We start from the raw sequence: 57,671 nt of genomic DNA on the forward strand, positions 1-57,671 counted from the left end.
CGATTGCGAAACATACGGCTGCCGGGTTAAAGGTAGGCGTATGTGACCTGACTCGTGCCGAGATGTCCTCCAATGGCACCGTGGAGCGCAGAACCGAGGAAGCGGAGCAAGCCTCACGCGTCCTCGGTCTTTCGTGTCGAACAAATCTCGAATTACCTGACCGGGGGCTGTATGTTACACCAGAACATGTAGAAGCGGTTACCGCTGAGATTCGCAGACATGCACCTCGAATTGTTTTTGCACCTTACTGGGAGGATCGGCATCCCGATCATATTATGTGTAGCAAACTCGTGCAAGAAGCGGTATTTAACGCGAAGCTTCGAAATTATATGCCGGACATGCCAGCTGTACAAGTGAAGGAAACTTATTTTTACTTTATCAACGATATCGGTCCTACGGATTTGATTGTGGATATTACGGAACACTATGAACAAAAGGAAGCCTCGCTTCGCTGTTATCGATCTCAGTTCGAGCAGGGTGCAGGTATCGTATCTACACCGCTGAATCAAGGTTATATCGAACGAGTGAGGGCACGTGATTCCTTACTTGGACAACGTAGCTTAATCCCGTTTGCAGAAGGATTTGCAACGATAACGCCTTATGTAGTGAAACAGTTTGGCGTCTAAACGGCGCTACCTCTGTATATAGATAGAACCATATATTCACACTTGAACGGAGAGGACAGAAAATACCTGAAAAAGCGAAGCGCTCGCCTAAAAGCTTCCTGAAAGAAAGCTACTTTGTAAGCATAGGCTTATCACCGGATTTTCCCCTTTTAGTAAAAGGGAATCCAAAAAATCTGGGGATAACAGCGATTGGCAGGTAATTCTGTCATCGGAGTGGACGTGTGAATTATAATAGGTCTAGTTATATAAACAGACCATAAACAAATCATGACATCAATTAATTTCCGTTGCATGATATCAACCTGCAATATGCGGGAGATCAAAGGAGCGTCCAACCCGATGGATCAAAAGCTAAAAATCGGAATCACCTGTTATCCGTCCCTCGGAGGATCCGGGGTTGTCGCAACGGAACTCGGCAAATTGCTGGCCGAACAGGGACATCAGGTTCATTTTATTGCGAACAGCATTCCGTTCAGATTAGGAAAGTTTCAGAAGAATATCTTTTATCATGAAGTAGAGGTTAACGATTATTACGTGTTTCGGTATCCTCCGTATGACCTGTCTTTAGCAACCAAGATGGCTCAGGTGGCAAAGGCTCAACAGCTAGACTTGCTACATGTGCATTATGCTGTACCGCATGCGGTATGTGCATTTCTAGCCAAACAGATGGTCGGAGACAATCTGAAAGTGGTTACAACCCTGCATGGGACGGATATTACGGTACTTGCTCAGGATGAATCGTTGAAAGATCTGATCCGTCTTGCGATCAATGAAAGTGATGCGGTAACAGCTGTTTCTCAGGATTTGATTCGGGAGACGGTTGAACTACTGGATATTCAGCGTTCGATTGACCTGACCTATAATTTTATTGATAAACGTGTTTATTATCCAAGAGATGCAGCGAGTCTGCGACGTGATTATGCTGCCCCTCATGAAAAAATACTGATGCACATCTCGAACTTTCGTCCAGTCAAGCGAACACAAGACGTAGTGGAAGTATTCCGTCAAGTTCAGGAGCAGGTTCCCGCGAAGTTGTTGTTTGTGGGTGAAGGCCCCGACTTGCCCAAAATTCAGTGTAAAATTAAAGAACTGGGCTTGAGTGAAAAGGTTCATTTCCTGGGTAGACAGGATGATGTGGCTCAGGTGATATCAATGGCCGACATTTTAATGCTTCCATCCGAGAAAGAGAGCTTTGGTCTAGTAGCACTTGAAGCGATGGCATGTGGTGTACCTACGATTGGTTCGCAGGCTGGCGGTATTCCGGAACTAGTATTGCATGGGAAGACAGGATTCCTCTCTCCGATCGGGGATACCAAATCTATGGCTGAGAATGCGATTCGTCTTCTGACGAATGAGCGTTTGGCTGCCGATATCCGGGAGGCTTGCCTTCATCGTGCACATCATGATTTCTGCAATGACTCCATTCGGCAGGAATATGAAAAGATATATTATCGTGTGCTTGGAAGAGAAATCCCCAGTCTCAATCCCGTTTGCGGTTAAGTGTGGGGAACCACAACTGGCAAGAGAAGAGGTGATATGTGGTGGTTCAATGGACACAAGCAGATGATGAAATGGCAAAACAAAGTGAGAATGTCCTTACTCGATTAAATGAACATGGCTTCGAGGCTTATTGGGTTGGCGGCTGTGTTCGGGATGAAATATTGGGGCGTGCCGTGGACGACATGGACATTACGACCTCTGCTTCTCCCGAGCAAGTTATGGCTCTCTTTGATGATTGTATTCCTACGGGATTACAGCATGGGACTGTGACGGTCCGCTCTGGTGGCTATTACTTTGAAGTGACGACCTTTCGGACAGAGTCGGAATATCAGGATAATCGTAGGCCTGCAGCAGTGCAGTTTGTTCAAGACATCAAGGAAGATTTAGAGCGGCGTGATTTCACCATGAATGCTCTTGCAATGGACGTGAAGGGAGCTATAGTTGATCCTTTTGGCGGACAAGTTGATATTAAACAAGAGCTTGTGCGTTGTGTAGGTCTGGCGGTTGAGCGTTTTGGTGAGGATGCTCTGCGTATGTTGCGCTGCGTTCGGTTCGCTTCCGTCTTTAATTTCAGGATTGCGTACAATACATGGAAGGGACTCGTTGATCAACGCGAACTGCTCCGGTATATTGCGATGGAACGTGTTCGTACCGAGATGGTAAAAATGATGGCAGGTCCTCATCCGCTCAAAGGATTGGAATTGTTATTTCGCAGCAGAGCGCTAGAATATGTCAAAGCACCAGTGGATTCTTCCAGGTTTAATAAAGATTTGTTAACTGGCTTGCAACATTTGGCAGGAGAACATGTGTTGCTTCGATGGTCGTGTGTGTTGCTGGCTGGTGGATACAACCAGGAAGAGGCAGACAAGTTATTGCGGCTGTGGACATTTTCCAACGAACAACGTGTTCGAATTACGGGTGTGCTTCAGATGGAGCACCTGGTGACTGATTTTGTGGAGCAGTGCGAAGATGATCAAGGGCTGCGGGAAAATTGGATTGTGTCCGTACTCCATTGTGGTGCTCAGGCGGCTAACGACTGGCTGCTCTTGCAAGAGCAATTGCCGAAACAGTGGCGTGAAGGTTCTGAACAGACACATGATCGACTCGTTAAAGTTCAAACTCTCGCGGCAGACTGGAGCCGATCCATGCCAGTCCACGCAATAAAAGAACTCGAAATCACTGGTGAACAGGTGTTGCAATTAGTGGAGCGCAAAGGTGGACCTTGGCTCGGACAACTCATGAAACATCTGCTCAGGGAAACGGCGATTGGAAATATAAAGAATCAGTATGAAACACTAAGTGCTGAAGTGAAACGGGTGGCTGCGAATGACCAAGCATGAGGACTTATTACATATGTTACTTCATGCTGACGGACAGTTTGTGTCGGGCGAGGAGATTAGCCGGCATCTGTCCATCAGCCGAACCGCCGTATGGAAACATGTCAATAAATTACGGGAGATGGGTTATGAGTTTGAAGCCGTTTCCCGTAAAGGGTACCGTCTGATCACGAGACCCGAAAGCATTGATGAGACAGCTCTCCAACTTGCTCTGAAGACGACGACATTTGGCCGTAAAGCGATCATGCTGTCCTCAACGTCATCTACACAGGCTGATGTTCTTAAGCTGGCAGAAGAGGGCGAGAGTGAGGGCGCGGTGGTTTTCGCTGAAGAACAGACTGGCGGCAGGGGGCGTTTCGGCCGCAAGTGGTTCTCCCCCCCTGGAAAAGGGATCTGGATGAGCGTGCTGCTACGCCCCGAATTACCGTTGCAACATACGCCCCAGCTTACCCTTATGACTGGTGTAGCTGTATGTCGAGCGATTCGAGCTTATACTGGTGCAGAGGCTGGCATCAAATGGCCGAATGACTTGTTGATTAATGACCGTAAGATATGTGGCATTTTACTTGAATCTGCGGTGGAAGATCATCAGGTTCGATATTGCATTGCGGGCATTGGCGTAGATGTAAATTTCGATTCTCAGGATTATCCGGAAGACTTGCAACAGATTGCCACCTCGATTCAGATTGAAACAGGGCAAGCTATTGATCGGACGGGGCTGGCAGCCGCTATTTTAACGGAAATGGAACATCTTTATTTTTTATATCAAAAAGAGGGATTTGGAGTTATATCTTCACTATGGGAAGCATTGTCCGTTTCGTTAAATCGAAAGGTGACTGTAACCAATCCTCACGGTGTGATTGAGGGAACAGCTGTAGGGCTGGACTCTTCGGGAGCACTGGTAGTTGAGAAGCAAGATGGGGTACGCGAACTGATCATATCTGGCGAAGTGACTTGGAAAAGCTGATATTTTGTCGAAAACTCTTGAATGATCTCGAACATAAGACGTGAACTTTGAGCAGAACTTTGGTATACTGTTTTCGTGAGGCGGTATCGGGCTGTAAAGACCGAGCTGCACTCCGATGAGCAGTAACCTTAGTTCTGCTTGATGCGTTTTACGTAGACAAGTAGGACAGCAATAGCAAGGAAAAAATGGAATAAGAACAAATGTGTTGTTGGATTCTGCTCTGAGCCGAAGAGGACCGAGACAGAAGGGACGATCGCAAGTGACTCTTTTTTGACTTTTCGGGACTTTTTAGTGGAAAACTAAAAGGTTTTTTTGTTGCGTTTAATTGAAAAGGTGAGAGGGGCACAAGACAAATGGCAAACAAACAAGCATTAAACATTGTGAAGATGAAAAAATACAAGCAAGATGGCATCCCGCTTAGCATGATTACAGCTTATGACTATCCAACTGCTCTGCTCGCCGAAGAAGCCGGCATTGACATGATTTTGGTGGGCGACTCTTTAGGTAATGTTGTCCTTGGTTATAACTCAACTTTGCCAGTCACGATTGATGATATGGTCTACCACACTCGGTCGGTTGTGCGTGGAGCGGAACACACGTTTATCGTTGCAGATATGCCTTTTATGACGTATCACGGTAGCGTTGATGAAACATTGAAAGGTGTTCGCCGGTTGATGCAGGAAGGTCATGCTCATGCGGTTAAAATGGAAGGCGGCGTTGAGATTGCAGAGACAGTCAAGGCTGTTGTGCAAGCAGGTGTGCCTGTGCTCGGACATATTGGATTAACACCACAATCGGTGAATCAGATCGGTGGTTACCGGATTCAGGGCAAGGATGCAGCAGATGCCAAACGTCTGATGGATGAAGCCAAAGCGCTTGAAGCCGCAGGGGCTTTCGGCATCGTGCTCGAGCTCGTGACGGAAGAAGTGGCCGAGGCAATCTCGAAGGAATTGTCGATCCCGACCATTGGCATTGGTGCAGGGCGGGGATGTGACGGTCAAGTGCTCGTTTTTCATGATGTGGTTCAATATGCTTCACCATACACGCCTAAACGATTTGTCAAAACTTATGGTGATGTAGGAAGCGTGATTCGCAGCAGTATTGAAACGTATGTAAAAGAAGTGAAGGATCGCTCCTTCCCGGCCGAAGAGCATGTTTTCAGTGCAGCGGATGGCGTGCTGGATGGATTGTATGGACAACGTAAAGAAAAGGTGGAAATTCGCTGATGAAAGTCATACGCACGATCACAGAGTTAAGACAGGAACTAAGCTTGATGCGAAAAAAGCAAGCGATCCATTCCGAAGAAACGATCGTTGGACTGGTGCCCACCATGGGATATCTTCATCAAGGCCATGCCAGTCTGATGAAAGCAGCGAGAGAACAGAGCCACATCGTTGTTCTAAGCATCTTTGTTAATCCGATACAGTTTGGCCCGAATGAAGACTTTGAAAGTTATCCGCGGGATGAACAGCGCGATCTTGAAACGGCTCGTGCTGAAGGGGTAGATATCGTATTTATTCCCTCGGTGGAAGAGATGTATCCCCAGTCGACGCAAACGACGATTGCAGTATCCGGGATTACAGAGCACTTATGTGGCGCATCCCGGCCAGGGCATTTTAACGGGGTGACTACCGTAGTATCGAAGCTGTTTAACATCGTGCAACCGCAGAAAGCCTTTTTTGGGATGAAGGATGCGCAGCAAGTGGCCGTTATTGAGCAAATGGTACATGATCTGAATATGCCAGTGGACATTATCCCTTGTCCTATCGTTCGTGAGCAGGACGGTTTGGCGCTCAGCTCTCGTAATGTCTATTTGAGCGCAGAGCTACGTCAGGAAGCTTTGGTCTTGTCTCAGGCACTGCGCGCCGCACAGGAGTCGGTGGAGATTAGAACAGCCGTTACAGCGAAAGACATTCGTCGTCTGCTTCATGAACATATTGGCAAATCTGCGCATGCTGTCATTGATTATGCCGAGATTCAGGCTTTTCCAAGTCTGGAGCCTCTTGCAGACCAAGAGGAATTGAATGCATATGATGATCTGCTGATTGCACTAGCCGTGAAATTTGGGAAAACAAGATTGATTGATAATATACGTATTCAAAAAATGGAGGTGCTGTCCCATGTTTAGAACTCTAATGAAATCCAAGATTCACCGTGCTACGGTAACGGAAGCCAACTTGAACTATGTGGGTAGCATTACCATTGATGAAGACCTTATGGAAACTTCGGATTTAATGGAAAATGAAAAAGTGCAAATTGTGAACAATAACAACGGAGCAAGGCTGGAGACTTATGTCATTCCAGGACCTCGCGGCAGTGGCGTCATCTGTCTGAACGGTGCTGCCGCTCGTCTTGTACAGCCTGGAGATACAGTCATTATCATTTCTTATGCCATGATGTCACAGGAAGAAGCGAATACGCATAAACCTACCGTGGTGTTTGTGGACAGTCAGAACAAACCGGTTCAGACGATGAAGAAAGAAGTTCACGCCACGATCTTGTAATCGACTGGGAAGGGGAATGAAATCGGCCTATCCAGCAAAAAATGAGTACAGGTCACTGCACTAATTCATTTTCCAAGGGTGGGGATGCATCGATGTTCCAGCATGTTTTCGCCGAAATGAACGACATGTTAGATGAAATTATCAAGAGCTATCCTTCCGCTGAAGGTCTGAACAAACAGGAGCTGCAACAAAAATGGAATTTGCTCAAACGAATGAGTGACGGGATGCTGGATGAATGGCTAATGTTTGAAGAAAAGATGAGTCAGATTCGGGAAAGGGAGCTGGACAAACCGGCTTCACTTGAGCCGGAGCAGGAAGCAGTGACAGCTTTGCCTGAACTTCATCTTGAATGCTTCAGCCGCGGCCAAGGATATTTCAAGCTACAAATGTATCCGCAGGCTATTGATCAATTCTTACGGGTTGTGAACGATTACCCGGATAGTGCCTTAGCCCGTTTTTATCTGGCACTCGCACACTTAAGTCTGGAGCAGATTTATGAGTCTGAAACCCATTTACAGCAGATTATGCTACTTAAGGGATCAGCAAGACTCAAAGGCCTTGTATGTAATGCTCTGGGCTGTATCCAAGCGAAGCTCTCCAATCCAGAAGCAGCATGCTCCCTGTTCGCACAGGCCCTTCAGTATGACCCGACGTTGACCGAACCTCTGTACAACATGGAAGTTTGCAGGCTGAACAGAGGTAAACTGCAATACGCAAACCAGCTAGGGTGTGTCTGAAAATCTGCACTTGCACTTCAGTCTGTTTCAAGACATGCCCAAATTGCCCTGAATTGAAAAAGACATTTGGCAACAAAAGAACGGTGTTTCCTCCTTTGACATAGCGGCGGAAACACCGCTTTTTTGTCAGTTAATTTTCAAATGTCCTTTTTTTTGCTATGCTGTAACATAGACTGGAATGGAAGGGATCGTATATTGCAATGAAATTTGCCGTTTTGGATTTCGAAACAACCGGCACGCAGTCCGACGGTGAGATCATACAAGCCGGACTTGCCATCATAGACCATGACTTCAGCATAACTCAAATATATAGTTCTTATGTAAATCCGGGTGTTCCAATTCCGCCATTCATCACTGGGTTGACCGGAATTACAGAAGAAGATGTCGCGGATGCTCCATCTCTTGAAGAGATGATGATGGAGATGGTACCGCTTCTTGACGATGTGGTTCTGGTGGGCCATAACGTAGCATTCGATTTTCATTTTTTACAGAATGCACTTGATCGATGTGGATATTTACCGTTTACAGGTCGTATTCTGGATACGATTGATTTCTTGAAAATAACTTTTCCTTCGTTGGGTTCATACCAGCTTGGTTATGTATCAGCCGAATTTGGATTTGAACATGACCGGCCCCATCAGGCTGACAGTGATGCACTGGCAACAGCTCATGTTTTGCTCAAATGTCTCGATGAACTAAGAGAGCTGCCGTTAATTACAATTCAGCGGCTAAGCGACCTGTTTGCACCAGAAGACAGTGATCTGGGATGGTTTTTCGACGGACTACGTGCAGAAAAGGAAGCAGAACCGATTCAGGACCTGGATGGGCATACCTATTATCGTCAGCTGGCGCTTAACGTTAGTGACTGGACGGAAATTGGAGCTCCTCGGGATGAAAGAGAAGCGAATCCGCTGGACGGTGTGACCTTTGATCAGTTTATGGATCAGGTGCGCGCCAACCTCAAAGAGACACTGGATCATTATGAAGAGCGTGAAGCACAGACACAGATGTTTGGCAGTGTACGGCAGGCACTGGATGAAGAGAAACATCTTTTGCTGGAAGCCGGAACGGGAACAGGGAAATCCTTGGGATATTTGTTACCTGCTATTTATGAAAGTGTAAAACAAGAACAGAAGGTGATGGTAAGCACTCACACCATTAACTTGCAAGAACAACTGCGCGAACGAGATATTCCGATGCTGACGCAGGTAGTTCCTTTTCCGTTCAAAGCTTCCGTGTTCAAGGGGAGAGGCCATTATCTCTGTCTACGCAAATTCGAACACAAAATCAACAAACGTGAATTTGCTACGCCGAAAGAGGACTACTTCACGGCAGCACAGATGATTGTGTGGCTCACACAAACCGAAACGGGTGACGATGAAGAATTGAACCTTAGTGCACGCGGAGGAGATTTCTGGGAAACGGTGCAGAGCGAGTCCGAGTCTTGTCTCGGTAGATCCTGTCCGTGGTTCCGCAAGTGCTTCTATCATCGTGCGAAACATGAGGCAGGACTTTCTGACATCGTGATTACCAATCACTCCAAACTGTTTACAGACGTGAAGGCTGCTCATCAGCTGTTGCCAGCTTATGAAAGTCTGGTCATTGATGAGGCGCACCATCTTGAAGATGTAGCGGGTAAACACCTTGGGCTTCACATGAAGTATTTTACGCTCGTACACACACTGACCCGTTTGTTTAAAGATAGTCGTAACGGTCAGCTCCCAATGCTCCGCTCCCAGTTGTCAGGGCACGAGAACGGTGTACAATGGGGTTCAATGGTGGATCAGATGTTTCCCCTTGCCGTTGAAGTGAAGGAAATGTGGGATCGTCTGAGCGATGCTCTGTTTGGTCTTCTGCCTGAACGGAGTGATGCTTCTCCAGGGGAGACCGGACAGTTCTCGCTGCGGCTTAAAGCGTCTCAGAAGCCTGCCAAGTGGCAGGAGTTGCAGGATTTGGAGAACCAGATCTATGTGACATTGGGTGATTTGGTTCGTAAGGGTGACAAACTGTTGCTCGAAGTAAAAGAAGATCAGGATGATTATCAGTCCGACAGTCTGATCACTGATATCACCGGGCTCTTGAAAGATCTGACGACGATGAAGGAGAATTTAAGATTCTTCATGCGTATGGATGATGCCAAGACCGTGTACTGGATGGAGGCCAGCGGACAGTTCCGTAGCAAGTCACTCCAGCTATACGCTGTTCCGGTGGATGTTAGCGCGCAATTGAAAGAGATGTTTTTCGATAAAAAGAAAAGCGTTGTGCTTACATCGGCTACGCTGTCGGTGGATAAGTCATTCCAGTTCATGATTGAGCAACTGGGTTTGCAGGAAGCTGCCGACAATAATCGGCTTCTGACCTCGATGCTACCTTCCCCATTCAATTATCGGGAACAAGCTTTGTTAGTAATCCCGCGGGATTTCCCGAGTTTGAAGGGGAGCGTAGGGGACGCGCACTTTGTACAGATGCTGGTGCACTCTCTTGCTGAGACGGCGATTGCAACTCAAGGACGTATGATGGTGCTGTTTACCTCTTATAAAATGCTTCGACAAGTCTATGAACCACTGAAAGAGGCTTTGTCCGGGAATGACATCTCGCTACTGGGGCAAGGTGTTGACAGCGGGAATCGTTCGAAGTTGACCCGACGCTTCCAGGATGCCAAAGCAGCAGTCCTGCTGGGTACGAGTAGCTTCTGGGAGGGCGTCGATATTCCGGGTGAAGCGCTGACCTGTCTTGCGATTGTGAGACTGCCTTTCCAGCCGCCTAACCATCCGCTTCTGGAAGCGAAGAGTGAACTGTTACAAGAGCAGAAGAAAAATCCATTTATGAAGCTTTCTGTGCCACAGGCAGTCATTCGCTTCAAGCAGGGGTTCGGCAGGCTTGTTCGGACAGGCAAAGATCGCGGAATCGTCATTGTGTATGATACGCGTGTAATTGAAGCTTATTACGGCAAGTACTTCCTGTATTCGCTACCTGGACCAAAGATGGAGCATATGCTGACAGAACAGATGGTTCCCCGTATTGCTGAATGGTTAGATCGACCTGCAGAAACTCAAAAATAATTACGATGTAAAGCTATAACATTGCATTGGACTTCACCATGGCGTTAAACTTTGAAGAAGACTTCACAAAGTTCGAACAGGGCAGCGCTTTAATGAACTTATATTCCTAATAATTCGGGCATTCTGTATGAGGACATCATGCATGGATATTGCATGTATACAGAATGCTCATCTTTTCAATATTTATTTAATCGTGGCGATGGTAAGGGGGAGCAAGGATGAAATCGGATAAAATATCAGAAGCGGTAGTACGGCGTCTGCCTGTATATTTGCGTTATTTAAACGAGTTGGTTCAGCGTGAGGTGACAACGGTTTCCTCGCAGGAGCTAGGACAGCGACTGGATTTGAATCCAGCTCAAATCCGTAAAGATTTAGCTTATTTCGGTGATTTTGGTCGTAAAGGAATCGGGTATGATGTGTCTTACCTGATCGAGAAGATTCGTCACATTTTGAAAATTGATCAGCAAATTAATGTGGCTCTGGTAGGGGCCGGTAATCTCGGACATGCCTTATCGAATTATAATGCTTATTTGAAGGACAATATGAAAATTGTCGCTATTTTTGATGCGTTTGGGCCTAAGATTGGCAGTAATATTAATAGCCTGACGGTCAAACCTATGGAAGAACTTACAGAAGCGGTTCAGAAAGATAACATCCGTATCGGGATCATCACGGTGCCGGACACGGAAGCTCAGAATGTTGCCGATCAACTGATTGAATCGGGTATTGAGGCGATTCTGAATTTTGCGCCGACGATTCTAAAGACGCCTTCACATGTGCGGATTCATCATGCGGACTTTACAACGGATTTGCTCAGTTTGGCTTATTATTTGGAGAACGGGAAGGAAGATGAGCTTGATGACAACAACGAATAAATGGGTAATCCAAAATGGTAAATTTGCTGTAAATGAAGGTGCCAATTGGACTGTGATTCAAGGGTATATGGTCGTTGAAAATGACAAGATTGTGCATATTGGTGAGACGCTTCCGGATGGTGACGAGAACCTGCCTAAAGTGGATGGAAAAGGACTGCTCTTCCTGCCGGGTCTGATCAATACGCATGGTCATGCGGCAATGTCTCTGCTTCGAGGTCATGGTGATGACCTGGCATTGCAAGTGTGGTTACAAGAAAAAATGTGGCCAATGGAAGCCAAAATGACTTCTGAGGACGTGTATTGGGGAGCATCCCTTTCGGTGCTTGAGATGTTAAAAGGCGGAACAACAGCTTTCCTGGACATGTATGACCACATGGATCAGGTAGCAAAAGTGGTTGAACAGTCAGGAGCAAGAGCTGCGCTGGCTCGCGGTGTCATTGGACTGTGCTCCGAAGAAGAGCAGATGCGAAAGCTCGAAGAGTCCGCTGCGTTTGCGCGTGAATGGAATGGACAGGCGGATGGACGCATCACAACCGTAATCTCTCCGCACGCGCCTTACACATGCCCTCCAGATTACATAGAGAAGCTTGTTCAAGTTGCGCATGATCTAAACCTGCCTCTCCATACGCACATGTCAGAGACGCTTCGTGAAGTGGAGCAGAATGTATCAGATTATGGCATGCGTCCAGTGGCACATTTGGAGAAGCATGGCTTTTTCTCACGTCCTTCACTCGTAGCGCATGCTGTGCATCTCAACGATGAAGAGATCGAGATCTTGGCACGTCATGATGTCGCTGTATCCCATAATCCGGGTAGTAATTTGAAGCTTGCATCGGGTGTAGCTCGTGTTCCCGCTTTGTTGAAAGCAGGAGTTACTGTATCTTTAGGAACAGACGGACCGGCAAGCAACAACAATCTCGATATGTTTGAGGAAATGAGACTTGCAGCTTTAATTCATAAAGGAGTATCCGGTGATCCTACCGCCGTACCTGCCGGGGAAGCGTTGCTTCTTGGAACAGCTTACGGTGCGAAGTCCATCTTCCTGAACGATACTGGAGTTTTGAAAGTTGGTAAAAAGGCTGATTTTATTGCACTCAACATTGAACAGGCTCACTTCTATCCACACACGGATTTGATTTCACATGCAATTTACTCGGCTTCGGCGAAAGATGTGGAACATGTATGGGTAGATGGCAAACAAGTCGTAAAACATGGTGAATGTTTAACACTGGATGAAGAGCGCATTTTGCGGGAATCCCAGTTGGCCTTTGATCAATTGCTTGCGCGTTAAGAGGCAACTTCAATGCGCACTTTTAGGGAAAGGAAGTTCAACTCTTGAAGAAAAAAAAGAAGTGGATATGGATATCGCTGCTCATTCTCGTTCTGATCTTGATTGGGCTTCAGCGATATTACGTCTATGTCACGCAGGATCAGCGGCAGGAAGAAGCATTGGCGATTGAATCGGCACAGAACCAGCTGGGCATTACAGCACCTGATGAACTGCGGAAGTACGTGTGGGGCGAAAAGAGTGGCGCTGACAACATATACTGGACGATGACAGCTAAAAACAAAGATAATCAGGACATTATGGTCTGGGTCAAGTTTGATAATAATAATCAGCCTGTACAAGGCGCGGCAGGTGTGCACAGTGAGTTATTGCAGAACGGGATGTCCGAAACGCAGATTCGCAACCGTTTCAGCTCAGATGTTCCAGGCGGTGAGATCAAACGGATCATGCCAGGTGTTGTGAACAATATCTATGTGTGGCAAGTGTACTATAACGATGATACGCATAACTATTATCGCTTTTACCGATTTAGCAACGGAGAACAAGTCGATCTGGTATATACTTTACCGAACAGCTAACTTCATACTTCTTCTTCTACTATGATGATGAATAGAACGGTCAATTCATAGATAGTTGCACATAACAATAAGCCAAAAAACCGGCAGACGGGATACCGACTGAACCGGTTTTTTGGCATTCCAACCATTGAACATCAAATGAAATAGTTAAAATTATTAATTTATTCATATTTTCGCCTTCGAAATTGTATATACGATGTGATATACTCAGATATGTACTGGAGTTAACGAACAACGCAAATAAATCTGCAATAAACGTTGCAGACATGATGTACAGCTAAATATACAAGCCTGTAGATTAAGGACGGGCTCATTTTGGGAGGGGTAATTCATTTGAAGCTGAAAGTATTGCCTATTGTTCTGACCGCCGTAGTTTCTGCCGTCCTGTTGTTTGGAGGTTGGTTCATATACCGTCAAGTAGCCGTACAGAGTCCGATTGAAAAGATGGTTACTCAGTACGAAGGTGTTAATAGCGTTCAGTTAACTATTAACCGCAATGATGTACAAATGAAACTTGATTTAAAGCCAAATGTAGATTTAGGTAGACTGGTGCAATATATTCATAGAGAAGGACAGAACCTGATCGGCTCCCGAGCGCTCAAACTGGATGTCGTAGACCACTCCAATGAGGCGCTTGAAAACTGGTGGGGAGATGCCATGTTTACCGTAGCCCAAGCGATGGAGAACAAACAATACGCCGAGATTACTCCGACGTTGTCCAAGATGGCTACAGGAGGAATTCAAGTCAATACGGCGATGGATGACAACAATGTTTATGTAAGTCTGCGAGACGGAGAAGCCAGCAAGTTTATTATACTGCCGCGTGTACCCGGTCAGATAGGAGTGTGGCCTAATGCCTAAATGGACAAAAGAAGCAGCCATAGGAATTGTCCCCGTTGTTATCATTTTTCTTGCTTTTATCGGTGTAAATATTGTTCCGATTCTGATCGCAGCATTGTTGGTTGGTGGGTTGTTATTCATGATGCAGATGCGCGGCGGGATTACGGTAGGTGCTGGACAAGAGCGTAAACGGAAGAAAAAAGGACCTTCAAAACTGACGTTCGAAGAAATTGGAGGTCAGGACAGTGCCAAGCAGGAATTAAGAGAGGCGCTTGACTTTCTGATCCGTCATGAAGAAATACAGAAGTTTGGGATAAGGCCAATGAAAGGTATTTTGCTGACTGGTCCTCCGGGAACAGGGAAAACGTTGATGGCTAAAGCCGCGGCTCACTACACGGATTCGGTATTCGTAGCTGCATCAGGCAGTGAGTTTGTTGAAATGTATGTCGGTGTAGGTGCCAGCAGAATTCGGGATTTGTTTAAGGATGCCAGAACACGGGCAGCGAAGGAAAACAAGGAAAATGCGATCATTTTTATTGATGAGATTGATGTGATCGGTGGTAAACGTGAAGGCGGACAGCAACGTGAGTATGATCAGACCTTAAATCAATTGCTGACGGAGATGGATGGTATCTACACATCCGATACGCCTAGAATATTGCTGATTGCAGCTACCAACCGTAAAGAGATGCTCGATAGTGCACTGACACGTCCAGGGCGCTTTGACCGTCATATTCAGGTGGATTTACCAGATAAAAAAGGTAGAAAACACATCTTGGAGCTACATGCAGTGAACAAACCACTTACACAAGGCGTGAGCCTGGAAAAAACAGCGGAAGAGTCTTACGGTTTCTCAGGCGCACAGCTCGAAAGTGTCATGAATGAAGCAGCGATCTACGCGATGCGTGAGGGCTTAATGACCATCGAACAGCGTCATTTATCTCTTGCGATTGACAAAGTGATGATGGGTGAGAAAACCGATCGTGAGTCGAGCGTTGAGGAAAAGAAGAGAGTGGCCATTCATGAACTCGGACATGCCATTATGGCTGAGCTTGTGCGTCCAGGGAGCGTAAGCCAGGTAGCCCTTAGTCCGCGTGGACAGGCACTTGGGTACGTGCGTCATAACCCGCAACAGGAGCAGTTTCTGTATACGAAACGTTTTCTGGAGGAGCAGATCATGATTGCACTGGGTGGTGCAGCCGCCGAAGAAATGTACTATGGTGGTCGTTCTACAGGTTCACGCAATGACTTTGAACAAGCGACGAATGTTGTACAGACGATGATGGCTTCCGGTTTGACGTCACTCGGGATTGTAAATATGGATATGGTCACTACCGAAGAACTGATGAGAGAAAATAAAGTTATTCTTCAGGAACTGATGGAGCAGACGAAACGCCGGCTTGAAGAGCAACGGTCAATTTTCGACAATTCACTCGACATTCTGATGCGTGAGGAAGTTTTGTCAGGAGAACAATTTCGTTGTCAATTTCGTGACAGTGCACGTTTACCAGCATAATTTCTTTATGCTGGTTATTTTTTTTTACATTTCAGTCGTGCTAAGATATTATTAGTTGTTGGGTCGAAATTTGTAATTTTCGGCGAACAGGGTACAATAGAGAAATAGAGAACCGAAAGGATGGAGCAGAACCATGTTTTTCAAAAAAATAGGAGTTGTCGGCGGCGGTACGATGGGGCAAGGAATTTCCCAGATGCTCGCAGCCAAAGGACTTGATGTGCTTCTAGTGGAGCATACGACTAAGAAGCTTGATCATGCATATGACATGATTGAAACTAATTTGGATAAACAGCTCGAGAAATGGGCGATTACCAAAGCGGAGAAGAAATTGATTCTCTCCCGTATTACGAAAGTAGCGCACTTGGCTGAACTAGGCTCTTGCGATATGGTTATTGAAACGATCTCGGAAGATCTGGAAGCTAAAAAAGCAGTCTTTAATCAATTGGATCAGGTATGTCCAAGCAATGTGATTTTGGCAAGTAACACGTCCACGCTGAGTTTGACCGAGCTTGCAAGCTCGACCAAGTACCCGGAGCGTGTTATTGGTATGCACTTTATTCACCCGGTATCCCGGGTTGATCTTGTTGAGATTATTCGTGGTCTGAAAACATCCGATACAACATTCGAAGAAACTCGCCGCTTTGTTGAAGAAGTCGTAGACAAAAAAGGCGTTATGATCTATGAATCCCCTGGATTTGTAACCTCCCGTCTGATCTGCTTGCTGATCAACGAAGCGCTTCATGTCCTGCAAGAAGGTGTAGCTTCTGCTGAGGACATCGATGATGCAATGCGTATCGGTTATAATTTCCAACATGGACCGCTTGAAATGGCTGACCGTTTCGGACTGGATTCCGTTGAGGCAGCTCTCGAAAGAATGTTCCGTGAATTCGGAGAACTGAAATATCGTCCTTCGATTGTCCTGAAAAAAATGGTGCGTGCAGGTCATCTGGGCGTGAAAACAGGAGAAGGATTCTTCAAGTACGACAAGGATGGTGACCGTCTGTGAATATACTCGTAATTAACGCGGGGAGTTCCTCGCTCAAATATCAATTGTACAACATGGAAGATGAATCGGTACTTGCAAAAGGTCTGGTAGAGCGGATCGGGATGGATTCTTCCATTCTGACACATAAACCGACTGGCCGTGAGGAAGTTACGGAAGTTAGTGAGATTCTGGAACATACGACTGCGATTCGTAAAGTCATTGATTTGTTGACACACAAGGAACACGGCGTGGTTGCTTCTGTTAGTGAAATTCAGGCTGTAGGTCACCGTGTAGTACACGGCGGTGAAGCGTTTAAAGAATCTTCACTGGTAGACGACGCTGCAAAAACCGAAATCCGTCGTTTGTTTGACTTAGCTCCGCTTCATAACCCGGCAGCAATGATGGGTATCCGTGCGGCGGAATTGAATATGCCAGGTGTGCCTCAGGTAATGGTGTTTGATACAGCGTTCCACCAAACGATGCCTGAACATGCTTATCTATATGCTATTCCACGTGTACTTTACAAAAAATACAAAGTACGTCGTTACGGCGCCCATGGTACCTCCCATGATTACGTAAGCAAAGCGGCAGCCGAGTATCTCGGTCGTCCGGTGGAAGACTTGAAAATCATCACTTGTCACGTAGGTAACGGTGGTAGTGTAACTGCTGTTAAAGGCGGCGTATCCGTGGATACATCGATGGGTATGACTCCACTTGAAGGTCTGATGATGGGAACGCGTAGTGGTGACCTTGATCCAGCGATTGTTCCTTATGTTATGAACAAGGAAGAACTTAGCGTAAGCGAAGTTAGCTCCATGTTGAACAAACACAGTGGACTTCTGGCGATTTCCGGGATCAGCAGTGATATGCGTGAAATTACAGAAGGCATGGAAAAAGGCGAGCCGAATTCGACGCTGGCTTTTGAAATGTATGAATATCGTTTGCGTAAATACATCGGTTCTTATGCTGCAGCGATGAACGGTGTAGACGTGATCGTATTTACAGCAGGTGTGGGTGAAAACTCCGTTGTTCTTCGTCAGAAAGTATGTGAGCAATTGACATACCTCGGAGTTGAACTAGATGAAGCATTAAATGCAATCCGTTCCGGCGAGCCACGCCGCATTACAACTGAAAATTCAAAAGTGGACGTTCTCGTCGTACCTACGAACGAAGAATTGGTCATCGCACGAGATACACATCGAATCGTATTGAATTCTAAGTAATCTAACTGTAAAGTAAATACAGGATGACAATGAAGTGCAGAGGGCAGGTGCGAACCTGTCCGCTGCATTTTCAAATTTATGGAATCAAGGGGAGATATGGGCATGGATACGAATTGTGTAATTCGTAATGTGAATGAGCACGTGGGTGAGACAGTTACCATCGGCGCTTGGATTAATAACAAACGCTCCAGCGGTAAAATTCAGTTTTTGCAACTTCGTGATGGAACTGGATATATTCAAGGTGTAGTGGTTAAGAGTGAAGTTAGTGAAGACATCTGGAATGATGCCAAAAGCCTGACCCAGGAAAGCTCTGTCTACGTGACAGGTATTATCCGTGAAGAGCCACGCAGTACGTCCGGGTATGAGATGACCGTTACTGGCGTGCAAATCATTCACCTCACGGAAAACTATCCGATCACACCGAAAGAGCACGGTGTGGATTTCTTGATGGATCATCGCCATCTGTGGCTTCGTTCCACTAAACAACGTGCGGTAATGGTGATCCGTGCGGAGATTATTCGTGCTGTTCAGCAGTTTTTTGATGGTAACGGATTCACACAAGTGGACCCTCCGATCCTGACACCTTCATCTGCTGAAGGAACAACCAACCTGTTCCATATCAAATATTTTGATGAGGATGCGTATCTGACACAAAGTGGACAATTGTACATGGAAGCCGCAGCGATGGCGCTTGGTAAAGTATATTCCTTCGGTCCGACCTTCCGTGCAGAGAAATCCAAAACTCGCCGTCACCTGATTGAGTTCTGGATGATTGAGCCGGAGATGGCATTTGTCGATCACGAGGAAAGCTTGCGCGTACAAGAGAAATTCATCGCACATGTTGTTCAATCCGTGGTGAAAAATTGCCGAGCTGAGCTCGAGTCTATCGGACGTGACGTCTCCAAACTGGAAGGCATTACAGCTCCGTTTCCCCGTATTACGTATGACGAAGCGATTGAGTTCCTGAATGGACAAGGCTTTGACATTCCTTGGGGCGAAGATTTCGGTGCACCACATGAAACAGCGATTGCGGAAAAATACAATACTCCTGTATTTATTACGCATTACCCAGCTGGAATCAAAGCATTTTACATGAAACCAGATCCAAATCGCCCTGAAGTTGTTCTGTGTGCAGATATGATTGCGCCGGAAGGTTATGGCGAGATCATTGGTGGATCACAGCGTATCGATGATCCAGAACTGATGCAACAGCGTTTTGAAGAGCACAACCTTTCGGATGAAGCGTACCAATGGTACCTGGATCTGCGTAAATACGGATCGGTTCCTCACTCCGGTTTCGGTCTGGGATTGGAGCGCACGGTAGCTTGGATCTGTGGACTTGACCATGTTCGTGAGACTATTGCATTCCCTCGTATGCTCTATCGTCTGTACCCTTAATGCTTAACGGAAAAGAGTATATGGAAGACGCGTCCTCCAAAGCCTGGTTAAGCGGTGCAGCTTACGGTATGGCTTCAGGTACTGCTCAACTACCGTATGCCTTATTACGTTTTTATCATCAGCTTGGATTGTCCGATACTGAGGTTCTGCTTCTCATTCAATTACTGGGCTTCCGTCAGGCGGAATTCAATGAATTTCCAACCCTTGAAGAGCTTGCTACACGAATGGGACTTGCTCCTGAAGGCATTGCCAGAATGTTGCAGCGTCTGATGAGGGATGGATACATTACGATAGATGAGCATCGGGACGAAGAACGGGATATTCAGTATGAACGTTATGACCTGCACGGCTTGTATGCCAAGCTTGCGATGTGTACAGCGGAAGATGCAGCTCATGCCCGGTCAGAACAACAAAAAGCCAATACTTCACGTCCAGATTCGAACAGTGTTCAAAAAGAAGAGGAAGAGCGAAATATGTTCTCTATTTTTGAAAAAGAATTTGGTCGTCCTCTCTCGCCAATGGAGTGTGAAACGATATCCAGCTGGCTGGATCAGGATCGCTATCAGGAAGAACTTATTCTGATGGCTTTGAAGGAAGCGGTATTTGCAGGAAAAGTGCATTTCAGGTACATCGACCGAATTTTGCTGGAGTGGAGCAGGAATCGTGTTAAAAATGTACAGGATGCCAAAGCGTATACGCAACGTTTCCGCAATGGCGGACGTTAAATTAAATAAACAGGCCAGAATTCATTCTGTGCCTGTTTTTTGATATTATTTTGCTCCATAATATACTTCTTATTAGCTTTATATAAATCTATAACTTCAATACCCCAAGGGAGACTAATTATAAAAAGTTAATAAAAATTGCAGGGGTCAGTTGACCAGTCGTCGTCTATAGAATTGGAGAGGAGGGGAGAGTTATTGACGAAGCGCTCGTAATTGAACAAATCCGTCAAGGGGATGCATCTCAAATGCGTGTTCTGATCGACAAATACAGTCAGCATGTCTATCATGTGGCGTATTCTGTCTTACGTAACGATCAGGATGCACAGGATGCCGCTCAGGAGGCGTTCATTCAGATTTATAAATCTCTCCCCGACTATCGATCCGAAGGGTTTAAGACGTGGATTACACGGATTGCTTTTCACAAGGCTATTGATGCCAAACGCAAGCTGGGCAGACGGAGTGCTGAAGATCTGGGCGGAGATGAAATGGTAGTTAATCTGCCTGGACGGGATGAAGACGTTTTAGCCCGTGTCATTCGTGAAGAACGGCAGGAGAAACTTCGTGAGCGGATTAATCAGCTGCCTGCCCAGCACCGGGATATTATTACCGCTTATTATCTGAGCGAGAAAAATTATGAGCAAATTGCCCATGAGGCTCAGGTTGCTGTAAAAACGGTTGAATCAAGGTTATACCGGGCTAGACAGTGGATTCGAAATCATTGGAAGGAGGAAGAGTGGCGTGAGTAAAAAAGAAATGTATACCATCCAGCAATGGACGGATTATATCGAAGGCCGAATCAGCGGCAAACAGGCGATTCTGATGGAGCAGTTTCTTCTGAATGAACCAGATGCAATGCAAGATTATCTTGAAGCTTTAGATATGGAGCGAAACTGCCCTGCATTACCGAATTCAGCGGATTTTACCGACTCCGTCATGAAGCGAATTGAGAGTATGGCGCCCGATGGCAAGACACGACATTCTAGAGGTGAACGAAACCGCCGATGGTTTGAACATAGAGTATTTCACTACGCTGTAGCAGCCTGTTTAACATTGATTTTTCTCTCTTCCGGACTGTTTGACAAGGTGGCTCCTTATCATAAATTCCAAGAAGGTGACACTTCAGGCTCATTTACCGAGAAATGGACTGAGGCAGCTACCTCATGGCTGGATAATTTCAAACCCAAACCTTGATTGGTTTCACATGGCCTGAATAGAAAGGATGACGACTGTGCATTCAGATCGTAATAAATTACTTGCATTTTTATTAAATCTGTTCCCTGGGCTTGGGTTCCTCTATTGGCGGCGAACGGCCCGAGCTGTAGTTTACCCGTTATTATTTTTTGGAACGGGCATTGGTTTTGTCATGCTGACCTATTTGGTCGGTGATAAGGATCTACTAGTCTTTGGATTATTAGGTGTGATCTTTATCTGGTGTCTCAGTATGCTAGACATGATTATTGTGTTGCTCTCTGCACCTTCCGTCCGAGAAATGCATTACAATGGACAAGGTATGCATTATGGTCATCCTGAACATCATCAAGGTTCAACCTATCCAGAGGGTGAGGGTTATGTTAGAGAACAAGGACCAATGGGGGCTATAAATCAGAACGACATGCATCGCCAGGGTGCTGAGGGTGAGCATGAATATGGCGGATTTCCTGGTGGGGCAACCTATACGGGACCTCACCCCATGTACCGTAAGGGAAGTGAAGGGGAGCGTTTTTTCACCATTTTGCTTTCATTTGTGCCTGGTCTTGGACATTTACATCTTGGATTGCTTCACCGGGGCTTATCCTTTTTGATCGCGTTTTTTGGTTCATTCGCCATGATGGTGTTCGTATCCGCCATTACAAACGAATCTATATTTTTGATGTTTTTGCTCATTCTGCCTGTAATCTGGGTGTACTGCATGTTCGATGCGGTCCAGCATGTACATCGCAAGCAGGCTGGTGAAGTGTTACAGGATCGAACGTTATTTGAAGAGCTCGAGACAGGCAGAATTATGGGCAAGCGCAGCAAAGTGCTGGCCACACTGCTCTCCGCTTTTCCGGGTGCGGGGCATATGTATCTCGGATTGCAAAAAAGGGGTCTGCAACTTATGTTTTTGTTCCTTGGTAGCATCTACATTCTGGACCTGCTTCGTTTATCTGTGTTCCTGTTTATGATTCCACTGATCTGGTTCTATAGCTTCTTTGACGGACTTCAATGCTCAAGTCGGTATGGACGTGAACCGCTTAATGATCAGCCGGTCTTCAAAGACTGGGTTCGACATCAGCGTTTTATCGGAATGGGAATCGCGGCTCTCGGTTTGTACTATTTAACGATCCGCCTGATTATTCCGCAATTAAACGAGATGTTTCCGAATGTGTTCCTGACGTATGAGATTCGTTCGTATTTGAACACGGTTATCGTTTCCTTTTTGCTCATCTTTGGTGGGTTAAAGTTGTTATTTGGAAAACAGCGTGAGTCTACTGCTGAGGCATCGATGGCCAATGCAAACCACACGAAGGATGATGAATTGGAAAGTCTCTTTTTATTCAAGGATCGAGATAAACGATGATTCGTTTACAAGAAACAGTATAAAAAGCAAAACACACCAGGACTGATCTCAAGCCGCTGGTGTGTTTTTTTAATAATCTATTTTTGTGCGCCTTTCAGCAAAAGCTGACGGTACATCACTTCGAACAAAAATTCAAAAGCTTCCAGATGACGTTTCGCCTCAAAAGCATCCTTACCCCACGCATAAATCCCGTGGTTACGCAGCAGAATTCCAGGAACATTAGCGTCTAGTGCACCCGGTACCAATTCAGCGATGGAAGGAATATGTGCGAAGTTGGGCAGAACAGGAACACGAATGGCTGCATTTTCTTCCCAAATGTTAAAGGCTTTGATCAATTCAATACCTTGAATCGGCACATGACCATCTTCACCGAAAAATTCGCTGATGAGGTTGTTAAACACCGTATGCACATGGAATACCGCGCCACAACCGGTTAAACGATAGATTTCACAGTGAATCAACGTTTCGGCGCTCGGCTTCAACGTAGTCGCTTCGATCGCTTTGCCTTCCTTATCAACAAAAAGGAAATCTTCCGGCGTACGCAGGGACTTGTCTTTGCCTGAGGCGGTCACCGCAAAATAAAATTGTTCCGGGTCGAATTCACCTACCCGCATTGAAAGGTTGCCACTTGTGCCTGGAAACCAGTTTCGGCTTGCGAACAATGCTTTGACATCCGCCAGTTCTTCCAGAACCTGACGTTTATGTTCCAGTGTAATCTTTTCAAAACCCATCTTTACAGCACTCCTTGTAATTGCTTCTGCTTCATATCTTCGATGATGTCATAAAAGGTCGTAAATGGCACATGATCTACACCAAGTTCTACACATTTGTCCGTCAGAATGGAGCGGGAGTAGACCAGATCAGCGATTTTAGCTCCTTCGAAGTCTGTTAGACTGTCTCCGATCAGAATCCGGTTATACTGTTCTTCCGGAAACGTACGAATTACGGTCGTTTTACACATCCCGCAGCCGTTGTTGCAAGGGGGCTGACAGGGATGCGGCCATTCAATGCGAATGTGTTCACCGGAGAAATCTGCACCGTTACAGTATACATGATCCTGCGGAATGTCGAAGGGGGCGAGTAAGGGCTCAATGAAGAAGTCCATGCCACCGCTGGTCACATTAAATTCGATGTCCTCACTGCGAACATACTCCAGAAATGCTTGGAATCCTTCACGAATGCCTGCTTGTCCAAGAACAAATTCAACAATTTCATCTTTTTGCGAGGAAGGCAAGAGAGCAAACATGGCTCCCACCCCTTCGCGAAGAGATATTTTTTGTTCAATCGTGTCTTTCATGATGGCATCGATGCCTGCTGGTTTGAAGTGTTTCATAATGGCGACAATGTTGTCTGAGAGCGTAATGGTTCCATCAAAATCACAGAAAATTGCTGTTTTCTTATCTGATCTCATCGTTCTCCACCCCACAGATCAAGTGCGCTTTTCAGCTCTGGGTGATCGGTAGCATATTCGGCTAGTGGAATGGAGCGCCCAGCGGCTTCAATGGCTTGCAGGAACGCACGTCCACCAGCTTCGGTTCCCATCGGATGTCCATGAATTCCGCCCCCGGCATTGACGATCACATCCTTGCCGAAGTCTCTCAGAATCATCGGAACAAGTCCTGGATGAATTCCTGCTGAAGGCACGGGCATACTTGTTCTTACAGGTAGATCAGATGTGAGCAATTGCTCAGTGATCGCCATATTTTCTTCCTTCGGCATCGTAACCGAACCGTAAGGTGAAGGGAAGAGCACGAGATCAGCACCGGCGAGACGCATCAACTGTCCCAATACAACAGACGCAGAAATACCGTAATGCGGTGATGGATACAAAGCACCGGCAAGTGCCGGGTGAGCCATGATTGGCACGTTAATGTCAGGATCACTGCTTAGTTCATGCAACACATCATAACCATAGGAGAGCACGTTGAAGAGTAACGCATTCGCACCTGCACTGATCGCACGTTCAGCTTGTTGTTTCAAACGGGAGGTAGGTCCCGTCAAATTGGTGGCGTACAGAAGTTTTTTGCCTGTTTCTTGGCGAGCCTGTTCGGCAGCCTTCATGCAGACCTCAACTCTTTTTTCAATCGGTGTAAGCTTGTTCTCAAACAGGATTTCATCGTCTTTGATCAGATCAACGCCCCCAAGAGCCTGACGGATAAACTGCTCCCGCAGTTCTTCTGCATTCAGTCCAATAACCGATTTGAAAATACTCATCAGCAAAGGACGATCATGAACTCCAAGCAGATCCCGCACACCGCTCAGCCCAAACTTCGGTCCCGGGAAAGCGCGCAAGAAGTTATCTGAAAATCCGAGATGATTCAGCTTGATGCGTCCGTCCATCGAGATTTTGCCAAAAACGGTGACAAGCAAAGCCGGGATATCTTGACTAAAGTTAATATCCGGGTATCCAATGGTGATATCTGCATAACGTTCTCCAGGTGCTAATCCTTCCGCTTCGTGTACCTCGACCTTGATCACTTCACCAAGATGTTTTTGCATGGCTTCCCGCTGCGCCTGAGGTAGCTCCGTCCAACTGCCCACGGTCATACCTATGGCAATCGATTGAGCTTTTTTGTGAAAATCGGCATGATCATCATGCAGACGATATGTGGCAGTGCACATGTTATTCATGTTTTAAATCTCCTTCCAACGCAGCTCCCATCTCGCGAGAACGTTCTGCACAGCGGCTCACGGCCGCAATGACATTTTCAAAGAAGTCCCCTTCATCCAACGTTTTCAGAGCTGCCTGTGTTGCACCTCCAGGCGAGGTTACATCACTGCGCAGTTTCATCGGTTCCATGCCCGTCTGTTGCACCATGCGCGCTGCACCAAGCACCGTCTGAACGGTTAGATCACGAGACTGTTGACCAGACAATCCGCCGCGGATTCCGGCTGCAATCATGGCTTCCATTAGGTAGTATACATAAGCAGGTCCGCTGCCGGAAATACCCGTAAGCACTTCGAGTTTGTCTTCTGGCACAATCGTTACGATGCCTACAGCTTCGAAAAGGGACATGACTGTACTACGCTGTTCATCGGTAATCTCCGCAGAGAAAGCAAGTCCAGTGGCACCAAGTCCAATGGTGCTGGAGGTGTTAGGCATCGTTCTTGCAATCGGCTGTTTGCGGCCAAGCAGGCTCTGCATCGTACGGATCGATAGTCCAGCTATAACGGATACGATTAGCTGGTTTGGGGACAACAGGGGTCCCAGTTCACGAAGCGCCGCAGCGGCATCTTTGGGCTTCATACACAGCACAATCACAGGGGAAGAGGAAAGGATATCCATTGATTTTGAGGCTGTTCCGGTATGCACGGCATAACGGGTGCTCAGTTCCTCCTGACGTTTCAAGTTGCTGCGATTCAGCATCGTAATATCCTGAGGACGAACGACAAGGCGGGAAATGAGCCCACGCACGATGGCTTCAGCCATCGCACCTGCTCCGTGGAAAGTAATCTTTTGTTGTAGTAGTGTCTGTTGCTCTTGGCTCATGTATATCGTTCCTCCTATATAACTGGTTGCTCAAAAATTATTGACGAATCTGACCATTGCCTGTAATCCGGTATTTACTTGACGTCAGTGCAGGTAGCCCCATTGGGCCCCGTGCATGCAACTTCTGTGTACTGATTCCAATCTCGGCACCGTATCCGAATTCGAATCCGTCGGTGAAACGAGTGGAAGCATTATGATAGACAGCCGCCGCATCGACTTCTTGCATAAACCGTTCTGCATGCGCGGCATCACGGGTCACAATGCATTCGGAATGCTTCGTTCCATAGTGTGCAATATGCTGCAAAGCTTCATCCAGATTTTCAACAACTCGGATGTTCAAAATATAATCGTTATACTCTGTTGCGTAATCTTCCTCTGTGGCCTGGGCCGCTGTCGGAACAAGGCGACGCACCGTTTCACAACCTTTTAGAACGACACTTGCTTCACGGAAGCGCTCAGCCAGAGTTGGCAGATGCTTTTCTGCATAGTTCGCATGTAGTAGCAAGGTTTCCATAGAGTTACATACCGAAGGGCGCTGTGCTTTGGCATTGATAGCAATATCGGTCGCCATGGCTTCGTCCGCTGATTCATCCACATAGGTATGACAGATGCCAGCACCCGTCTCAATGACCGGTACGGTTGCGTTCGCTACGACAGTGCGAATTAGTGAAGCACCACCACGTGGGATGATAACGTCCAGCAGTCCGTTCAGCTTGAGCATTTCGTCAACGGAAGCACGGTCTGCGTCTTCTACCAACTGAAGTGCATCTGCAGGCATTGCCGTAGTCGCCAGCGCTTGATGTAGCACCTCAACAATTTTTCGATTGGAGGAGAGAGCAGAAGAGCCACCGCGCAGAAGTACAGCATTGCCTGTTTTGAGACAAAGGCCTGCAGCGTCAACCGTCACGTTAGGACGAGCTTCATAAATAATGCCAATCAGGCCAATCGGAACTCTTGATTTTTCGATGTGCAGGCCATTCGGACGTGTAAAAGTTTCCAGCACTTCGCCCACAGGATCGGGTAATTCCGCGATCTGACGTAAGCCTTCAGCGATGCCTGTGATGCGCTCTTTATTCAGTGCCAGACGATCCAGCATGGATTCAGGAGTGCCTTGTTCTCTGCCGCGATCCAGATCTTCCACATTTGCAGTAATGATGGCATCCGCCGAAGCAATTAAGGCGTCAGCCATAGTGCGCAGTGCGGCGTTCTTCTGTTCCGTACTCAGCCGATTTAATTCGGTGACGACAGCTTTGGCTTTACTTGCTTTTTCTCTAACTTCACTCATCTTAAATCCTCCTCTAGTTCAGCTATTATTTCAAGGTAATCCATTCATCGCGATGAATCACTTCAAGTCTATGGATGCTGTTCAGCTGTTTCATGACCTCGCCGCTTGGCAGTCCCGCGATCTGACGAAGCTGATCATCATCGTAATTGACGATGCCACGTCCGAGTAGCGACTCATCGGGGCCAAGTACTTCGACCACATCGCCCGCATGGAATGTGCCCAGAACTCGCTTTACGCCTACGGGAAGCAGACTGTGTCCACCGTGAATGAGCGCTTCCTCAGCACCATGATCAACAACAACTGTCCCAAGGGGAGTGGACATGAAGCCAAGCCACTGTTTTTTGCGAGAGAGTGAAGCCAGCTTGGTCTCAAAATAAGTTCCTTTTCCGATTCCATCCAAAGCGAGTTGCATGTCCCCAGGTTCTTTCACACTGCCTACAAAAACAGGAACACCTCCGCGTGTGGCGACTTTGGCGGCATCCACCTTGGAGCGCATACCGCCTGTGCCTACAGCTGATCCCGAACCGCCGGCATATGCATATATCTCGGCTGTAATTTCAGGTACACGGTCGTATCGCTTTGCGGTAGGATCTTTACGTGGATCAGCGGTGTACAACCCATTCGTATCTGTAACGATGATCAGATGCTGTGCCTTGACCAGATTGGCAACCAGCGCAGATAACAGATCGTTATCACCGAATTTCAATTCGTCGACAGATACAGTATCATTTTCGTTAAAAATCGGAATGACCCCTTGCTTGAGCAGTTCCTCTACGGTCATACCCGCATTTCCCATGCGTTTACGGCTGTGGAAGTCGGTACGCGTCAGTAAGATTTGCGCTGTAGTAACGCGGTGCGCCGCAAAAGCCTGTTGATATGCCTGCATCAGCAAAGCCTGCCCAACCGCCGCAGCCGCTTGTTTCTCATGTAGTTGTTTGGGACGCTGAGGGTAACCGATCTCCCGGAATCCGGCAGCAACGGCACCAGAAGTGACGAGCAGAACTTCGTGGCCTTGAGCAACAAGCGAGGCCATTTCATCTGCGAAAAAGGATATCGCCTGGCGATCCAATCCGCCTTCTTCAGTGGTTAATGAGCTGCTTCCGATTTTAACGACAATACGTGAAGTCATGATTTCACTTCCTTAAACATAATTAATCAGTGATTGCGAAGCAGTCTGCTTAGGTACAAAAAAAACTCCCGTCCTTTGGTTAAAAAAGGACGAAAGTTCGTTACTTCCGCGGTACCACCTTTATTGATGATCATGATCAGATCATCCGGCTCATGCCCTGTAACAGAAGGCACTGTCCTGTACACAACAGGCCGCTCAGGGGTAGGTTTCGGAGAGAAGCCGCGGTAAATTCTTGCAGCCAGATGGAATTTACTCTCTGTGCGCAACTGATTCTCTCTTACTGGTCCCGTCATCACGTTTCGTTTACTATTTCTTATAACATACCATGGAAAGTTGGCATATGCAAAGAGATTGTAGCCATGTGTTCAGCTTTCACTTATTTGAAAAGATGAAGCTTCCCAATTCGCTCCGCCGCTTCACGCAGTCGTTGCTCATCACTCAGAAGACCTATGCGTACATAACCTTCTCCGTGGGAGCCAAAACCGATACCAGGCGCGACAGCAACCTTCGCTTCTCGTAGCAGAATTTCAGCCAAACCAGAGGATGTATATCCTTCCGGCACAGGCAACCATCCAAAGAATGAACCTTCCGGCTTGGACGCTTGCCAACCGATCGCGGAAAGCGCCTCGTAAAATGCATCACGACGAGATTCATATCGTCTGACCAGTGAAGTGACACAGTCCTGCGGGCCTGTAAGAGCTTCTGCAGCGGCAGCTTGGATACCGCCAAACAGGCTGACATATATATGATCCTGTAGCAGATTGATTTTAGAGATGATCTCCGCATTCCCCAGTGCAAACCCGACACGCCATCCTGCCATATTATATGTTTTGGAGAGGGTGTAGAACTCGATGCCTACCTCTTTGGCTCCTGGAGCTTGCAAGAAACTGACAGGACGGCGCCCGTCATATCCAATTGCACCATAAGCAAAATCACTGGCAACGACAATCTGATTCTGAATCGCAAATTCAACAGTGTCCTCGTAAAAGGATAGCGGAGCGGTGGCCGAGGTTGGGTTGTTGGGATAGTTCAGGAACATAAGCTTGGCCTTCTGCCGATCATCAGCGGAGATTGCTTCATAATCGGGTAGAAATGCATTGGATTTCAATAGAGGCATGAAGCTCATACGCGCCTGCGCGAGAGCAACGCCTGACCAATAGTCAGGATACCCTGGATCGGGAACGAGACATACATCCCCGGGATTCAATAAGACTTGAGGTAATTGAACCAGTCCGGTTTTGCCACCAAATAGAATAGCGACCTCGGTCTCGGGATCAAGATCAACGTTGTAATCTTCTTTGTAACGTTTGGCAACGGCCTCCTTCAGGAAGGCATACCCGCGGAACGGAGAATATTTATGATAAAGCGGATTTTCAGCCGATTGCTGTAAAGATTGAACAATATGTGGTGGAGTAGGGGTGTCAGGATTACCTTGCCCCAGATTAATGACATCATGACCGCTCGCAATCTCGCGGTTCACATTGTGAACAAGGGTTGCAAAAAATTGCGTTGGCAACTGTGACATGACATTTGCAGATGGGATTGGAAAGGCTGAAAGAGAAGATCTATGTTCTGAATTCGTCATCGTATATATCACTCCATGATGTTCATTTATGGCAAAACGTTCTCATTAATTTATCACGTCAATCCCGAGCTGTATAGAGGGAGATAGAAGTGAGGAAGAACATTTTTGTACAAAAGGGAAATGCAAAATTCAAGTTTATCCATTGAGATCAGAAAATCCATGAGTTAAGATATTTTACGATAATGATAATCAATATCATTTGAAAAAATTTGAGAGCACATCTAACAGGGGGAAAATAGAGATGCAAAGCAAGTTCCATAACAAGTTCCGAAATACGGCCCTTTTATTGACAGTCACGGCGTTGTCTGTACTTTTATTCGCATGTTCAAACGAGGCATCGACATCTGCACCAGCTTCAGAGAATCCAGGTAATATATCGGTTAATCAGGCAAGTAAAGACACGGAAACCGAAAAACAAACTTCTGCAGATGAGGATAACGTCGGACAGACAAGACAGTTCAAGGATTGGACAGGTCATACCGTGACTGTGCCTGTTACTCCTCAACGTGTAATCTATCATGGCGAAGTTACAGGGGATCTGGTCGCACTGGGCGTTATCCCGGTGGGCATACTTCGGCAGGAAGGCATGGTGTTTGACGAGCAGGTCGCGGATTCGGAAGATGTAGGATTTCCGTTTAGTGTAGAGAGGGCCGTTGGACTGAACCCGGATCTGATTATTTTTTCGAATAGTGATGAGGCACAGTATGATCAGATTTCAAAAGTCGCACCTACAGTAACCTTTGATTCATTCGCAACATTGGAGGAGCGCATGCGAACATTAGGCGACCTGTTAAACAAAAAAAAGGAGGCAGAGGACTGGATTACAGCGCATCAAACCGCAACAGAGCAAATGTGGAAAAAGCTTCATGATCATGGCCTAAAAGAAGGAGAGACAGCATCGGTGTTTACGATGTATCCGGGGAATCGTCTTTTTGTGATGGCTGGAGCCGGGTTACCTCAGTTGTTATATGGCAAGAATGGGATGGAACCAACACCTGAAATCCAGAAGTTATTGAATGAGGGAATGGGATTTGCGGAGATTTCTACGGAAAAAATGACAGAAATTGCTGGTGATCGGATATTTATCCTCGAACCAGTAACGGAAGATGCCAAGCAGTCCACCAAGGAATTGATGGACAGCGCAGTATGGAAAAACCTGCCCGCCGTTAAAGCTGGCAAGGTGTATCATTTTGATATTGTCAAAGCTTCGGGTGATGCGATGTCCAGAGAATGGTTATTGAAGGAGCTGCCCGAGCAGATGATTCAATGATAAAGTTCAAGGGAATCCGACAATCGAATCACCACCAAATGAAATCTTAAAATTTCAGGAACTCCATTGTAGATTTCAAATAAAATAAAATTCCCAAAAGCGATCAACTTTGGTTGAGCGCTTTTTTGATACGAATTATCTGTAAGGAGCTCATTACAAAATGATCTAGATATAAGAATAGTACTAGACTATAATGACTCCATAGAGTTTTTAATGATAATAATTCTCAGTAATGCTAGGAGATAAATGAACATGAAAACGTTGGATGTGAATCAAGATAAGTTATTTTTTTCGACATTCATGTTTCGGCTGGAGAATCTGGAGCGACGAATTGAACGATCTAATCAAATCATGCTGGAGGTGCAGTGTGATAAACATACATTTTTAATCTGTGAAGAAGGAGAAGGGCACTTGTACATCGGCCAGGAATACTGGCCTTTTACTGCGGGTTGTATCTATCCGATTTCTCTGGGCGAGGCATACCAGCTGGAACACAGGAATTCAAACCATTTGACTTATACGGTTATGGCATATGATGCTTTTCAGGTTTTGTCCGGCCTTCTCAAGTTGTATTCACCGCCTTTATTTAAGCAACGCGCTCAGTTCAACGATGCTACATATGAGTCTGTGAGTAGAGTGTTAGTCGAATTGTTTGCATCCCGAAATTATAAAAATGATGCGGAGTATTGCAATCTAAATGTGGGGTTTCAGCGATGGATGGAACGGATCATAACTCGTTATACCACAAAAGGTACTGATACAAATTCGGAGTCCAGGTTAACCCGGACTATTCAGTATATTGATGAGTGTTACAGAGATGAGATCACGGTCCATAAGCTTGCGAATATGGCTGGTGTTCGTCCTAAACTATACACGACAATGTTCAAGCAACGTACTGGTCAGAAACCGCTTGATTACATCAATCATGTTCGAATTCAGCATGCCAAAGATTGGTTACGCAAGACAGATGAGCCTTTACGTGATATCGCGAGCCGTGTCGGATTCAAAGATGAATATTATTTTAACAGACGTTTTCGCCAGATTACCGGACTATCTCCTCGTCAGTATGATAGATCTATTCAACAGCAGACCTTGGTTCAGGATTGGTTAGGACACGATGTACGTATTCCCGCTAATCCAGAGCGAGTGATCTATTATGGAGATACTGCGGGAGATTTGCGAGTATTAGATATCCATTTAATTGAGGATGAGGAGTATAATGCAGGCACTCCGATCAATGTTGAAAAGACGATTCGTTTGAAGCCGGATCTGATCATTATAGACAGTGAAGATGAGCATCAGTATGAGCAATTAACGCGCATTGCGCCTACGCTGGCTTACAATTCGCATGCGCCTCTTCATGAACGTTTGACGAGAGTAGGGGACTGGTTTGGCAGGCAGAAACAAGCCGAGCGATGGCTGAGTTCGTATGAAGAACGTACATTGCAGATGTGGGAGAAGATTAACAAAATAATTCATCTGGGAGAAACAGCCTCAGTACTCACATACCACCGGGGAGCTCGCTTGTTTGTGATGGGAAATATCGGACTTGCGCCATTATTATATCACCCATTTGGTTTCAGGCCTGTTCATAAGGTGCAGGAAGCTCTTGCAGCAGGCAGAGCATACAAAGAGATTTCGGCTGATACGGTTCAAGAATATGCTGGAGATCATCTGTTCCTCATGCTACCTCAGGAGCCAGATGCACGGCAGGCGACAGAGAAACTGATACAGAGTCCAGAGTGGAGAGCTCTTACGGCTGTAAGACAAGGGCGTGTGTATCCTTTGGAGGAACTGGCCTGGAATTCAGGTGATGCACAGATATGTGACCAGTTGCTGGAGAGGTTACCTGAACTGTTAGGTAGTCATCTGAGCTAATACGGTTGCGAATTTTCTAGGGATCAAGCTATGATATCAAGTATTACAGTTCGGAGGAGTGTTGGGTCATGACTGAACAAGGGGAAATGCGGGTTGTTTTGATTCAAGGGGATATTAAACTGGGAGATCCGGAAGCTAACCATCAACATATGCAGAGGTTGCTTGAACGCGCAGTGGAGCAATATCCGGATGCAAAGCTGGCCGTGCTTCCCGAAATGTGGAACACCGGATATGCTTTGCCGCAAATTCACGAGCTTGCTGACCCGGAAGGGAAGACGTCAAGAGAATGGCTGTCTGCTTTTGCGAGAAAACATCAAATCTCCATCGTAGGCGGTTCGATTGCCGAGAAGCGTGACGGACAGATCTACAATACGATGTATGCCTATAATGAGGAAGGAACAGAAGTATCACGGTATGATAAACTTCATTTGTTTCGTCTGATGGATGAAGAAAAATACTTGGAGCCGGGTGCACAGCCTGAAATGTTTGAACTCGGCAACGGTCTGACGGCGGGGGCATCGATCTGTTATGATATTCGGTTTCCAGAATTAGCTCGAACCCTCGCTCTGAATGGTGCACGTGCATTAATTGTGCCTGCTGAATGGCCTAATCCTCGTCTGCATCACTGGCGCACATTATTGACTGCTCGGGCTATCGAGAACCAGATGTATGTTATTGCGTGTAACCGCGTCGGCAAAGGGGGAGACACTGAATTTTTTGGACACTCCTTGATCATCGACCCTTGGGGAGAGATCGTAGCTGAAGGCGGTGAAGGCGAAGAGATTGTATCTGGAGTCATCCGCCCTGGTTTGGTTGACGAAGTCCGTGGACGTATCCCGGTGTTTGAGGATCGCAGACCAAGCATTTATTTTAGCGGGAAATAGTTTTTCTCTAAAAAAAATGGCATATGCTGTTTATCGCTCCAGGAGGCGGGTAATTATAACTATCCCGTCACCAAGGAGGATGATCAATCAATGGATAACCATGTGAAAGATACGCTCAGGAGACTGGAACAAGGCAACAGAAGGGTAGATCACTTGAGAGCATTCTTAGAGAATGGGACAGGAGGCTTGTCACCCCCTGAGAATTCGCAGGAAGAAGGCCGTGCCATGGATCAACAGAACAGGCTGACAAGTGATCGTAATCTGCGAAGGTAAAGGATAGAATCATGCTTGCGCAGAATAACTGAAGGTTATGTATTAAGATGATGTGAGACATGCTAGATAAGCTATGATATATATGCAATTATTTGAGACAAGACAAGTTAAATGGTATGACAGTGACAGTGAAATGAAGGTTGATGCGTGAATAGCGAGTGCTTACTTGCCATAATTTTATGTATTAACAAGCAACATTGTGCTGTAACAAAAGATGCTACATTGTTTGTGGGTCAGTTGTTCAGCTGGTCTGTAAACGAAAAAAAGCTGTCCCGTAGTCATTAGACTATGTGGACGGCTTTTTTGGTAAGAGCTTATAAGTGTTCTCGTCAACTTGTGATTACACAATGCAAATCATAAATCCACGAATTTGTTACAGCATCGGTTTAATCTGTTTTGGAAAGCTCGGCAACGGTTTGTCGAAAAGTCTGTATAAAAGCTTCGGCTGCCTTGGATAGGACGCGCCCTTGACGATAAGCGACGACAAGTGTACGACTTGGCGTTGGATCGGCAAGTGGGACATATACAGGCACGAACTCACTGCGGGGTGCACGGGCGATAAAACGGGGAACCAGAGTGATGCCCATGCCTGTTGCCACCAGAGATTGCAATGTTTCAATGTTGGTGCTCTCAAAAACCACCTGCGGGTCAAAACCGGCCTGTTCGCAGAGATCAAACGTCAGCTTGCGGAAGCCCTGTCCTTTTTTTAATACAACAAAGGGTTCATCCCGAAGCTCATCAATCCGCACAGGCTGCAGATGGCCCGGGGTTCCCCGATGAGCCAAAGGGTGGTTCGGCGGTACAGCCAAATCTATACGTTCCTCGCCAATCTTGACATAAGACAAACTGGACTCCTGCAAAGGTAGAGAGAGCAGGCTGAGGTCAGCTTTGCCGCTGGCTGTTAACTTTTCGAGTGTAATCCCGGAATCTTCTAATAAAGTTACTTCGATGTCGGGGTACGCTTGCTGAAAGGCTGGGAGCACATGCGGAAGCAGATGAGAACCGGTAATCGGCATACTGCCTACAACAACCTTTCCTTTGCGAAGCTGCGAGATATCCGACATTTCCTGACGCAACAGCTCCATGGCATCCACAATCTTTTGGGCCTGTTCAACAAAAGTAACTCCCGCGTGTGTCAGCTCAACAGTGCTGGTATTCCGCTGAAAAAGCAATACGCCAAGTTCCTTCTCCAGCTTGGACAGTTGCTGACTGAGTGAAGGCTGGGCAATATGTAATTTTTCTGCGGCTCTTGAGAAGTTCCGTTCAGCAGCAATCTGTAGTGTATATTGAAGTTGTCTGAATTCCATAATGATACGTCATTCCTTTCATTGATGCCGTTATTATAACATTAATGAGCACGGGTTCGTTATTCTTATCAGGGAAGCATGGCCCGGACAAGAATTCAAAAAGAGAAATTAAAGCATTGACAGGGCCAAGACATGCACGTAGTATAAGTTATACATGATAATGATAATTGTTATCAATTAAAACCTCTGTATTCTACAGTGGTTTATTGCTGTTTGTCTTATTATAGGTTAAACCTATCACATCTATAGATATTATATCTTGGAACAATGAAGGACGGGGTGATATATTTAGGTCATTCAAGAGCTTCACTTTTAGACAAAGATGCACGAAGCTCTTCCAAGGACCGAACTTATGATGAGGTGAAAATGATGAGTAAAAAAACGATGTTTGAGAAAATTTGGGAAAATCACGTAATTCATCAGGAAGAAGGAAAACCAAGCATTCTGTATATTGACCTTCATCTTGTGCACGAAGTAACATCTCCGCAAGCATTTGAAGGACTTCGTCTGAGCGGGCGTAAAGTTCGCCGTCCAGAGCTGACATTTGCAACGATGGATCACAACGTGCCAACGAAGGATCGTTTCAACATTACAGATCCGATCTCCAAACAGCAAATTGACACACTGTCTCAGAACTGCCGTGATTTCGGCGTGAAGTTGTACGATCTGGACACGATTGACCAAGGTGTAGTACACGTTATGGGACCTGAGCTGGGCCTGACTCATCCAGGTAAAACGATTGTATGCGGCGACAGCCACACATCTACTCACGGGGCATTTGGTGCACTTGCATTTGGTATCGGAACAAGTGAAGTGGAACACGTTATGGCAACACAATGTTTGCAGCAAGCAAAAGCAAAAACGATGGAAGTTCGTTTTGTCGGCAAACGTAACCCGGGTGTTACGGCGAAAGACATGATCCTTGCGGTCATTGCCAAGTACGGCACAGACTTTGCAACAGGTTATGTTATCGAGTATACAGGGGAATCCATCCGTGAACTGAGCATGGAAGAGCGTATGACTGTATGTAACATGTCCATTGAAGGTGGAGCAAGAGCAGGACTGATCGCTCCGGATGAAACAACGTTTGAATATCTGCGTGGACGCGAGTATGTTCCTACAGGTGCTAAGTTTGATGAAGCTGTTGCAGCATGGAAAGAGCTTGTGACGGATGAAGGTGCTGAGTTTGACCATGTCGTTGAAATTGATGTGGAATCACTGATCCCACAAGTAACCTGGGGTACTAGCCCAGGCATGGGAACCGATATTTCTTCCAAAGTTCCTGTACCAGCAGAACTGCCTACAGAAAATGAGCGTAAAGCGGCTGAAAAAGCGCTTGAATATATGGGACTTACACCTGGAACACCGATTGCAGAGATTCCGATTGATTATGTATTTATCGGTTCTTGTACGAATGGACGGATTGAAGATCTGCGTGCAGCGGCAAAAGTGGCCCAAGGTCACACCGTTTCCAGTAATGTAACTGCTATTGTTGTACCAGGCTCCGGACGTGTTAAAATCCAGGCGGAAGAAGAAGGTTTGGACAAAATTTTCACTGAAGCTGGTTTTGAATGGCGTGACGCAGGATGCAGTATGTGCCTTGCGATGAATCCGGACGTACTGAAGCCGGGACAACGTTGTGCATCTACTTCCAACCGTAACTTTGAAGGGCGTCAAGGACGCGGAGGACGGACGCATCTGGTGTCACCAGCAATGGCGGCAGCGGCAGCGGTTAAAGGTCATTTTGTAGACGTACGTGACTGGAATTTCAAAACAGAAGCAGCGATCTAAGCGATAATCGCCAGAAGGGAGAACGGAACATATGGAAGCATTTCAAACACTGCAAGGCATCGTGGCACCGGTAGACCGGGTCAATGTAGATACAGACGCAATTATCCCGAAACAATTTTTGAAGCGGATTGAACGCACCGGATTTGGACAGTTTTTGTTCTACGAATGGCGTTTTGATGAAGAGGGAAACAACAATCCTTCCTTCGAAATGAACAAGCCTCGTTATGAAGGAGCATCAATTCTAATTTCTCGTGCTAATTTTGGTTGCGGGTCTTCCCGTGAGCATGCACCATGGGCAATTATGGATTATGGATTCCGTTGTGTCATTGCACCATCTTTTGCGGATATCTTCTATAACAACTGTTTCAAAAATGGAATTTTGCCGATTAAACTGTCCGAAGAGCAGGTAGAAGACTTGTTCCAGCGTACAGCAAAGCATGAAAATTATGAGATGAATGTGAATCTGGAAAATAAAACGATTACAGACGCACACGGATTGCATATCGATTTTGATCTGGACGAACACCGTCGTCAATTCCTGTTGCAAGGACTGGATGACATCGGTCTGACACTTCAACATGATGATGCGATTACTGCCTATGAAGAGCGCCATGCGGCTAAACTTTTTGGCTGAATAGAGTGATTAAACACCAAGCCTCCATCTGGACAAGGAATGTTCACGTTCCTTTGCTCAAGATGGAGGCTTCTTTAATTTGTTATTTTCCGACTAAATATGACAACGTTGTAACCGGATCACTAGACATTATCTGATAGACTGGATAGTAGATTATGGAAGGGTACATAGCGTAATACAGGTAGTGAATCAGGCCTCAAATCTACATAACTTAACTAGAATGGTGGATGACGAATGAAGAAATGGTCGGCAGCAGTCATTTTTTTTCTGTTCCTTTGTCTTTTCCCAGTGATGGCTCATGCAGACCGTGCGCCTTCGATCGTGCTTGATGGAGTCACCATTGACCAAAAAGTAGGAGCACCCGCAGAGAATATTGGGAAAACGGTCATGGTTCCGATTCGGATTGTATCCGAAAACCTGGGTTATGACGTGAAATGGGAACAGGCAACGCAAACGGTGCACGTTCAGCGAGGCAAAAGCTCCATCGAGATGACGGCTGGCAAAGATGCAGCTACGATTAATGGAAATGTCGTCAATCTGGATGCACCTCCCTTGATTAAACAGGGTACAACACTAGTACCTTTGCGTTTTGTAGGTGAGGGCATGGGACTACAGGTAGGATGGGACAATGGTACTAAAACGGTTAGCCTGTTTAGTATTCCACCTGTAGTAGATACGGAGCCTGACAGTGATCCGGTGGTGACTCCTGCCCCGGTTGGTTTGACGGAACTGCAAAGCATAAGTTACAGCGGAGACCGTTTAATCGTTGCGACAAATGGAAACATCAGCCCTAAAGTGTCTAGTATTAGCGGGCCTGAGCGGATTATTGTAGATCTGCCGAATACAACCTTTTCACAGACATTTGTACAGGGACAGGCTTCGAATCCGGACGGAAGTGGGCAAATCGATGTCATGGACTCATCTCTTGTTTCTAAAGTCCGATTTGCCATGTTCAGCCAGTCGCCATCGACGGTGCGAGTGGTTTTGGATCTAAATCAAAGTACAACAGCAAACTGGTCACTTGGAGAGAATAACGTGTTGCTCGTTGATCTCTCAGCTACGAATGGAACATCGGGTAGTCAGCCAGCCTTACCGGAGAATAACGGTAAAACAGTGATTGTTATTGACCCTGGACATGGTGGACGTCAGTCTGGCGCAGTCAGTGTATCAGGTGCTTACGAAAAAGATTTTAATCTAGCGGTAGGACTTAAAGTGAAGGCGCTTCTGGAACAGCATGCCAACATTCAGACCGTGATTACACGTCAGGATGATACAGAACTTTCCTTACAACAACGTGTGGATATAGCGAAGCTGAACCAGGCGAATCTGTTTGTGTCCATTCATGGAAACAAATTCACAACTCCGGTTCCAAACGGGATAGAAACATTGTACACACGAAAAGAAAGTAAAAGTTTAGCGGAAATCCTTCACAAGCACGTATTACCTGTTACAGGACTTAAAGATCGCGGCGTAAAAGTGGCGAGTCTGCACGTGACTCGGGAAACATCGATGCCGGCTGTACTCCTTGAATTGGGTTTTTTGAGCAATCCAACCGATGAAGCTCTGATGCTTACAGAGTCATATCAGGATCAGTGTGCTCAAGCGATTGTCGACGGAATTTTAGATTATTTGAGTTTGTAGAATGGGATTTTTCGTAAATATGCAGAGTAGGGAAGTCCGTTGTTTCAAGATGCATAATTGATAAATTAGGAAAAAATAAGACATTAAAATGTAAAAAAAGCTTGATCTGACAACGTTTTTTTTCTGTTATGTTGGAATATATTCGCAACTTTTGAGATTGGGAGACGTCTAATAGGTGTCTGGTAATGCCCAAGTGCGCAGTGAAAGTTGCAAGCCTACAACATGCGGCAAAAAAATATGAGATTGGTAGGGGTGAAGGATGAAGAAGTTCGGTTTTTTGGTACTGTTATTTGTCTTTGGGCTCGTTTTCCCGGGCTATAGTCATGCAGCAGCAGACACGAAAATTATCCTAGACGGGAATGAGATCGTACAGCCTTCGGATGCGAAAGCGGATAACATCAATGGTAAGGTGATGGTCCCGATTCGTACGGTTTCCGAAAGTTTGGGATACTCTGTCGATTGGAAACAACAGTCGCAAACGGTGACGATTAGCAAAGACAACACTGCCATGCAGATGATTGTTGGACAGAAGACGGCAACAGTGAACGGCAGTAACGTAGACCTGGATGCCCCGCCCCTCGTAAAAAATGGTACGACTTTAGTACCACTCCGTTTCATCGGAGAGCAAATGGGTCTTAAGGTGGGTTGGAACAACACCACGAAGACGGTAACATTAGTTACCCAGAATGCAGGTTCCGGAAACGGGACAACCACTCCCCCGAACTCTGGTAACGATGGCGGAGGATCGAGTCAGGAAGGTCTTGTACAAGTGAACGGCATTAGCTTTAGCGACAACCGTTTCATGATTGCTACAAGTGGAAGCACAAAGCCGAACGTATTTACGATGAACGGCCCGGATCGAATTGTAATTGATCTGCCAAATACGGCTTTTGCGGATTCGTTTAGTCAAGGTCAGGCGCTGGATAGCAATCAAAATGGTCAACTCGTTGTTAACGGTTATCCAGATGTGTCTCAAATTCGTTATTCCTTATATAGCAACAGTCCTTCTACCATTCGGTTTGTTATTGATCTGACTGGTGCCAAAGGGTACAGTGTGCAGAACGATTCAGGATTGCTCATCATTGATCTAAACAATCAAGGTAGCACACCTGCTCCGCCCGTTGGTGGGAATGGCAAGAAAGTTGTAGTCATCGATGCGGGGCACGGAGATCAAGACCCTGGAGCGATTGGTGTTACAGGCAAAAGAGAAAAAGATTTCAATCTTGCCATGGCATTAAAAGTGGAGGCACTTCTGAAAAAAGAGCCTCAGATCGATGTCGTATTAACACGTAGTGATGATACATTTCTCGCACTGAAAGAACGTGTGAAGGTTGCACAGAACATAAATGCAGATATCTTCATCTCCATTCATGCGAATAGCGGCCCTGTCGCGGCAACGGGGGTAGAAACTTTTTATTCCCGCTCGGTTAGTAAGGAACTGGCTAATATTATGCACAAGTATCTCGTGAAGTCTTCCGGTTTAAAAGACCGGGGAGTAAAAATGGCCAGTCTCCACGTAACCCGTGAAACAACGATGCCTGCGGTGCTGTTAGAGGGAGGATTCCTTAGCAACAAGAGTGATGAAGCTGTATTGTTTACGGAAAATTTCCAGAACAATGTAGCCAAAGGTATTGTTGCTGGGATCAAGGAGTATTTGGGAATTCAATAAGGGACAACCCTTATGCTGAGGAGGATGAGTTAGAATGAACAAAAAAATATGGATCGCAGCTTTGCTGGTAACGGTTATGGCCGTAGCTGCTGGATGTGGTAGTAAACCGACAGCTGCTCCAAACCAGACACAAGGTGCGGGATCAGAGACACAAACAGGGAACGGCGCTACAGAAGTGGACGGTCAGGTCATTACCGACCCTACGACGGCTGGTTCCGAGGATAACACAACACCATCTAACTCAGCGAACGGAAGCTCGGAGGGAACAACGTCTTCTGGTGGAGCTTCTTCTGGTGAAGTATCTACGGACAAACCTTCAACATCCGATAGCAAGGAGAAGAAGTCTATCGAAGTGTTTTATACCGATCCGGAGGAGCTGGAACTTCACAAAGCGTCAGCCGAAATTACGTTTGCATCGGAAGATGACAAATATAAAGAGGCTTTTGCTTCTTTGCAGCAAAGCAAAGATGAGAAGCTCGTTCCGCTATGGTCCAAGGATATTGAGCTGAAATCAGTTCAATTCAAGGATGGAGCACTGACACTGGATATTCATATGCCGGATACGGCACGTCTTGGTGCTGGTGGTGAATCGTTTGCCATCGATGCGTTGAAACAAACGTTCTTCCAGTTCGATGAGGTAAAATCACTTGATCTGCTGGTAGATGGTAAATCAACTGAAAGTTTGATGGGACATGTGGATCTTGAACATCCAATGACAAGATCCAATTAAGTTTTGCTTCAAGTGCGTTACCGTAGACTCACGGATTGAGGTCGTTTTTATATGAGAGAGGGGAATCATAGGTGACTTTTAAATATAACCATCCATCACACTCTAAAAAAGTAGTATCAGCCGTGCTTGCAGGCATGATGGCCCTTAGCGCGGGTGGAGCTGCTATGGCAGCAGACACAACAGAAACGGGACAGGGCCAAAATGCGGCAGTACAAAGTACGGCTGCACCAACAGGTTTGTTTAGTGATATCAAGGCTGGATACTGGGCTGAGAAACATGTATACAAGCTGGCGTATCAAGGTATTCTTCTCGGCAATAACGGCCTGTTTCGTCCAGGGGACGCGGTAACGCAACAAGAAGCGATAACGATGGCCATCCGTTTTATGAATACGGAATCGCAGTTGAACACGAGCACGGCTGCGGCATTACCGACAAATATGCAAGTAGGAAACTACTTTAAGCCATATGTTGCGCTTGCACTTCAATTGGGACTCGTGGATAAAACGGAAGAAGCATCATCTGATGTCTCCAAAACAACATGGGGACAAAAGCCGGCAACTCGTGAATGGATTACTAAACTATTAATCCGCTCGTTGAACAAAGATGCTGAAGCGAAAGCACAGAATAATCAGTCCACTGGATTTGCTGACAACGCAAATATTTCAGACAGTGCGAAAGGGTATGTAAATCTGGCTGTTAGTTTGGATCTGGCCAAAGGTTTGGAAAACAACAAGTTCAATCCGACAGGCTCTGTAACTCGTGCTCAGCTTGCGACATTTTTTAGTCGTGGTGAATCGTTGACGGATACGAAGTATCCGAATACTTCTACGGGTTATGTTACCGGATTGAAAGACGGGCAGATCACGCTACTAGTTGACGGTAAAACGGTTAACTATGTAGTGAACAGCAATACCCCGTACTTTACCAAAGATAGTGAAACACGCGCATCTGCATCGGATGTGAAACTATATACGAAAGTTCTTATCGTTGGTTCGGCAGGTGCAGCTTCCTATGTGGAGGTTGTTGATGCCAAGCAACAAATGGAGAGCGTAGAAGGTACGTTTGCGCGTGCATTGTCCGGGAACAAAATCGGTCTCTTTGTAGGCGAAAACTATGAAACATATACTTATGATGAGAATACTGCATTCATGGATCAGAACGGAAAAGCAATTAAATTGTCTGATATTACAGTGGACAGCATCATTGAAGTACAGCGCGAGACGTTCTCTGCTGACAAAAAAACAGTGGTGATCCGGGTTAAATCCGGTATTGTTAACAAGAGTGACAGCGGTGTAGTTGCGGAAGTGGTTACTTCCGGAAAAACGATCAAGCTCGTGAATGCTGCGGGGGCAACAGAGCAGTATACGTATACAGATAATCTAATTATTCGTTATCAAAACCGCATTTTGTCTTTGGCTGATTTGAAGGCAGGCAGCACTGTGAAATACACTGTCAAAGACAGTGTTCTGCAGACAATTGAGCTGAATCAGGGCGTAGAACAATCCGTTCGTGGAACATTAGTTGAGATCGGCGGCAACCAATCCACATTGATGTATAAACGTGATGGAGGTTCACTTGAAGCAAAATTGCTGAGCGAGAAACCGGAAGTGATTATTAATGGTATTCAAGATGCAACGCTGAATGACCTGATTACAGATGCGAACAATGGTGACAAGGTTGAATTAACATTAAACAGTGATGACCAGGTAACTCGCATTCAGGTGATTGGCCGGCAAATGGAGCCTCTGAACGGGGCTACAGTTGTATCCTATAACAGTAAGACCAAAGTGCTTACTGTACTGGATGCAAATAAAAAACCTTATGTATTCACACTGGATGAAAAAACAAAAATGGACTATAACACAGTCAAACCGACACTGGCAGGTCTGGAGTCCTTGCTCAATGACGGACGCAAACTGGATCTGACTTATGTGGGAACTCGTGCATTGTCTGTGAAGGTAATTTACAAATACGAAGGCACAATTAGTAATATTGATACAACAAACCGAAAAATCAGCTTGTTATCTGGCAACCAGACGATTACAGTTCCTTATACGACAGCAGCAGCGGTTGAAATGTATAACAAATCAACGGCTAGTCTGTCTGATTTGAAGGTAGGGGATAATGTTGCGGTTACCCTTGGAACAAATCAGGATGTAGCGCAGAAGATTGCATTGAAAACAGTTGCTCAATTCGAAGTGGTCTCCATGGAATCCAACGGTCGTGTTCGGGTAAAATCAGATCTGCTTACAAGTCAGTTTTATGTGGATCAAGCGGTATTGACTGGCGAAAGTGGTCAATCCATTACACCTTCCCAGTTGACTGCAGGCAATTTGATTAATGTAACGTTTGAAGGAGTTACACCGAAGGCTGTTCAAGTGGTTAAACGTACGCTGGCTGAGGTTACTGCAGTGGATGCAACTTCGGTTACATTGAAACAGTTTAATGGTGCGACAGATAAAGTATCTGTGAGTGGACCTGTTAAAGTTGTTAAAACCGGTTCGACATTAACATCTTTGACTAACCTCACGGTTGGCGACCGTGTGGAAATGACTAAAGATACAGATAATTCCACACGTTTCAGAGTGCTTACTGTCATGAGTAAACAGTTCTGGTCTTATGATGGAGTGGGTAACCAGATTTTGGTTAAACGCGAAACAACATCAGACATGAACTACCGTTTTGCACTGGGATCTAATGTATTTGTTCACCAGGGTGACAATACTTTAAGCGTGCAATCTCTCAGAGATAATGATAATATTGTATTGTATCTCCTGAACAACGTCGTGATGGAGATTCAAAAACAGTAATCGTTTCTTTTTCGAGGATCAAAAGAATGACCGTCTTGATACGGGATCTTTCCCGCATCAAGACGTTTTTTTTGCAAGCTTTTTGGATCCCCGCCAAGCTACTTGGCTGAAGCTTGAAGTAAGGCTCTACAGTGTGGAGCAGACTTGTGGGAGGTAGCCCTTCATGAATGCAGCGACGGTAAGACATATACTCGAAACCATGGAAGCCATGTTTCCTGATGCACATTGCGAGTTAAATCACAGCAATGCATTTGAACTAACGGTAGCGGTCCTTTTATCTGCGCAGTGCACAGACGAAACGGTGAACAAGGTCACTGCAGATTTGTTTCAAAAGTACAAAAGCCCGGCCGATTATCTAATGGTTCCTCTTGAAGAGCTGGAGCAGGATATTCGCCGAATTGGATTGTACCGAAACAAGGCCAAGCATATCCAGAACATGTGCCGAATTTTAATAGAGCAGTATGGCGGCGATGTACCGCAGGAACATGATCAGCTTGTCACCCTGCCAGGTGTCGGACGTAAAACCGCGAATGTTGTCGTTTCAAATGCGTTTGGAGTACCGGCGATCGCTGTAGATACTCATGTTGAACGTGTGTCGAAGAGACTGGGGCTCGCGGGTTGGGATGACTCCGTACTTGAAGTCGAGAAGAAACTGATGAAGCGCGTACCTCGGGATGAGTGGACAATAACTCATCACCGGTTTATATTTTTTGGACGCTACCATTGCAAGGCTCAAACTCCCCAATGCCATATCTGTCCGCTCTTAGACATATGCAGGGAAGGGAAAAAACGTATGAAAACGTCCCAGATCAGGAAAGATAAGGAACGTGTCACCACCCGAAAACGAAAATTAAATTCATAAGCAGAAAAGGATGAATAACGATGAAATGCATTTCCGTGTACACTGACAATTTTGAAGCCTTCTCCGATATTTTTGAACAAATCGTTGAACAGGAAATGGCGGAGAATGAAGAAAAAGAAGTTGAAGGCATTACTGTGAGTCACTCTGGTGACGTGCCTGAGCATTATCTGGAGCGTATGTCTACAAAGCCTGAGGTTGTGGTAATGAGAGACAAAGGCCGTGGCATTACCATTTTGCAACATGGTCAAGTTTTTGAAATCCTGTTGCCTACAATGGAAAACGCAGTATCTTAAGTTTTTGTTAACCTATGATCAGGAACCTGGTTGCATTGACATTGCCGAGAAGCGATCGTTAATGTAGCTGCTAGGCATGTCATGCAGCCAGTTACTTGATGATAAACATCCCTAATTAGTGTGGGAGTTAAAAGTATGACCTGTATAAAACCGACATGTCGGTTTTATTTTTTTATAGATACATAGTAACGGATTAACGTACCAAACAAACGTAAACGTGGAAATTAGCGTGATGAGTTGGTTCGAAAGAATTTTTTGCCATCATCGGGCGTGGCAAATCATCTCAAATTGAACTTATATTGATCTGGAATCCATCTACATGCAGATTCAAGTGAAATCGTTCAAATTCAAACATGATGATGTTAAACTATATGAAGATAAATCAGAGATTGACGTCGAAACGGATGTCAAATTAGAGGAGCCAGGAGGAAGGCCAGTCATGTCCAGAACAGATTACCCAGCAGAAATGGCCACACCTTTGTTACCGCTACGTGAAGCAATGAAGCAGTCAGGGGACCATACCGCTGTAGAGGCACTAACGGATTTAATCAGCAAGGCTGAAACGAAACATCTGACGATTGCGTTCTGTGGACATTTCTCGGCAGGCAAGTCGAGTTTGATCAACAGCTTGTGTGGCAAGCGAGTACTGCCATCAAGTCCGGTGCCAACCAGTGCCAATGTCGTCGCAATACGCAACGGCAAGCCGAGAGCACTTATTTATACTTCACCGAACGTAAGCGCTGACAATAAAGCAGGAACATTGGAAGTTTCACCAGAGGAGCTGGAGACGTATTGTAAAAATGGAGGGGCGTACAGTTCCATAGAAGTATGGGATCATATTCCTCTACTACAGGACGATGCTGTATTGCTGGACACGCCAGGTGTGGATTCGACGGATCGCGGACATAGCCTGGCTACGCATTCGGCACTACATCTGGCTGATGTTGTGTTCTATGTGATGGATTACAATCATGTTCAGTCGGAGACAAATCTTTCTTTTGCCAAAAGTTTGTCCGACTGGGGGAAGCCACTATTTTTAATTGTGAATCAGATCGACAAACATCGGGAACGGGAGCTTTCGTTTGATCAATATGTGGATGGAGTAGAGGCGATTTTTGCCGCATGGGAAGTCCGTTATGACGGTCTGTTATTCACTTCCTTGCGTGACCAGCAGCATCGATATAATCAGTGGGGTCAATTACCGGAACTGATTACTGAGCTGATGACCAAGAAAGAAGAGCTGATCTCTCACAGTTTAGCCAGTTCAGCCAGTCATATCACGGAGCAACATCTGAGACGGGAAGCCGGGATGAGAGAAGATGAAGAAACTGCACTGCTTGAACAAGTAGGAGGACAAGAAGGTATCGAACGTTTGGAGCGTGAGATTGCTCTACTGGATGAACAAGTCGCAGAGCTTCGAGCCAAACCGTCGCAAGTCCGTGAGAAATTCAGGGCAGAGGTGGATTCTTTGCTTGCTAACGCAAACCTGACCCCAGCGGATATCCGAACTTCGGCTGGTCATTATTTGGAGAGCCGCAAGCCGGGATTCCGGGTAGGTCTGCTCTTTTCAGGAGGCAAAACGGAACAGGAGAAACAGCGCCGGGCTTCGGAACTGGTGAGACTGCTTCAGGATCAGACTTCCAGTCAAGTGGAGGTTCATATTCGGACGATGCTCAGACAGCTAGGGGAAGCTTATCAGGTCTGGGATGCCGCGTGGGAGCAGGCACTTAACACAGAATTGCCTGTAATTAATGAAGAATTGCTTGAACTGAAACGAAGTGCGAGTGCAGAACTATCGCCTGAGTATGTCATGCAATTCAGCAAAGATGTCCGGGGCGAGATTGAGGCCCGGTACCGTAAGTCGGCCATGCTGCTGGCCGACCGCATCCTGGAAGCGCTGGCTGCGCAGGGCGAAGCCGCGCTCCAGGCGCTGGACGCCAGCCGCGCAGCGCTGCTGGCGCAATCCGCGGCGGCGGCGCGCTACACGGCGCTCCAGCGCGCCGCCGCCGAAGAGGCAGCAGGGCTGCGCAGCCTGCTGCCTCCTGCGGGCCCCCTCCCCTCCGGGCTATTGCCGGAGGTGAAGGGCCCGCACGTGCCCGCGCCTGAACCGGGCGAAGCTCCCGGTTCGCAGGCGGGCACGTCCGCGTCTGTGGCGGCGCAGCCACAGACGCAGGCCCCTGCGCCGCCGCGCGTAGCAGCGGCGCAGGGCGCACCGGCGGCGGCTGGCGCGGAACGCCGCCGGCGCCTGGACGCAGCAGCGGCACGGCTGGAAGCTGCTGCTGCGCTGGTGGAGCCGTACCCCGCCATGGGGTCGGCGGTACGGGATTTGCGTGCACGCGCGGCTTCGCTTGCGGGTGGCACGTTCACGCTCGCGCTGTTCGGTGCGTTCAGCGCGGGCAAATCCTCCTTCGCCAACGCATTGCTGGGCGAAGCGGTCCTCCCGGTATCGCCGCATCCAACGACAGCGGCGATCAACCGTATTATGGCTCCGGCCGGTGGCATGGAGCATGGTACTGCCCGGGTCCGCATGAAGACCCGGGAGGCCTTCCAGGAGGACCTTGCCTATTCCTTCCGTCTGCTTGGTCTTGGAGAGCCGGGCACGGAATGGCAAAAGCGGGTGCAATCACTCACGCCTCAGGATGTACACCCAGCAGGGCGTCCGCATTACAGCTTCTTACAGGCCGCTGCGGCTGGCTGGGAGGAAACAGCGGATCAACTTGGGCAAGATGTGCTGGTGGACTTGAACGGATATCGCCATTTTGTAGCCAATGAGAAGAAATCTTGTTTTGTAGATTCCATTGACCTGTATTACAGCTGTGACGTGACTGAACAAGGAATAGTGCTTGTGGATACACCTGGAGCAGATTCAGTCAATGCCCGGCATACAGGCGTAACGTTTAATTATATGAAAAATGCAGATGCCTTGATTTTTGTAACCTATTATAATCACGCCTTCTCCCAGGGAGACCGGCAGTTCCTGAATCAACTTGGGCGAGTGAAAGATAGCTCGGCGATGGATCAGATGTTCTTTGTCGTTAATGCGAGTGATTTATCTTCCTCGGAAGAAGAATTGGAACAAGTGCTCGATCATGTAGGGACAGAACTGCGGAAAAACGGGATTCGCTCACCACGTCTTTTCCCAGTATCCAGCATGCTTGCGATGGAAGGTAAAATGGATGGAAACGTTGATCGATTGCAACAATCGGGTTTTATGCGTTTCGAAGAAGAGTTTAATCAATTTGCAGGCAAGGAATTGGCTGATCTCGCAGTTGGTGGAGCCTCCGAAGAGCTGGCGCGTGTCATTCAGCGGTTAAAGCAACGTGCAGAGGATGCGGCACAGGGGGAAGAAACACTGCGTCAGCGGCGAGATGAACTGGGCACGATATCGGAGCAGTCACGCTTGCGGATTGAGCGATTAGCGCAGCGATCAATGAAGGATGAACTGTCACAGGAAACGAATGAATTGCTTTTCCATGTCAGACAGCGTTTAGCCTTCCGATTGGGTCAGTTTATGGCAGAGGCGTTTCATCCATCCGTATTACGTGAAGATCAGGGCAACTTGAAAACGGCGTTCGCAGCTTGCGGCCGGGAGCTGTTGCGTATGATCGGCATTGAGCTTGAGCAGGAATTGCTCGCCACAACACTGCGATTGGAGCAGACTGGTCATGCTTGGGTTGGCAAGCAAGTAACTGAATGTATTAATGAAGTGAAGCAGCTGACAGGCGGTATCGACTTGTCCTTAACCTTGGATGAAAAGTGGAGTACCCCTGTGCTGGATGAAATTCGGCTAGAAGAACCGTCGGGCTGGAAAAACTACTGGAGTTACTTCCGGAATCCGAAGCAGTTCTTTGAAGGAGAAGGGCGTCAGCGCCTTCAGGAGGCACTTGAGCCGGTGCTCAAACAGATGATGATTGAAGTGCTTCCAGCCTCAGAACAGAAACTGGTGCAATTTTATGATACACAGGTTCATCAATCGGTGCAGCATCACTCTCGTCAGCTCACCGAAAGGCTGGAAGAAGCCGTTACGGGCATACAGGATACCCTTGCAAGTGGAATCCAGGCTGAGCAATGGGTGGCCTTGTCCGAACAGCTTGAACAAATGCAGGAATAGATGGTCATGGGGGTTGCATCACCGTGTGAAACTTCTGATAAGTGATACTCTATATTGCCACAAGGTTGGTTGATCAAATCTGCAAATATTTTGGAAACGTTTGTAAAATAATTGATTTCTTCCATAACCCAGTGAAAATGTTGCAAAAAAGCGTCAAAAAAGGCTCCCGCCGCAAAGGCATATAGGGAGCCTTTTTTTGGCATGAACAACCTGAAATATAGAGAATATTCAAACATTTGATTGAAAGTCGGCTATTGGCATCCGTTAATGCGATAATTAGCTGAAAGTCGCCTGAATATGGTCTATTATTCGCTTTGCCGCGAATGAGGGACGGTGATAAACTTCATAAATGTTCATATCATTTCAAGCAACATTAGAGGAGGAGACACATGGATGTTCTCAGGCAACTGCAAACCTATTTTTGGGAGAAGCGAACGTATTTATTGGTATCGATCTTGTTTCTCGCCTTAGCGACCGCACTAGGATTAGTCTATCCGAACCTGCTTCGAATTTTGATCGATGACGTTATTGTGCCACGTAATTTTGAAGACGTTCCCATGCTTGCCCTGACGGTGTTAGGTGTTGTTATTTTGAAAGCAGGCATGCAATTTTTACACGGTTTCTTTGGCGGACGTCTAGGCAATTATTTGGCGTATCGTTTACGTAATGCCTGTTATGAAAAACTTCAATTTTTATCCTTCCGTTATTATGATACGGCCAAAACAGGTGATCTGATGTCCCGCCTCACGGGAGATTTGGAGGCCATCCGTAACTTTATCGGATTTGGTTTCGCCCAGATTCTTAACATGGTTCTTATGGTCGTATTCGGTGCAATTATGATGATGACGATGAGCTGGAAGTTAACGCTGCTGACACTCGTCTGCATCCCTCTGCTTGCCTTCGTTGCGCTTCGATTCGAATCCAGAATTCATCCGGCATTTCAGGAAATGCGATTGGCATTAAGCTCGCTGACTACAGCGGTGCAAGAAAACATTACAGGTGTAAGAACGGTTAAATCGTTTGCACGTGAGCCTTATGAAGTGGAGAAGTTCTCCACACGAAACGAACGCTACAAAACGAATCAAATTCATGCTGCCACGTTGTGGAGCCGCTATTTTCCGATTATGGAGATTTTGGCTTCGGTAAGTGTCGTACTGCTGCTTGTGATCGGTGGCAGAATGGTAATCCAGCAAACCCTGACCTTGGGTCAACTTGTTGCCTTCTTCAGTTTGATCTGGTACATAATTGGTCCAATGTGGGGCCTCGGCTTTCACATTAACAACTACACTCAGTCCAAAGCTTCAGGTGAACGGGTGCTTGAGTTGCTGAACACCCCTGTGGATGTGCAAGAGACCGAAGACCCGGTTATTGTGGAGACAGATCAGGTGAAAGGTCATGTGACCTTTGAATCGGTAACGTTTGCTTATGGTAACAAAATGCCTGCTGTAACCGATATTAATTTTGATGCTCCGCCTGGTTCTGTAATCGGTTTCCTCGGAGGAACAGGATCAGGGAAATCTACGATTATCCAGCTTTTGATGCGTGCCTATAACGTGAACTCCGGTTCGATCAAGCTCGATGGCAGAAACATTAAAGATATGGGCATTCGTAGCTTGCGAAGTCAGATTGCTTCCGTGTTCCAGGAGACGTTCCTGTTCTCCTCTAGCATACGTAACAACATCTCCTACGGGTTGAAAAATGTGACGATGGAAGAGATTATCCGCGCCGCCAAGCTGGCGAAGGCTCATGACTTTATCATGGAGTTTCCCGAAGGATATGATACGGTCGTCGGTGAACGCGGTATGGGACTCTCCGGAGGACAGAAGCAGCGGATTGCTATTGCGCGGGCTTTGCTGAAAAATCCGAAGATTCTTGTCCTTGATGATGCCACAAGTGCCGTTGACATGGAAACCGAACATGAGATTCAGTCGGGCTTTCAAGAGGTTATGCGCGGCAGAACGACATTTATCATTGCCCACCGGATCTCTTCGCTGCGACATGCAGATGAGATTCTGGTGCTGGACGAAGGACGCGTGGTACAACGCGGCAAACATACGGAGTTAATTCAAGTACCTGGACCGTACCAGGATGTCTATAACATTCAATATGCAGACTACATTGCCCGCGGGAAGCGGGAGGCTGGGGAGCAGGTGAACTCATGAGCGCCGAAACAATAACAGATAGGCGAGAGGTTAAGGAACCCTCGAATAAAAAAATGAATGAACGATTTGTCTATCAGGATGATGAAGTGATCGAAAAACCGTTTAACTGGCAAGAGTTTGCACGATTGTTTGCTTACATGAAACCGTATGCGAGGCAGCTCCTGCCGTTTGTGATTCTAATGATGATTCTTGGAACGATTACGAAATTAGCCGTACCTTTTCTAATCAGTCTTGCAATCGATAGAGCTATTGCACCGCAGACCGGAGTACCTAGCATGACACTGCTGTATATTATCGCAGGTTCAATCCTGCTACTGTATCTCATCCAGTGGGCAGCTAACACATACCGTATTAAACTGACGAATATTATTGGGCAACGGGTGATTTACGATCTTCGCTCAGACTTGTTCAAACATATTCAGAAGCTGTCCTTTAACTTTTTTGACAAAAGACCCGCAGGTTCCGTGCTTGTACGTGTAACGAATGACATCAATTCTTTACAGGATCTGTTCACGAATGGTGCGGTTAACGTCATGATCGACTGCGTGCAGCTACTTGGTATCATCGTCATTCTCCTGTTGATTAACTGGAAACTCGGTCTTGCTGTAATCATTACGGTACCGATTATGTTCATTATATCTACGAAATTGCGGGTGCTGATTCGCCGGGCGTGGCAGGATGTGCGTATGAAGAACTCTCGGATTAACTCTCACCTCAATGAATCCATTCAAGGAATTCGGGTTACGCAGGCGTACACTCAAGAAAAAGAAAATATGAAATACTTCGACAACATGAATATGTCCAGCAAAAAGTCGTGGGACAAAGCATCAGCAATGAACCAGGGATTTGGTCCTTTGATTGAAATTACAGGTGGTTTCGGGACGTTAATTCTGTTCTGGTACGGCGCACATCTCATTCAAAATGAAATGTTGACCGTGGGTTTGCTCGTGGCTTTCGCCAACTATGTCGGCAACTTCTGGGACCCAATTAACCGTTTGGGACAGATGTACAATCAGTTGCTGGTTGCCATGGCATCTTCTGAACGAATTTTCGAGTTTATGGATGAAGAGCCGAATATCGCTGACAAACCAGGTGCCAAGCCGCTTCCTTCTATTAAAGGGGATATCGTATTCGATAATGTCGTATTTGAGTACGAAAAGGGAAGACAGGCGCTGAAAGGCATTAGCTTCAAGGCGGCGGCAGGGCAATCCATCGCACTTGTCGGTCATACAGGCTCGGGTAAAAGTACAATCATCAATCTGATTAGCCGTTTCTATGACATCACGGGCGGCCGCCTGACCATCGATGGACATGACGTGCGTGATGTGACGGTGGAAAGCCTGCGTAGTCAGATCAGCATTGTGCTGCAGGATACATTCATTTTCTCGGGCACGATCCGGGACAATATCCGTTTTGGACGGCTGGATGCGACGAACGAAGAGGTGGAAGAAGCGGCGAAGGCTGTTAACGCGCACGAGTTTATCATGAAGCTTCCGGGTGGATATGATACCGAAGTGGAAGAGAGAGGTAATGTGTTGTCGATGGGACAACGGCAACTGTTATCTTTTGCCCGGGCATTGCTCGCTGATCCGCGCATCTTGATTCTGGATGAAGCTACAGCCAGCATTGACACGGAAACGGAGTTGAAAATTCAGGAAGCCCTCAAAGTATTACTTCAGGGGCGAACGTCCTTTATGGTGGCTCACCGCCTCTCCACCATTCGTAATGCCGATCATATTATTGTGCTGGATCATGGGGAGATCAAGGAAGAGGGCAACCATGAACGGCTTATCCAGAAACAAGGAGTTTACAACGGTCTGATTGAAGCACAGTATCGGTTTTTGTAATAAACATAGCGAGTAACGCAGGTTTACAGACACTTCAGCTTATTTTGTTTGGGTGATCCTTTCATCGGACGGTCGTGATGAGAACACTGAGACAAAGGCTGAAGTGTTTTTTTGAATATAATCATTGGGCATTCCTGGATCAACTTGAGTTCAAGATGAATCGTTTTTATTGTTCAAAAATGAATAACGAAATTATGTTATATTTTAAATAATTGAAGGAAGCACAATAGAGATATGTGGAGGAAAATATGCAGATGAAAGCCACCGATGAGGCTAATTTATATACATTTTTTGATCAGTTAGATCAGCTGCATTTCAAGTTGGTTGAATTGGAGTCAGCAGTTACAAATCATTCTGAATCAAACTGGCGTCTCGGAAAACACTTTCTGGATCGTTATCTGTTACTATTTATTACTGATGGTGAAGGATGGCTTACGGTGGACGGTCAGTTTATTGAACTTCGGAGCGGAGCAGTATATCTAGGTCTGCCTGGACAACTGATTGAAGCAGAGCTTAGGGGAAAAGAAGCAGGAGGACTCTATCAGATCAGATTTAACGTTTTTTTAGGCGAACAGTCAAATTCAAACGTAGTATCCGCTTTGGGGATGATGAAGCAAGTGTGTACGCAGACGAATGGTCGTGTGATTCAATGTAGCTCACCGGTTGCCGTGAATTTGTTATGTCAGGAAATCGAGCAGCTGATCCGTGGGGAAGACAGGCTGCAGCATTTTTTAGGTCAGATTCGTTTTCAGGAGCTATTGTATAAGATTTTTAATGATATGGTTTATGTACAGTCCCACCAACCAGCATTACCTATTGAACAAGTTAGACATTATATCGAACAGCAGTATATGAAAAAAATAACGATCCAGGATTTGGCTGAGGTTGCACGAATGAGTTCTCGTCATTTCATGCGGTTGTTTAAGAAAATGTATGGCTGTAGCGCAATGGATTATTTGACAATATACCGGATCAAACAGGCTCAGATCATGATGAGGAATGATCATAGTCCAAGGCTAAAGGAAATTGCAGCTTGCGTAGGGTTTCAAGACGAGATGTACTTCCGCCGAAAATTCAAGCAAATTACAGGTCTCCCGCCAGCAGCTTTTATACAAAATAGCAAGCAACGTATTGCTGCGGTTCACTCGCTTGGCATTGGAACATTACTGGCCCTCCAGATTATTCCTGCCGCTGCTCAAGCGAGTCATCCTTGGACAGCGTATTACAGACGAAAGTACCAAACAGATAAGGTAATACCTCTGATCGATAATGAGCATGGCTGTTTGCAGCAATTAGAAGCGATTCGTCCTGATTATATTGTCGCTGTTCGTGAAGAAATGTCTGAGAGTATGATGCAGCGTTTAAGTTCAATCGCACCTGTTTGTGTGTTAACTCAGTCGGAAGGAGATTGGCGGGATCATCTGAGAACGGTAGCTGAATTTATGAATCGGCCTGAGGCGGCTGAGGTGTGGCTCGAAAGATATGAACAAAAGGCTGACGTGATTAGATCAGAGCTATCGAGGAAGGTCCGTCAAGATCGGTTAATCGTGCTTCGTGTGCATGGTACGGAAATACAGGTTATGAATCCGCAAACCATCGCTTCGGTGTTTTATAACGATATGCAGTTAATGGCGCCAGAGGGTATCGAGTATATTTGGCACAAGCCGCATTTTAATATCGGTGATCTAGCGGAATTAACCATAGATAGGGCATTGCTTATTGTGAGTGAAGACGAGGAATCAAGACAGACGTGGGCAAAAATTCAAAAGTCAGAGGTATGGATGGCGACAAAAGCGGCTCAAAATGACTGCATCGATATGTTGATCCCTAGTGTTCTGCTGGATTATACGGCCTTTACCCATGAATTGATGCTGGATGAAGTGTTAAAGTTGTGGCGACATCGTCCATAAGATAAAGTCTGAATCGTCAATATCTTGGAACGCCGTTATTTAATATACTACTCCTATGTCTAATTGATAATGATAATTATTATTGATTGGTGCTTATCATATCTTTTCATATATAGGAGGTACATAAGAAGTGAAGTCAAAATTGTGGGTTCTTATAGGTGTCTTGTTAATGGTGTTATTACTGGGTGCATGTGGGAAGGCTGCTGGGCCAGACACTTCTGCTTCTGGAGAGAGCGAAAAAAGCTCATCCAGCGCCGCAACGAATACAACGAATGACAAAGGTGAAGTGAAAGTCGTACAGACCGAGATGGGCGAAATCACGATTCCCAAGTCTCCTAAGCGTGTGGTTGGGTTATCTGTTGTATATCCAGAGCTGTTATATTCACTCGGTATTGTTCCGGTAGCTGTTCAAAATTATCATGAGGACTTCCCTAAGTATTTGCAGGAGCCTTTCAAAAATACAATGAAGATGGGGATTGCGAAAACACCCAATTTTGAAGCGATCCTGGAGGCGAATCCGGACTTGATCATAGCACCTGCATGGTGGTCGAAGAAGGATTATGATCAGCTTTCAAGTATTGCACCGACGGTGCTTCTGCCAGAGCGTGAAGAATGGCCTGAAGAACTACAGGATATCGCTGCGGTTTTTGGCAAGGAAACAGAGGCCAAACAGGTTTTGGAAGATCTTAAGCAACATGAAAAAGAAGGAGCAGACAAGCTGCACAGCCTCATCGGTGATGAAACGGTGTTATATGCGCGAGTGATGGAGAAAGAGATTGTTTTGAATGGTCCCAATCTTTCTCGGGGTGCTTTTGTCCACAAACGGTTGGGTTTAAAACCTGTGAGCAATTTTCCAAAAGATGAAACCGGACTGTCCATTTCGATGGAAGTATTGCCAGAATACGATGCAGATCACCTGATTATCCAGCTTGATGATGAGGAAAATCCGGAAATTCAGAAGAAATATAAAGACATGATGAGTACATCCATTTGGAAAAACCTTAAGGCTGTTAAAAACAATCATGTGTATCTCGTAGGCGGCAAAGAGTGGTTCAATCTTGGAATGGCACCGATGTCAGATAATTATGCAATCGATGATCTTGTTGCTGCTTTTGAAGAGAAAAACAAATAAACATCTGGAAATGGCTTCGATACCTTGTGGTTAATATGAGCGGTGAACATAAGATAGGAGGTGTTAAGTCATGCATGATCAGGATATTTTTGATGTAACGATTATTGGCGGCGGTCCAGCAGGAATGTATGCGGCTTTTTATGCAGGCATGCGTGAAATGAAAGTGAAGCTGATTGAAGGAAAGTATCAGTTAGGTGGTTTTCTGCACACGTATTCTGATAAAACGATATGGGATGTGGGTGGACTACCACCAATGA

The 57,671-nt window shown here is 46.3% G+C and carries 47 protein-coding genes and 1 other annotated feature (2 of these 48 cut by a window edge); of the genes, 39 read left to right on the forward strand and 8 right to left on the reverse strand.

Annotated features, from left to right (window positions below; translation table 11 throughout):
- From bshB1 to H7T88_RS09245, 21 genes are all read left to right on the forward strand, one after another.
- Positions 1-626, forward strand: partial view of a bacillithiol biosynthesis deacetylase BshB1 gene (gene bshB1, locus H7T88_RS09145; protein ID WP_090917166.1) — the 3' portion only. Its footprint begins 64 nt before the window's first position; 626 of the gene's 690 nt are visible here — the last part of the coding sequence; its start codon lies beyond the left edge, outside the window; its stop codon occupies positions 624-626.
- 339 nt (positions 627-965) lie between these two features.
- Entirely contained in the window at positions 966-2,126 is a 1,161-nt protein-coding gene (bshA, locus tag H7T88_RS09150) for an N-acetyl-alpha-D-glucosaminyl L-malate synthase BshA (RefSeq protein ID WP_221788200.1), read from the forward strand.
- Between the two features lie 41 nt (positions 2,127-2,167).
- Positions 2,168-3,466, forward strand: a complete 1,299-nt coding sequence (locus H7T88_RS09155) for a CCA tRNA nucleotidyltransferase (RefSeq protein ID WP_154957567.1) — start codon at positions 2,168-2,170, stop codon at positions 3,464-3,466.
- Entirely contained in the window at positions 3,453-4,430 is a 978-nt protein-coding gene (locus tag H7T88_RS09160) for a biotin--[acetyl-CoA-carboxylase] ligase (RefSeq protein WP_154957566.1), read from the forward strand. The genes H7T88_RS09155 and H7T88_RS09160 overlap by 14 nt, the downstream gene beginning before the upstream one ends.
- A gap of 353 nt (positions 4,431-4,783) precedes the next feature.
- Positions 4,784-5,656 carry a 3-methyl-2-oxobutanoate hydroxymethyltransferase gene (gene panB, locus H7T88_RS09165; protein WP_090917158.1) on the forward strand — a complete coding sequence of 291 codons (873 nt, stop codon included), beginning with the start codon at positions 4,784-4,786 and terminating at the stop codon, positions 5,654-5,656.
- 47 nt (positions 5,657-5,703) lie between these two features.
- Positions 5,704-6,558, forward strand: coding sequence for a pantoate--beta-alanine ligase (panC, locus tag H7T88_RS09170; protein WP_423246129.1), 855 nt, complete (start codon positions 5,704-5,706; stop codon positions 6,556-6,558).
- Positions 6,551-6,934: an aspartate 1-decarboxylase gene (gene panD / locus H7T88_RS09175; protein ID WP_090917154.1), complete on the forward strand. Its 384-nt coding sequence runs from the start codon at positions 6,551-6,553 to the stop codon at positions 6,932-6,934. Before panC ends, panD begins: the two co-directional genes overlap by 8 nt.
- Before the next feature lie 41 nt (positions 6,935-6,975).
- Positions 6,976-7,671, forward strand: a complete 696-nt coding sequence (locus tag H7T88_RS09180) for a tetratricopeptide repeat protein (protein WP_312027597.1) — start codon at positions 6,976-6,978, stop codon at positions 7,669-7,671.
- Between the two features lie 200 nt (positions 7,672-7,871).
- The gene (gene dinG, locus H7T88_RS09185; protein ID WP_221788202.1) at positions 7,872-10,733 is read left to right on the forward strand and encodes an ATP-dependent DNA helicase DinG, 3'-5' exoribonuclease type; all 2,862 of its coding nucleotides are present in this window, start codon (positions 7,872-7,874) and stop codon (positions 10,731-10,733) included.
- A 218-nt stretch (positions 10,734-10,951) separates the two neighbouring features.
- Positions 10,952-11,608: a redox-sensing transcriptional repressor Rex gene (locus H7T88_RS09190; protein ID WP_221788203.1), complete on the forward strand. Its 657-nt coding sequence runs from the start codon at positions 10,952-10,954 to the stop codon at positions 11,606-11,608.
- Complete coding sequence (locus H7T88_RS09195) at positions 11,592-12,899, forward strand: amidohydrolase (RefSeq protein ID WP_221788204.1); 1,308 nt, start codon at positions 11,592-11,594, stop codon at positions 12,897-12,899. Before H7T88_RS09190 ends, H7T88_RS09195 begins: the two co-directional genes overlap by 17 nt.
- A gap of 44 nt (positions 12,900-12,943) precedes the next feature.
- A complete protein-coding gene (locus H7T88_RS09200; RefSeq protein ID WP_221788205.1) occupies positions 12,944-13,474 on the forward strand; it encodes a hypothetical protein in 531 nt (176 codons plus the stop codon).
- Between the two features lie 333 nt (positions 13,475-13,807).
- On the forward strand, positions 13,808-14,335 hold the full coding sequence (locus H7T88_RS09205; RefSeq protein ID WP_090917144.1) for a hypothetical protein: 528 nt from the start codon (positions 13,808-13,810) through the stop codon (positions 14,333-14,335).
- Positions 14,328-15,830: an AAA family ATPase gene (locus tag H7T88_RS09210; RefSeq protein ID WP_221788206.1), complete on the forward strand. Its 1,503-nt coding sequence runs from the start codon at positions 14,328-14,330 to the stop codon at positions 15,828-15,830. Before H7T88_RS09205 ends, H7T88_RS09210 begins: the two co-directional genes overlap by 8 nt.
- 133 nt (positions 15,831-15,963) lie before the next feature.
- Positions 15,964-16,836: a 3-hydroxyacyl-CoA dehydrogenase family protein gene (locus tag H7T88_RS09215; protein WP_123066052.1), complete on the forward strand. Its 873-nt coding sequence runs from the start codon at positions 15,964-15,966 to the stop codon at positions 16,834-16,836.
- Positions 16,833-18,038, forward strand: a complete 1,206-nt coding sequence (locus H7T88_RS09220) for an acetate/propionate family kinase (RefSeq protein WP_154890595.1) — start codon at positions 16,833-16,835, stop codon at positions 18,036-18,038. The genes H7T88_RS09215 and H7T88_RS09220 overlap by 4 nt, the downstream gene beginning before the upstream one ends.
- Positions 18,039-18,140: 102 nt before the next feature.
- Complete coding sequence (gene asnS / locus H7T88_RS09225) at positions 18,141-19,436, forward strand: asparagine--tRNA ligase (RefSeq protein ID WP_221788208.1); 1,296 nt, start codon at positions 18,141-18,143, stop codon at positions 19,434-19,436.
- The gene (locus H7T88_RS09230; RefSeq protein ID WP_260510800.1) at positions 19,436-20,161 is read left to right on the forward strand and encodes a DnaD domain-containing protein; all 726 of its coding nucleotides are present in this window, start codon (positions 19,436-19,438) and stop codon (positions 20,159-20,161) included. Before asnS ends, H7T88_RS09230 begins: the two co-directional genes overlap by 1 nt.
- A 245-nt stretch (positions 20,162-20,406) precedes the next feature.
- The gene (locus H7T88_RS09235; RefSeq protein ID WP_090917132.1) at positions 20,407-20,907 is read left to right on the forward strand and encodes an RNA polymerase sigma factor; all 501 of its coding nucleotides are present in this window, start codon (positions 20,407-20,409) and stop codon (positions 20,905-20,907) included.
- Positions 20,900-21,352: a hypothetical protein gene (locus H7T88_RS09240; RefSeq protein WP_154890594.1), complete on the forward strand. Its 453-nt coding sequence runs from the start codon at positions 20,900-20,902 to the stop codon at positions 21,350-21,352. Before H7T88_RS09235 ends, H7T88_RS09240 begins: the two co-directional genes overlap by 8 nt.
- Before the next feature lie 37 nt (positions 21,353-21,389).
- Complete coding sequence (locus H7T88_RS09245; protein ID WP_423246127.1) at positions 21,390-22,721, forward strand: multi-tm2 domain protein; 1,332 nt, start codon at positions 21,390-21,392, stop codon at positions 22,719-22,721.
- Positions 22,722-22,798: 77 nt separating this feature from the next.
- On the opposite strand, the gene H7T88_RS09250 is transcribed toward H7T88_RS09245, so the two are convergent.
- The 7 genes from H7T88_RS09250 to H7T88_RS09280 all read right to left on the reverse strand — a co-directional run bounded on the left by H7T88_RS09250 (position 22,799) and on the right by H7T88_RS09280 (position 30,210).
- Positions 22,799-23,452 (reverse strand): methylthioribulose 1-phosphate dehydratase, encoded by a 654-nt coding sequence (locus tag H7T88_RS09250; RefSeq protein ID WP_090917127.1) that lies wholly within the window; start codon positions 23,450-23,452, stop codon positions 22,799-22,801.
- A gap of 2 nt (positions 23,453-23,454) precedes the next feature.
- A complete protein-coding gene (locus H7T88_RS09255; RefSeq protein WP_154957556.1) occupies positions 23,455-24,132 on the reverse strand; it encodes a 2-hydroxy-3-keto-5-methylthiopentenyl-1-phosphate phosphatase in 678 nt (225 codons plus the stop codon).
- On the reverse strand, positions 24,129-25,352 hold the full coding sequence (locus H7T88_RS09260) for a 2,3-diketo-5-methylthiopentyl-1-phosphate enolase (protein ID WP_186811617.1): 1,224 nt from the start codon (positions 25,350-25,352) through the stop codon (positions 24,129-24,131). Before H7T88_RS09260 ends, H7T88_RS09255 begins: the two co-directional genes overlap by 4 nt.
- The gene (proC, locus tag H7T88_RS09265) at positions 25,345-26,211 is read right to left on the reverse strand and encodes a pyrroline-5-carboxylate reductase (protein ID WP_186811616.1); all 867 of its coding nucleotides are present in this window, start codon (positions 26,209-26,211) and stop codon (positions 25,345-25,347) included. Before proC ends, H7T88_RS09260 begins: the two co-directional genes overlap by 8 nt.
- Before the next feature lie 37 nt (positions 26,212-26,248).
- Positions 26,249-27,496 (reverse strand): glutamate-5-semialdehyde dehydrogenase, encoded by a 1,248-nt coding sequence (locus tag H7T88_RS09270; RefSeq protein ID WP_154957555.1) that lies wholly within the window; start codon positions 27,494-27,496, stop codon positions 26,249-26,251.
- 25 nt (positions 27,497-27,521) lie between these two features.
- Entirely contained in the window at positions 27,522-28,625 is a 1,104-nt protein-coding gene (gene proB, locus H7T88_RS09275; protein WP_221788212.1) for a glutamate 5-kinase, read from the reverse strand.
- An 82-nt stretch (positions 28,626-28,707) separates the two neighbouring features.
- Positions 28,708-28,927, reverse strand: a binding site (T-box leader).
- 74 nt (positions 28,928-29,001) lie between these two features.
- Positions 29,002-30,210, reverse strand: a complete 1,209-nt coding sequence (locus H7T88_RS09280; protein ID WP_221788213.1) for a pyridoxal phosphate-dependent aminotransferase — start codon at positions 30,208-30,210, stop codon at positions 29,002-29,004.
- A 241-nt stretch (positions 30,211-30,451) separates the two neighbouring features.
- On the opposite strand from H7T88_RS09280, the gene H7T88_RS09285 reads away from it, so the two are divergent.
- The 4 genes from H7T88_RS09285 to H7T88_RS09300 all read left to right on the forward strand — a co-directional run bounded on the left by H7T88_RS09285 (position 30,452) and on the right by H7T88_RS09300 (position 34,515).
- A complete protein-coding gene (locus H7T88_RS09285; RefSeq protein WP_154983648.1) occupies positions 30,452-31,480 on the forward strand; it encodes an ABC transporter substrate-binding protein in 1,029 nt (342 codons plus the stop codon).
- A gap of 252 nt (positions 31,481-31,732) precedes the next feature.
- Positions 31,733-33,358 carry an ABC transporter substrate-binding protein gene (locus tag H7T88_RS09290; protein WP_221788215.1) on the forward strand — a complete coding sequence of 542 codons (1,626 nt, stop codon included), beginning with the start codon at positions 31,733-31,735 and terminating at the stop codon, positions 33,356-33,358.
- A 68-nt stretch (positions 33,359-33,426) separates the two neighbouring features.
- Positions 33,427-34,242, forward strand: a complete 816-nt coding sequence (locus H7T88_RS09295; protein ID WP_221788217.1) for a carbon-nitrogen family hydrolase — start codon at positions 33,427-33,429, stop codon at positions 34,240-34,242.
- 90 nt (positions 34,243-34,332) lie between these two features.
- Positions 34,333-34,515: a hypothetical protein gene (locus H7T88_RS09300; RefSeq protein WP_090917106.1), complete on the forward strand. Its 183-nt coding sequence runs from the start codon at positions 34,333-34,335 to the stop codon at positions 34,513-34,515.
- 386 nt (positions 34,516-34,901) lie between these two features.
- Here the strand turns inward: H7T88_RS09300 and H7T88_RS09305 are convergent, their stop codons facing one another.
- On the reverse strand, positions 34,902-35,822 hold the full coding sequence (locus tag H7T88_RS09305) for a LysR family transcriptional regulator (RefSeq protein ID WP_090917104.1): 921 nt from the start codon (positions 35,820-35,822) through the stop codon (positions 34,902-34,904).
- 369 nt (positions 35,823-36,191) lie between these two features.
- Here H7T88_RS09305 and leuC point away from each other — a divergent pair, with 369 nt between their 5' ends.
- The 14 genes from leuC to H7T88_RS09375 form a co-directional block, all read left to right on the forward strand.
- Positions 36,192-37,613, forward strand: a complete 1,422-nt coding sequence (gene leuC / locus H7T88_RS09310) for a 3-isopropylmalate dehydratase large subunit (protein ID WP_221788280.1) — start codon at positions 36,192-36,194, stop codon at positions 37,611-37,613.
- Between the two features lie 31 nt (positions 37,614-37,644).
- Positions 37,645-38,247 carry a 3-isopropylmalate dehydratase small subunit gene (leuD, locus tag H7T88_RS09315; protein ID WP_090917100.1) on the forward strand — a complete coding sequence of 201 codons (603 nt, stop codon included), beginning with the start codon at positions 37,645-37,647 and terminating at the stop codon, positions 38,245-38,247.
- A gap of 234 nt (positions 38,248-38,481) precedes the next feature.
- Positions 38,482-39,888, forward strand: a complete 1,407-nt coding sequence (locus H7T88_RS09320) for an N-acetylmuramoyl-L-alanine amidase family protein (RefSeq protein WP_154957549.1) — start codon at positions 38,482-38,484, stop codon at positions 39,886-39,888.
- A 259-nt stretch (positions 39,889-40,147) separates the two neighbouring features.
- The gene (locus H7T88_RS09325; protein ID WP_090917096.1) at positions 40,148-41,557 is read left to right on the forward strand and encodes an N-acetylmuramoyl-L-alanine amidase family protein; all 1,410 of its coding nucleotides are present in this window, start codon (positions 40,148-40,150) and stop codon (positions 41,555-41,557) included.
- A 34-nt stretch (positions 41,558-41,591) separates the two neighbouring features.
- Complete coding sequence (locus tag H7T88_RS09330) at positions 41,592-42,287, forward strand: GerMN domain-containing protein (RefSeq protein ID WP_154983645.1); 696 nt, start codon at positions 41,592-41,594, stop codon at positions 42,285-42,287.
- Between the two features lie 71 nt (positions 42,288-42,358).
- Positions 42,359-45,097 (forward strand): S-layer homology domain-containing protein, encoded by a 2,739-nt coding sequence (locus H7T88_RS09335; RefSeq protein WP_221788219.1) that lies wholly within the window; start codon positions 42,359-42,361, stop codon positions 45,095-45,097.
- Between the two features lie 163 nt (positions 45,098-45,260).
- The gene (gene nth, locus H7T88_RS09340) at positions 45,261-45,959 is read left to right on the forward strand and encodes an endonuclease III (protein ID WP_090917090.1); all 699 of its coding nucleotides are present in this window, start codon (positions 45,261-45,263) and stop codon (positions 45,957-45,959) included.
- 20 nt (positions 45,960-45,979) lie between these two features.
- Positions 45,980-46,252: an NAD/NADP transhydrogenase alpha subunit gene (locus H7T88_RS09345; RefSeq protein WP_090917088.1), complete on the forward strand. Its 273-nt coding sequence runs from the start codon at positions 45,980-45,982 to the stop codon at positions 46,250-46,252.
- Positions 46,253-46,571: 319 nt separating this feature from the next.
- Positions 46,572-50,363 (forward strand): dynamin family protein, encoded by a 3,792-nt coding sequence (locus H7T88_RS09350; RefSeq protein WP_260510801.1) that lies wholly within the window; start codon positions 46,572-46,574, stop codon positions 50,361-50,363.
- A gap of 389 nt (positions 50,364-50,752) precedes the next feature.
- Positions 50,753-52,525 carry an ABC transporter ATP-binding protein gene (locus H7T88_RS09355; protein ID WP_090917085.1) on the forward strand — a complete coding sequence of 591 codons (1,773 nt, stop codon included), beginning with the start codon at positions 50,753-50,755 and terminating at the stop codon, positions 52,523-52,525.
- Positions 52,522-54,372, forward strand: coding sequence for an ABC transporter ATP-binding protein (locus H7T88_RS09360; RefSeq protein ID WP_221788221.1), 1,851 nt, complete (start codon positions 52,522-52,524; stop codon positions 54,370-54,372). Before H7T88_RS09355 ends, H7T88_RS09360 begins: the two co-directional genes overlap by 4 nt.
- Positions 54,373-54,620: 248 nt before the next feature.
- On the forward strand, positions 54,621-56,282 hold the full coding sequence (locus H7T88_RS09365) for an AraC family transcriptional regulator (protein WP_221788223.1): 1,662 nt from the start codon (positions 54,621-54,623) through the stop codon (positions 56,280-56,282).
- Positions 56,283-56,412: 130 nt separating this feature from the next.
- Positions 56,413-57,414 (forward strand): ABC transporter substrate-binding protein, encoded by a 1,002-nt coding sequence (locus H7T88_RS09370; protein ID WP_312027598.1) that lies wholly within the window; start codon positions 56,413-56,415, stop codon positions 57,412-57,414.
- Between the two features lie 70 nt (positions 57,415-57,484).
- Positions 57,485-57,671, forward strand: the 5' portion of a protein-coding gene (locus H7T88_RS09375; protein WP_221788225.1) for an NAD(P)/FAD-dependent oxidoreductase. It continues 851 nt past the right edge of the window; 187 of the gene's 1,038 nt are visible here — the first part of the coding sequence; the start codon lies at positions 57,485-57,487; the stop codon falls past the right edge of the window.

It is taken from the genome of Paenibacillus cucumis (ex Kampfer et al. 2016), assembly GCF_019748695.1.
Taxonomy (GTDB): domain Bacteria; phylum Bacillota; class Bacilli; order Paenibacillales; family Paenibacillaceae; genus Paenibacillus; species Paenibacillus polysaccharolyticus.

Coding starts and splice junctions, on each gene's coding strand:
- proB (WP_221788212.1), bottom strand. CDS start 28,625: ATGACTTCACGTATTGTCGTTAAAATCGGAAGCAGCTCATTAACCACT.
- nth (WP_090917090.1), top strand. CDS start 45,261: ATGAATGCAGCGACGGTAAGACATATACTCGAAACCATGGAAGCCATG.
- H7T88_RS09325 (WP_090917096.1), top strand. CDS start 40,148: ATGAAGAAGTTCGGTTTTTTGGTACTGTTATTTGTCTTTGGGCTCGTT.
- H7T88_RS09215 (WP_123066052.1), top strand. CDS start 15,964: ATGTTTTTCAAAAAAATAGGAGTTGTCGGCGGCGGTACGATGGGGCAA.
- H7T88_RS09345 (WP_090917088.1), top strand. CDS start 45,980: ATGAAATGCATTTCCGTGTACACTGACAATTTTGAAGCCTTCTCCGAT.
- leuC (WP_221788280.1), top strand. CDS start 36,192: ATGAGTAAAAAAACGATGTTTGAGAAAATTTGGGAAAATCACGTAATT.
- H7T88_RS09280 (WP_221788213.1), bottom strand. CDS start 30,210: ATGACGAATTCAGAACATAGATCTTCTCTTTCAGCCTTTCCAATCCCA.
- H7T88_RS09305 (WP_090917104.1), bottom strand. CDS start 35,822: ATGGAATTCAGACAACTTCAATATACACTACAGATTGCTGCTGAACGG.
- H7T88_RS09260 (WP_186811617.1), bottom strand. CDS start 25,352: ATGAATAACATGTGCACTGCCACATATCGTCTGCATGATGATCATGCC.
- H7T88_RS09195 (WP_221788204.1), top strand. CDS start 11,592: ATGACAACAACGAATAAATGGGTAATCCAAAATGGTAAATTTGCTGTA.
- panC (WP_423246129.1), top strand. CDS start 5,704: ATGCGAAAAAAGCAAGCGATCCATTCCGAAGAAACGATCGTTGGACTG.
- H7T88_RS09180 (WP_312027597.1), top strand. CDS start 6,976: ATGAGTACAGGTCACTGCACTAATTCATTTTCCAAGGGTGGGGATGCA.
- H7T88_RS09230 (WP_260510800.1), top strand. CDS start 19,436: ATGCTTAACGGAAAAGAGTATATGGAAGACGCGTCCTCCAAAGCCTGG.
- proC (WP_186811616.1), bottom strand. CDS start 26,211: ATGAGCCAAGAGCAACAGACACTACTACAACAAAAGATTACTTTCCAC.
- H7T88_RS09355 (WP_090917085.1), top strand. CDS start 50,753: ATGGATGTTCTCAGGCAACTGCAAACCTATTTTTGGGAGAAGCGAACG.
- H7T88_RS09190 (WP_221788203.1), top strand. CDS start 10,952: ATGAAATCGGATAAAATATCAGAAGCGGTAGTACGGCGTCTGCCTGTA.
- H7T88_RS09270 (WP_154957555.1), bottom strand. CDS start 27,496: ATGAGTGAAGTTAGAGAAAAAGCAAGTAAAGCCAAAGCTGTCGTCACC.
- bshA (WP_221788200.1), top strand. CDS start 966: ATGGATCAAAAGCTAAAAATCGGAATCACCTGTTATCCGTCCCTCGGA.
- H7T88_RS09350 (WP_260510801.1), top strand. CDS start 46,572: ATGCAGATTCAAGTGAAATCGTTCAAATTCAAACATGATGATGTTAAA.
- H7T88_RS09330 (WP_154983645.1), top strand. CDS start 41,592: ATGAACAAAAAAATATGGATCGCAGCTTTGCTGGTAACGGTTATGGCC.
- H7T88_RS09365 (WP_221788223.1), top strand. CDS start 54,621: ATGCAGATGAAAGCCACCGATGAGGCTAATTTATATACATTTTTTGAT.
- panB (WP_090917158.1), top strand. CDS start 4,784: ATGGCAAACAAACAAGCATTAAACATTGTGAAGATGAAAAAATACAAG.
- panD (WP_090917154.1), top strand. CDS start 6,551: ATGTTTAGAACTCTAATGAAATCCAAGATTCACCGTGCTACGGTAACG.
- H7T88_RS09255 (WP_154957556.1), bottom strand. CDS start 24,132: ATGAGATCAGATAAGAAAACAGCAATTTTCTGTGATTTTGATGGAACC.
- asnS (WP_221788208.1), top strand. CDS start 18,141: ATGGATACGAATTGTGTAATTCGTAATGTGAATGAGCACGTGGGTGAG.
- H7T88_RS09300 (WP_090917106.1), top strand. CDS start 34,333: ATGGATAACCATGTGAAAGATACGCTCAGGAGACTGGAACAAGGCAAC.
- H7T88_RS09320 (WP_154957549.1), top strand. CDS start 38,482: ATGAAGAAATGGTCGGCAGCAGTCATTTTTTTTCTGTTCCTTTGTCTT.
- H7T88_RS09235 (WP_090917132.1), top strand. CDS start 20,407: ATGCGTGTTCTGATCGACAAATACAGTCAGCATGTCTATCATGTGGCG.
- H7T88_RS09160 (WP_154957566.1), top strand. CDS start 3,453: ATGACCAAGCATGAGGACTTATTACATATGTTACTTCATGCTGACGGA.
- H7T88_RS09290 (WP_221788215.1), top strand. CDS start 31,733: ATGAAAACGTTGGATGTGAATCAAGATAAGTTATTTTTTTCGACATTC.
- H7T88_RS09360 (WP_221788221.1), top strand. CDS start 52,522: ATGAGCGCCGAAACAATAACAGATAGGCGAGAGGTTAAGGAACCCTCG.
- H7T88_RS09210 (WP_221788206.1), top strand. CDS start 14,328: ATGCCTAAATGGACAAAAGAAGCAGCCATAGGAATTGTCCCCGTTGTT.
- H7T88_RS09295 (WP_221788217.1), top strand. CDS start 33,427: ATGACTGAACAAGGGGAAATGCGGGTTGTTTTGATTCAAGGGGATATT.
- leuD (WP_090917100.1), top strand. CDS start 37,645: ATGGAAGCATTTCAAACACTGCAAGGCATCGTGGCACCGGTAGACCGG.
- H7T88_RS09285 (WP_154983648.1), top strand. CDS start 30,452: ATGCAAAGCAAGTTCCATAACAAGTTCCGAAATACGGCCCTTTTATTG.
- dinG (WP_221788202.1), top strand. CDS start 7,872: ATGAAATTTGCCGTTTTGGATTTCGAAACAACCGGCACGCAGTCCGAC.
- H7T88_RS09250 (WP_090917127.1), bottom strand. CDS start 23,452: ATGGGTTTTGAAAAGATTACACTGGAACATAAACGTCAGGTTCTGGAA.